This window comes from Paracoccus ravus, assembly GCF_004522175.1.
Classification (GTDB): Bacteria; Pseudomonadota; Alphaproteobacteria; order Rhodobacterales; family Rhodobacteraceae; genus Paracoccus; species Paracoccus ravus.
The window spans coordinates 55,388-100,387 of the sequence record NZ_SDEB01000015.1 but is presented as its reverse complement, the minus strand read 5'-3'; the positions used below and the strand labels follow the sequence as shown (position 1 = coordinate 100,387).

At 64.4% G+C, this 45,000-nt stretch carries 42 protein-coding genes, 1 tRNA gene and 1 pseudogene (1 of these 44 running past the window's edge); 22 read left to right on the top strand and 22 right to left on the bottom strand.

Translation table 11 applies throughout. The features are described from left to right. On the bottom strand, positions 1–329 hold a 329-nt coding region (locus tag ESZ60_RS21075; protein WP_209021299.1), incomplete at its 3' end, for a hypothetical protein. On the opposite strand from ESZ60_RS21075, the gene ESZ60_RS13305 reads away from it, so the two are divergent. The 12 genes from ESZ60_RS13305 to recN all read left to right on the top strand — a co-directional run bounded on the left by ESZ60_RS13305 (position 328) and on the right by recN (position 14,375). Beyond that, positions 328–1,497 carry an FtsW/RodA/SpoVE family cell cycle protein gene (locus ESZ60_RS13305; protein WP_134681221.1) on the top strand — a complete coding sequence of 390 codons (1,170 nt, stop codon included), beginning with the start codon at positions 328–330 and terminating at the stop codon, positions 1,495–1,497. The genes ESZ60_RS21075 and ESZ60_RS13305 overlap by 2 nt on opposite strands. After that, positions 1,494–2,588 (top strand): UDP-N-acetylglucosamine--N-acetylmuramyl-(pentapeptide) pyrophosphoryl-undecaprenol N-acetylglucosamine transferase, encoded by a 1,095-nt coding sequence (locus tag ESZ60_RS13300; RefSeq protein ID WP_134681220.1) that lies wholly within the window; start codon positions 1,494–1,496, stop codon positions 2,586–2,588. Before ESZ60_RS13305 ends, ESZ60_RS13300 begins: the two co-directional genes overlap by 4 nt. Then, positions 2,585–4,012, top strand: a complete 1,428-nt coding sequence (murC, locus tag ESZ60_RS13295; protein WP_134681219.1) for a UDP-N-acetylmuramate--L-alanine ligase — start codon at positions 2,585–2,587, stop codon at positions 4,010–4,012. Before ESZ60_RS13300 ends, murC begins: the two co-directional genes overlap by 4 nt. Continuing rightward, positions 4,009–4,287 carry a DUF2484 family protein gene (locus ESZ60_RS13290; RefSeq protein WP_134681218.1) on the top strand — a complete coding sequence of 93 codons (279 nt, stop codon included), beginning with the start codon at positions 4,009–4,011 and terminating at the stop codon, positions 4,285–4,287. The genes murC and ESZ60_RS13290 overlap by 4 nt, the downstream gene beginning before the upstream one ends. 65 nt (positions 4,288–4,352) lie before the next feature. Further along, positions 4,353–5,291 carry a UDP-N-acetylmuramate dehydrogenase gene (murB, locus tag ESZ60_RS13285; RefSeq protein WP_134681217.1) on the top strand — a complete coding sequence of 313 codons (939 nt, stop codon included), beginning with the start codon at positions 4,353–4,355 and terminating at the stop codon, positions 5,289–5,291. Between the two features lie 118 nt (positions 5,292–5,409). Further along, positions 5,410–6,333, top strand: coding sequence for a D-alanine--D-alanine ligase (locus ESZ60_RS13280; RefSeq protein WP_134681216.1), 924 nt, complete (start codon positions 5,410–5,412; stop codon positions 6,331–6,333). Beyond that, the gene (locus ESZ60_RS13275) at positions 6,321–7,346 is read left to right on the top strand and encodes a cell division protein FtsQ/DivIB (protein ID WP_134681215.1); all 1,026 of its coding nucleotides are present in this window, start codon (positions 6,321–6,323) and stop codon (positions 7,344–7,346) included. Before ESZ60_RS13280 ends, ESZ60_RS13275 begins: the two co-directional genes overlap by 13 nt. Before the next feature lie 23 nt (positions 7,347–7,369). Beyond that, the gene (gene ftsA, locus ESZ60_RS13270) at positions 7,370–8,704 is read left to right on the top strand and encodes a cell division protein FtsA (RefSeq protein WP_134681214.1); all 1,335 of its coding nucleotides are present in this window, start codon (positions 7,370–7,372) and stop codon (positions 8,702–8,704) included. Positions 8,705–8,920: 216 nt separating this feature from the next. Next, entirely contained in the window at positions 8,921–10,552 is a 1,632-nt protein-coding gene (gene ftsZ, locus ESZ60_RS13265; protein ID WP_134681213.1) for a cell division protein FtsZ, read from the top strand. A 231-nt stretch (positions 10,553–10,783) separates the two neighbouring features. Next, positions 10,784–11,725, top strand: coding sequence for a UDP-3-O-acyl-N-acetylglucosamine deacetylase (gene lpxC, locus ESZ60_RS13260; RefSeq protein WP_134681212.1), 942 nt, complete (start codon positions 10,784–10,786; stop codon positions 11,723–11,725). A 150-nt stretch (positions 11,726–11,875) separates the two neighbouring features. Further along, a complete protein-coding gene (locus ESZ60_RS13255; RefSeq protein WP_134681211.1) occupies positions 11,876–12,724 on the top strand; it encodes an outer membrane protein assembly factor BamD in 849 nt (282 codons plus the stop codon). A 7-nt stretch (positions 12,725–12,731) separates the two neighbouring features. Next, positions 12,732–14,375, top strand: coding sequence for a DNA repair protein RecN (gene recN / locus ESZ60_RS13250; protein ID WP_134681210.1), 1,644 nt, complete (start codon positions 12,732–12,734; stop codon positions 14,373–14,375). Here recN and ESZ60_RS13245 read toward each other — a convergent pair whose 3' ends face one another. The 5 genes from ESZ60_RS13245 to ESZ60_RS13225 form a co-directional block, all read right to left on the bottom strand. Then, positions 14,376–14,702, bottom strand: a complete 327-nt coding sequence (locus tag ESZ60_RS13245) for a hypothetical protein (RefSeq protein WP_134681209.1) — start codon at positions 14,700–14,702, stop codon at positions 14,376–14,378. A 139-nt stretch (positions 14,703–14,841) separates the two neighbouring features. Next, positions 14,842–15,717: a 3-hydroxyisobutyrate dehydrogenase gene (gene mmsB / locus ESZ60_RS13240; RefSeq protein WP_134681208.1), complete on the bottom strand. Its 876-nt coding sequence runs from the start codon at positions 15,715–15,717 to the stop codon at positions 14,842–14,844. Continuing rightward, positions 15,714–16,721 (bottom strand): enoyl-CoA hydratase/isomerase family protein, encoded by a 1,008-nt coding sequence (locus ESZ60_RS13235; RefSeq protein ID WP_134681207.1) that lies wholly within the window; start codon positions 16,719–16,721, stop codon positions 15,714–15,716. Before ESZ60_RS13235 ends, mmsB begins: the two co-directional genes overlap by 4 nt. After that, entirely contained in the window at positions 16,721–17,866 is a 1,146-nt protein-coding gene (locus ESZ60_RS13230) for an acyl-CoA dehydrogenase family protein (RefSeq protein ID WP_134681206.1), read from the bottom strand. The genes ESZ60_RS13235 and ESZ60_RS13230 overlap by 1 nt, the downstream gene beginning before the upstream one ends. 116 nt (positions 17,867–17,982) lie before the next feature. Next, positions 17,983–19,482 carry a CoA-acylating methylmalonate-semialdehyde dehydrogenase gene (locus ESZ60_RS13225; RefSeq protein WP_134681205.1) on the bottom strand — a complete coding sequence of 500 codons (1,500 nt, stop codon included), beginning with the start codon at positions 19,480–19,482 and terminating at the stop codon, positions 17,983–17,985. A gap of 109 nt (positions 19,483–19,591) precedes the next feature. On the opposite strand from ESZ60_RS13225, the gene ESZ60_RS13220 reads away from it, so the two are divergent. The 3 genes from ESZ60_RS13220 (at position 19,592) to coaD (ending at position 21,578) form a co-directional block, all read left to right on the top strand. Beyond that, the gene (locus ESZ60_RS13220; protein WP_134681204.1) at positions 19,592–20,509 is read left to right on the top strand and encodes a LysR family transcriptional regulator; all 918 of its coding nucleotides are present in this window, start codon (positions 19,592–19,594) and stop codon (positions 20,507–20,509) included. A 56-nt stretch (positions 20,510–20,565) separates the two neighbouring features. Beyond that, entirely contained in the window at positions 20,566–21,003 is a 438-nt protein-coding gene (locus tag ESZ60_RS13215) for a CBS domain-containing protein (protein WP_134681203.1), read from the top strand. 80 nt (positions 21,004–21,083) lie between these two features. Then, on the top strand, positions 21,084–21,578 hold the full coding sequence (gene coaD / locus ESZ60_RS13210; RefSeq protein WP_134681202.1) for a pantetheine-phosphate adenylyltransferase: 495 nt from the start codon (positions 21,084–21,086) through the stop codon (positions 21,576–21,578). Between the two features lie 199 nt (positions 21,579–21,777). Here the strand turns inward: coaD and ESZ60_RS13205 are convergent, their stop codons facing one another. The 8 genes and pseudogenes from ESZ60_RS13205 to pyrC form a co-directional block, all read right to left on the bottom strand. Continuing rightward, complete coding sequence (locus ESZ60_RS13205) at positions 21,778–22,296, bottom strand: bactofilin family protein (protein ID WP_134681201.1); 519 nt, start codon at positions 22,294–22,296, stop codon at positions 21,778–21,780. Next, complete coding sequence (locus ESZ60_RS13200; RefSeq protein ID WP_134681200.1) at positions 22,286–23,575, bottom strand: M23 family metallopeptidase; 1,290 nt, start codon at positions 23,573–23,575, stop codon at positions 22,286–22,288. Before ESZ60_RS13200 ends, ESZ60_RS13205 begins: the two co-directional genes overlap by 11 nt. Positions 23,576–23,956: 381 nt before the next feature. Then, the gene (locus tag ESZ60_RS13195) at positions 23,957–25,351 is read right to left on the bottom strand and encodes a helix-turn-helix domain-containing protein (protein ID WP_134681199.1); all 1,395 of its coding nucleotides are present in this window, start codon (positions 25,349–25,351) and stop codon (positions 23,957–23,959) included. Positions 25,352–25,413: 62 nt separating this feature from the next. Next, entirely contained in the window at positions 25,414–26,619 is a 1,206-nt protein-coding gene (locus tag ESZ60_RS13190) for a multidrug effflux MFS transporter (RefSeq protein ID WP_134681198.1), read from the bottom strand. 78 nt (positions 26,620–26,697) lie between these two features. Beyond that, positions 26,698–27,045, bottom strand: a pseudogene (locus ESZ60_RS13185) (DMT family protein); the annotation flags it as partial. Beyond that, positions 27,042–28,541, bottom strand: a complete 1,500-nt coding sequence (locus ESZ60_RS13180) for a replicative DNA helicase (protein ID WP_134681196.1) — start codon at positions 28,539–28,541, stop codon at positions 27,042–27,044. The pseudogene ESZ60_RS13185 and the gene ESZ60_RS13180, both read right to left, overlap by 4 nt. Positions 28,542–28,696: 155 nt before the next feature. Beyond that, positions 28,697–29,368, bottom strand: coding sequence for an orotate phosphoribosyltransferase (locus tag ESZ60_RS13175; protein WP_134681195.1), 672 nt, complete (start codon positions 29,366–29,368; stop codon positions 28,697–28,699). Next, on the bottom strand, positions 29,365–30,408 hold the full coding sequence (gene pyrC / locus ESZ60_RS13170; RefSeq protein ID WP_134681194.1) for a dihydroorotase: 1,044 nt from the start codon (positions 30,406–30,408) through the stop codon (positions 29,365–29,367). Before pyrC ends, ESZ60_RS13175 begins: the two co-directional genes overlap by 4 nt. 126 nt (positions 30,409–30,534) lie before the next feature. Between pyrC and ESZ60_RS13165 the strand changes: the two genes are divergently transcribed. Next, a complete protein-coding gene (locus tag ESZ60_RS13165; protein ID WP_134681193.1) occupies positions 30,535–30,843 on the top strand; it encodes an antibiotic ABC transporter in 309 nt (102 codons plus the stop codon). A gap of 71 nt (positions 30,844–30,914) precedes the next feature. Here ESZ60_RS13165 and gap read toward each other — a convergent pair whose 3' ends face one another. The 4 genes from gap to purB all read right to left on the bottom strand — a co-directional run bounded on the left by gap (position 30,915) and on the right by purB (position 34,731). Then, positions 30,915–31,916 carry a type I glyceraldehyde-3-phosphate dehydrogenase gene (gene gap, locus ESZ60_RS13160; RefSeq protein WP_134681192.1) on the bottom strand — a complete coding sequence of 334 codons (1,002 nt, stop codon included), beginning with the start codon at positions 31,914–31,916 and terminating at the stop codon, positions 30,915–30,917. Positions 31,917–32,069: 153 nt separating this feature from the next. Continuing rightward, positions 32,070–32,213 (bottom strand): hypothetical protein, encoded by a 144-nt coding sequence (locus ESZ60_RS20785; RefSeq protein ID WP_167620148.1) that lies wholly within the window; start codon positions 32,211–32,213, stop codon positions 32,070–32,072. Positions 32,214–32,322: 109 nt separating this feature from the next. After that, positions 32,323–33,354, bottom strand: coding sequence for a FliG C-terminal domain-containing protein (locus tag ESZ60_RS13155; RefSeq protein ID WP_134681191.1), 1,032 nt, complete (start codon positions 33,352–33,354; stop codon positions 32,323–32,325). Between the two features lie 60 nt (positions 33,355–33,414). Continuing rightward, the gene (purB, locus tag ESZ60_RS13150) at positions 33,415–34,731 is read right to left on the bottom strand and encodes an adenylosuccinate lyase (protein WP_134681190.1); all 1,317 of its coding nucleotides are present in this window, start codon (positions 34,729–34,731) and stop codon (positions 33,415–33,417) included. A 76-nt stretch (positions 34,732–34,807) separates the two neighbouring features. Here purB and ESZ60_RS13145 point away from each other — a divergent pair, with 76 nt between their 5' ends. Together ESZ60_RS13145 and ESZ60_RS13140 are read left to right on the top strand one after the other, a co-directional pair. Next, positions 34,808–35,593: a heme-dependent oxidative N-demethylase family protein gene (locus tag ESZ60_RS13145; protein WP_134681189.1), complete on the top strand. Its 786-nt coding sequence runs from the start codon at positions 34,808–34,810 to the stop codon at positions 35,591–35,593. A 202-nt stretch (positions 35,594–35,795) separates the two neighbouring features. Next, positions 35,796–36,446, top strand: a complete 651-nt coding sequence (locus tag ESZ60_RS13140; protein WP_134681188.1) for a hypothetical protein — start codon at positions 35,796–35,798, stop codon at positions 36,444–36,446. A gap of 97 nt (positions 36,447–36,543) precedes the next feature. Here ESZ60_RS13140 and glnA read toward each other — a convergent pair whose 3' ends face one another. Continuing rightward, the gene (gene glnA / locus ESZ60_RS13135; RefSeq protein ID WP_134681187.1) at positions 36,544–37,950 is read right to left on the bottom strand and encodes a type I glutamate--ammonia ligase; all 1,407 of its coding nucleotides are present in this window, start codon (positions 37,948–37,950) and stop codon (positions 36,544–36,546) included. 100 nt (positions 37,951–38,050) lie between these two features. Next, entirely contained in the window at positions 38,051–38,389 is a 339-nt protein-coding gene (locus ESZ60_RS13130) for a P-II family nitrogen regulator (protein ID WP_028717789.1), read from the bottom strand. A 153-nt stretch (positions 38,390–38,542) separates the two neighbouring features. On the opposite strand from ESZ60_RS13130, the gene ESZ60_RS13125 reads away from it, so the two are divergent. The 3 genes from ESZ60_RS13125 to ESZ60_RS13115 all read left to right on the top strand — a co-directional run bounded on the left by ESZ60_RS13125 (position 38,543) and on the right by ESZ60_RS13115 (position 42,057). Further along, positions 38,543–40,060, top strand: a complete 1,518-nt coding sequence (locus ESZ60_RS13125) for an NAD(P)H-hydrate dehydratase (protein ID WP_134681186.1) — start codon at positions 38,543–38,545, stop codon at positions 40,058–40,060. Between the two features lie 85 nt (positions 40,061–40,145). Further along, positions 40,146–40,230: transfer RNA gene (locus tag ESZ60_RS13120), tRNA-Leu, on the top strand. A 930-nt stretch (positions 40,231–41,160) separates the two neighbouring features. Then, the gene (locus ESZ60_RS13115; RefSeq protein WP_134681185.1) at positions 41,161–42,057 is read left to right on the top strand and encodes a helix-turn-helix domain-containing protein; all 897 of its coding nucleotides are present in this window, start codon (positions 41,161–41,163) and stop codon (positions 42,055–42,057) included. A 15-nt stretch (positions 42,058–42,072) separates the two neighbouring features. Here ESZ60_RS13115 and ESZ60_RS13110 read toward each other — a convergent pair whose 3' ends face one another. Continuing rightward, entirely contained in the window at positions 42,073–43,533 is a 1,461-nt protein-coding gene (locus tag ESZ60_RS13110) for a pyridoxal phosphate-dependent decarboxylase family protein (RefSeq protein ID WP_134681184.1), read from the bottom strand. A gap of 12 nt (positions 43,534–43,545) precedes the next feature. Then, a complete protein-coding gene (gene cysK, locus ESZ60_RS13105; RefSeq protein WP_134681183.1) occupies positions 43,546–44,625 on the bottom strand; it encodes a cysteine synthase A in 1,080 nt (359 codons plus the stop codon). A 124-nt stretch (positions 44,626–44,749) separates the two neighbouring features. On the opposite strand from cysK, the gene ESZ60_RS13100 reads away from it, so the two are divergent. Further along, positions 44,750–45,000: the beginning of a winged helix-turn-helix domain-containing protein gene (locus ESZ60_RS13100; protein ID WP_134681182.1), read on the top strand. The gene runs 1,288 nt beyond the window's last position; 251 of the gene's 1,539 nt are visible here — the first part of the coding sequence; its start codon is at positions 44,750–44,752; the stop codon falls past the right edge of the window.

Here is a 45,000-nt window from a genome sequence, read left to right as displayed (position 1 = left end):
GAGTTCACACTCGCCGCCATCGCCCAAAACCTCCGGAAAATGACCACGCTCTGCCCGGCGACCGTGCCTTCGACACCGAGCGGTTGAGAAAACCGATCACGCGGTTGCCGAGCCTGAAAGGACTGCACTGAAAAGTGCGTCAGTCCCAGCCTCCGTTCAAAGCTCGTGCTCGAGTTTTTCAACAGCATCAGCCCTTTTTGGCTTTGCTGCAGGCGGTACAATCCGCAGTAGCGCGATGGCCAGTTCCGCGCTATCATCCCGGGCAGACCCGGAAAACCGGGCGGCCCTTTGGGGCCAGTGAACAGAGGCAGTGACGGCGGTTCATCCATGACCGAGATGGTCTTTGGCACCACTCCCGTACGGGCTGGTGACCCGATTCTTCCACGCTGGTGGCGCACCGTTGACCGGTGGTCGCTTGGCTGCGTGATGGGGCTTTTCGCGATCGGCACGCTTCTTGGGCTGGCGGCCTCGGTGCCGCTGGCGGAAAAGAACAACCTGCCGCAATTCTACTATGTGACGCGACAGGCGATCTTTGGTGGCATGGCCCTTGTGGTGATGCTGGTGGTCTCGACCTTCTCGCCGCGCTTTCTGCGACGCATCGGCGTGCTGGGCTTTGCCATCGCGATTACCGCCATCCTGCTCTTGCCCTTTATCGGGACGGATTTCGGCAAGGGCGCGGTGCGCTGGCTGCGACTGCCGGGCGGCATGTCGGTCCAGCCTTCGGAATTTCTCAAGCCCTGTTTCGTCGCCATCAGCGCATGGCTGATGGCCGCGAGCCAAGAGGTCGGCGGCCCCCCCGGCAAGGCCTATTCCTTTACGCTGACCGCCGCCGTAGTCCTGCTACTGGCGATGCAGCCCGATTTCGGGCAGGCGTCGCTGGTGCTGTTCTCGTGGTGCGTGATGTATTTCATCTCGGGGGCGCCGATCATCCTGCTGGGTTGCGTGCTGCTGATCGCTGGCATGGGCGGCGTCTTTGCCTATACCGCATCCGAGCATTTCGCCCGCCGCATCGACGGTTTCCTGAGCGCCGAGATCGATCCGCGCACCCAGATCGGCTATGCCACGAATGCCATCCAGGAAGGGCGGTTCTTCGGCGTCGGCGTCGGCGAGGGGTCGGTGAAATGGTCGCTGCCCGATGCCCATACCGATTTCATCATCGCCGTCGCCGCCGAGGAATACGGCTTCATCATGGTCATGGCGATCATCGCGCTTTACGGCACGGTGGTCATCCGCTCGCTTCTGCGCCTGCGCGAAGAGCGTGACCCCTTCACCCGGATCGCCGGAACCGGCTTGGCCTGCGCCTTTGGCGTGCAGGCGCTGATCAACATGGGCGTGGCGGTGCGGCTTCTGCCGGCCAAGGGCATGACGCTGCCCTTTGTGAGCTATGGCGGCTCCTCGGTGATCGCTTCGGGCATTGCGGTCGGGATGCTGCTGGCGCTGACCCGGACGCGCCCGCAAAACCGCATCGGCGAAATCCTCGGCCGGGGTCACAGATGAATACCGTCAAGGTTCCCTATTGCCTGATCGCCGCCGGAGGCACAGGCGGTCACATGTTCCCGGCGCAGGCTCTTGCCGAAACGCTGCTCAATCGCGGCTGGCGGGTGACGCTCTCGACCGATGAGCGCGGGGCGCGCTATGCCTCGGGCTTTCCGGATAACGTGACGCGCGAGATCGTCAGTTCCGCCACGACGGCGCGGGGCGGGGCGCTTTCCAAGGCGATCGTGCCTTTGCGCATCGGCCAAGGCGTGATGTCGGCATGGCGCGCGATGAAGCGCGACCGCCCCGCCGCCGTGGTGGGCTTTGGCGGCTATCCCACGATCCCGGCCATGTCGGCGGCCTTGGCGCTGGGGATTCCCCGGATGATCCATGAGCAGAATGGCGTCATGGGTCGGGTGAACGCGCTTTTCGCCGGTCGGGTGAATAAGGTCGCCTGCGGCACCTGGCCCACGCAACTGCCCGAGGGCGTCACCGGCATTCATACCGGCAACCCGGTGCGGCAGGCCGTGCTGGACAGGGCAGGGGCGCTCTATGTCGCGCCCGCCGAGGGGCCGTTGAAACTGCTGGTGATCGGCGGGAGCCAAGGCGCAAGGGTGCTCTCGGATATCGTTCCCGAGGCGATCATCGGCCTTCCCGAAGACATTCGTAACCGGCTTCATGTCAGCCATCAGGCCCGCGCCGAGGATGCCGCCCGCGTCATCGCCACCTATGAAGGGGCCGGAGTCACGGCGGAGGTGCAGCACTTCTTTGATGACGTGCCGAAGCGTCTGGCCGAATGCCAATTGGTCATCAGCCGGGCGGGGGCCTCGTCCATCGCGGATATCACCGTGATCGGGCGTCCCGCCATCCTGATCCCCTTTGCCGCAGCGACCGGCGACCACCAGACCGCCAATGCCCGCGCCCTTTCGGAATCGGGCGCGGCGATGGTGCTTCCCGAATCCGTGCTTGACGCCGAGAGCCTCAGACGCGACATGCGGGAGATCCTTACGGATGGCGCGCGCGCCTCCGACATGGCTGCGGCCGCTTTGGCCCTTGGCCGCTCTGATGCGGCGCAGCGACTTGCAGATTTAGTTACGGAATTGACCGCATGAACGCAGCGACCAAACTGCCGGGCGAGCTTGGCCCAATTCACTTCGTCGGTATCGGCGGCATCGGCATGTCCGGCATCGCCGAGGTGCTGATGACGCTGGGCTATGCTGTCCAAGGGTCGGATGCGAAGAAATCCAAGATCACCGACCGTCTGGAAGGGCTGGGTGCCACCGTCTTCGAGGGCCAGCGCGCCGAGAATATCGGCGATGCCGGGGTGGTCGTCATTTCGACTGCGATCAAGAAGGGCAATCCCGAGCTTGAGGAAGCCCGCCGCCGCGGCCTTCCCGTCGTGCGCCGCGCCGAGATGCTGGCGGAACTGATGCGCCTGAAATCCAACGTCGCCATCGCCGGCACGCATGGCAAGACCACGACCACGACCATGGTGGCGACGCTTCTGGATGCGGGCGGGATCGACCCGACCGTGATCAATGGCGGCGTGATCCATGCTTACGGCTCGAATGCGCGGGCCGGGGCGGGGGAATGGATGGTGGTCGAGGCCGATGAATCGGACGGCTCGTTCAACCGCCTGCCCGCGACCATCGCGATCGTGACGAATATCGACCCCGAGCATATGGAGCATTGGGGTTCCTTCGACGCTTTGCGACAAGGCTTTTACAATTTCGTTTCGGGCATCCCCTTCTACGGGCTCGCGGTCTGCTGCACCGATCATCCCGAGGTGCAGGCGCTGGTCGGCAAGGTCTCGGATCGCCGCATCGTGACCTTCGGCTTCAACGCGCAGGCCGATGTGCGGGCGGTGAACCTGACCTATGAAAATGGCGTCGCGCATTTCGACATTGCGCTGCAGGGCGAGACCGCCGCGAATGAGGGCGTCACGCCCATGATCGAGGGCTGCACACTGCCGATGCCGGGGGATCACAACGTCTCGAACGCGCTGGCCGCCGTGGCTGTCGCCCGTCATCTCGGCATGAAACGCGCCCAGATCCGCGACGCTCTGGCCAAATTCGGTGGCGTCGGTCGCCGATTCACCCGCGTGGGCGAAGTGGGTGGCGTCACCATCATCGACGATTACGGCCACCACCCGGTCGAGATCGCGGCCGTGCTGAAAGCCGCGCGTCAGGCCACCAAGGGCCGCGTCATCGCCGTCCATCAGCCGCATCGCTTCACCCGTCTTTCGAGCCTCTTTGACGATTTCTGCACCTGCTTCAATGAGGCCGATGTCGTGGCCATCGCCGAGGTCTATTCGGCGGGCGAAGACCCGATCCCCGGAGCCTCGCGCGACGATCTGGTCGCGGGCCTCATCGCGCATGGCCATCGCCATGCCCGCGCCGTCATCAATGAAGACGATCTGGCCCGCCTCGTGCGCGAGCAGGCCCGGCCCGGCGATATGGTGGTCTGCCTGGGGGCGGGCACGATCTCGACCTGGGCGAACAATCTTCCGCAAAAACTTCAGGAGGCGGCGGCGTGACCGCCCTTGCAAGCCACCCGGCCACGGCCGCGCTCTGCGTGCTGGGCTGGGCCTTGCTGGCATCGCTTTTGCCGTTTTTGCGCGCGACATGGCGACCGGTCCTGTTCTGGGGGCTTGTCGTCGCGGGCGTTCCTTTGCTGGGCTGGCTCACCTTTCTCTGTGGGCCGGTGCTTGGCGTGATCTTTCTGGCTGCGGGACTTACGGTGCTGGTCTGGCCGCCCTTTGCCCTGCTGCGCCGGCGTCGTCCCGGCGTGTCGCCTCGCGAGGCCCAGTAACGCAGGTTTGCGCGGGGCCCGGCTTTGCTTTACCACTCGCGCCGACCTCGCCAAGGAGCCCCGCGATGACAGATAGCGCCCCGATCAGTGATCTTTTGCCGCAGACGCGCGGTCCACTGACCCCGGAGAGAGCCCTGGCCGATCTGACCTGGCTGCGGGTCGGCGGTCCCGCCCAATACTTGTTCCAGCCCGCCGATGAAGCCGATCTCGCGCAGTTCCTCGCAGCGCTTGACCCCGCGATCGCGGTCTTTCCCATGGGGGTCGGTTCGAACCTCATCGTGCGCGACGGCGGTATCCGTGGCGTGGTGATCCGGCTGGGCCGCGGCTTCAACGCGATTTCCTGCGACGGAGATACCGTCACTGCGGGCGCGGCGGCGCTCGATGCCCATGTCGCGCGGCGCGCCGCCGAGGCGGGGCTGGACCTGACCTTTCTGCGCACGATCCCCGGCGGCATCGGCGGGGCCGTGCGGATGAATGCCGGTTGCTATGGCTCTTATGTCGCGGATCATCTGATCTCGGTCCGGGCCGTCGCGCGGGATGGTGCCGTGCACGAGATCCCGGCCGCGGATCTGGGCTTCGGCTATCGCCATTCGGACCTGCCCGAGGGCTGGGTCGTGACCGAGGCGCGGTTCCGCGCCGGCTCGGGCGATCCCGCCGAACTGGCCGCGCGGATGGAAGAGCAGCTTGCCCGCCGCGATGCGAGCCAGCCCACGCGCGAGCGTAGCGCCGGTTCGACCTTTCGCAACCCCGCCGGATTCTCCTCGACCGGGCGGGCGGATGACACGCATGAGTTGAAGGCATGGTCGCTGATCGACGCGGCCGGATTGCGCGGTCACCGGTTGGGTGGCGCGCAAATGTCTGAAAAGCACCCCAATTTCCTTTTGAATGCGGGCGGGGCCACGGCGGCCGAACTGGAAGCGCTTGGCGAATTCGTGCGCAGACGTGTTCAGGAAACCAGCGGACATCTGCTGCAATGGGAGGTCATTCGCGTCGGTGAGCCTTAACCCGCCGACCTGACAGGAAAAATCGCGCTCAGCGCGAAAAAGGGACTTTTGCGAAATAAGATCAGCCGCTATCCTTGCTTCCATAAAGACCCGGATCAACCGGGACGTGAGGCAGGAATTGACGGGCAGGTCGAGCAGGACAGCCCCGAAAGTCGCCGTTCTGATGGGAGGACCCTCCGCCGAGCGCGAGGTGTCCCTTTCCTCAGGGCGTGAATGCGCGCAGGCGCTGCGGCAGGCGGGCTATGACGTCACCGAGATCGATGCGGGCAGGGATCTGCCCGAGCGTCTGGCCGAGGCCGGACCCGATGTCGTGTTCAATGCCCTGCATGGCCGCTGGGGCGAAGACGGCTGCGTGCAAGGCCTGATGGACTGGCTGGGTTATCGCTATACCCATTCGGGCGTGCTGGCCTCGGCCCTCGCCATGGACAAGAGCCGCGCCAAGCAGGCCTTTCGCGAGGCCGGACTGCCGGTCGTCGAAAGCCTGATCGCCGATGCCGATGAGGTCCGGGCGCGCCATGTCATGGTCCCGCCCTATGTGGTGAAGCCCAATGACGAGGGCTCTTCGGTCGGGGTCTATATCGTCCATGAGGCCGCGAATTCCCCGCCGCAGCTTTCCGACAAGATGCCCCCCCGCGTCATGGTCGAGACCTATGCGCCGGGCCGCGAACTGACCGTGGCGGTGCTCGAGGATCGCGCCCTTGGCGTGACCGAGATCGTGACGACCGGCTGGTATGATTACGACGCGAAATACAAGCCCGGCGGCTCGCGCCACGTCATCCCCGCCGAAATCCCCGAGGTGATCGCCCAGTCCTGCCGGGATTTCGCGATCCGCGCGCATCAGGCGCTTGGATGCCGTGGCCTCAGCCGCTCCGATTTTCGCTGGGACGATGCGCGCGGCCTTGAGGGGCTGATCATCCTTGAGACGAATACCCAGCCGGGCATGACACCGACCTCGCTCGCGCCCGAACAGGCCGCCCATGCCGGGATGGATTTTCCCGCGCTCTGCGCTTGGATCGTCGAGGAGGCGCTATGCAGGGATTGAACCCCTTCGGCCCGCCCGAGACCGAGCCGGGGCGTCCCGCGCCGGTCCGCCATGCGCCCATGCGTCCCGCGCCGCAGGCCAAGCCCGTGCGCCGTGATCCGGCACCCTCGCGGCTGGCCTATCGGCTGAATCGGATGATGCTGCGGCCGCTGATGCGCCGGATGGTGCGGCTCGGCATTCCGGCCTTTCTGGCGGCGATGGTCGCCGGGATCTGGCTGTCGGACGAGACCCGCCGCGCCAACCTGACCGCAGGTATCGACGGCATGGTGGACAAGGTCCAGCATCGCGATGCCTTCATGGTGCATCGCATGGAGATCTCGGGCGCATCCGAGGTGGTCGAAAAGGGGCTGCGCGCCATGCTGCCGGTGCCGCTGCCGGCCTCGAGCTTCGACATCGATCTGACGAAGCTGCGCGAAAAGGTGCGGATGTTGGATGCGGTCGAGGCCGTCGATTTGCGCATCACCCCGGCCGGCGTGCTGTCCGCGGTGGTGACCGAGCGTCAGCCCGCGATCCTGTGGCGTCATGCGCGCGGCATCGAACTGCTGGACAAGTCGGGCCATCGCGTCGCCACCGCGACCTCGCGCGAGGCGCGCAAGGATCTGCCGATCATCGCAGGGCAGGGGGCGGACCGCGCCGCGCCCGAGGCTCTGGCGCTGATCGAGGCGGCGGGCGTGATCCTCCCCCGCCTGCGCGGGCTCGAACGCATCGGCGAGCGGCGCTGGGATATCGTGCTGGATGACGGCAAGCGGCTGATGCTACCCGAGGACGGGGCCCTGCGCGCGCTGGAACGGGCGATCTCCATTGATCGCTCGGAAGATCTGCTGTCGCGCGACATCACGGCGATCGACCTGCGCAACGAGGCGCGGCCCGTGCTGCGCCTGGGGCTTGACGCGCAAAATGCCATCCGGCGCGCGCGGGGGATGGTCGAGATCGGTCCCGACGGGCAGCCGATCGCAGGCGAGGGCGCGGATGCGCCGCGCGGAAGTGCAAGCAAGGCGAAAACGACGGGATAAGAACCGAGCAACGGGGGCGGGACATGAAGGATCTGTATCTGGGCCAGAAGGCAATGCGGAACATGCGCCGACAGGCCATGCAACGCGGCGTCATCGCGGTTCTGGATATCGGGACCTCGAAGATCGCCTGTCTGGTGCTGCAATTCGACGGGCCGGGCCAGTTCCGCGAGACGGATGGCGTCGGCCCGATGGCGGGGCAGTCGAATTTCCGCGTCATCGGCTCGGCTCATACGCGGTCGCGCGGGATGCGCTGCGGCGAGATCCAGACCATGGCCGAAGCCGAACGCGCCATCCGCACGGTGATCCAATCCGCCCAGAAGGCGGCCGGGACGCGGGTCGATCATGTCATCGCCAGCATCTCTGGCGCGCGTCCGGCCTCGTATGGGCTGGCGGGCGAGGTCGCGCTGCCCGCGGGCAAGGTCAATGAGGCCGACGTGGCCCGCGTGCTGGCGGCCTGCGACGTTCCGGATTTCGGGCCGGGCCGTGAGGTGCTGCACGCCCAGCCGGTGAATTTCGCGGTGGATGGGCGCTCTGGCCTGAACGACCCGCGCGACCATTCGGGCGACCTTCTGGCGGTGGACATGCATGTGCTGACCATCGACGAGGGCGCGGCGGGCAATCTGGTCCATTGCATCCGGCGTTGCGACATGGAACTGGCCGGGGTCGCCTCGGGCTCCTATGTCGCGGGGCTGGCCGCGCTGGTCGAGGACGAGCAGGAACTGGGCGCTGCCTGCATCGATCTGGGCAGCGGCACGACCGGCGTCTCGGTCTTCATCAAGAAGCACATGATCTTTGCCGATGCGATCCGCTATGGCGGCGATCTGATCACCCAGGACATCGCCAAGGGCCTGCGCATCAGCTACGCCCAGGCCGAGCGCTTGAAAACGCTGCATGGCGGGGTCGAGGTCACCGGCCGCGACGATCGCGAGATGATCGAACTGGGCAGCGAGACCGGCGACTGGGATACCGACCGGCGCAGCGTCAGCCGCGCCGACTTGATCGGCATCATGCGCCCGAGAGTCGAGGAGATCCTTGAGAATGTCGGCGGCCTGCTCGATGCGGCGGGCTTCGACTTCATGCCCTCGCGCCAGATCGTGCTGACCGGAGGCGGCAGCCAGATCCCGGGTCTCGACGTGCTGGCGGCCCGGATGCTGGGCCAGAACGTGCGCATCGGCAGACCTCTGCGCATCCAGGGCCTGCCGCAGAATGCGACCGCGCCGGGCTTTGCCTCGGCCATTGGCCTCGCGCTGCTGACTGCACATCCGCAGGATGAATGGTGGGATTTCGAGATGCCCGCCGACGCCTATCCGGCGGGCAGCCTGAGACGCGCCTACCGTTGGTTTAAAAACAACTGGTAGTTGAACGAAAGCTCGATTAGGTGGTAGCGGCGGTTATGCTCTACCACATGCAGAAGTTTGGGCGAGATACCGCCGAAAATATCTTTCGCAATCCCAGATTTTGTGGAATGCGTGTGATTTTTGAGTGACGCTGCGGCCGAATCTGGCTAGGCTTTTAGTGATACGGGGATTCGACCGGACTCCGCTCTGTCCGGCGCAAACAACAAGGCAGGCGACATGGAACGGCAGATCCACCTGATGCTCAACGATGACCAGGAACTGAAGCCGCGCATCACCGTCTTTGGCGTCGGTGGTGCGGGTGGCAATGCGGTCAATAACATGATCGACAAGCAGCTCGAGGGGGTCGATTTCGTCGTCGCGAATACCGATGCCCAGGCGCTGACGAACTCCAAGGCGGATCAGCGCATCCAGATCGGTCCGAAAGTGACCGAAGGCCTTGGCGCCGGGGCGAAGCCTTCGATCGGCGCCAAGGCCGCCGAAGAAACCATCGAAGACATCGTCGATCACCTGATGGGCGCGCATATGTGCTTTATCACCGCTGGCATGGGCGGCGGCACCGGCACCGGTGCGGCCCCGATCATCGCCCAAGCCGCGCGCGAGATGGGCATCCTGACCGTCGGCGTCGTCACCAAGCCCTTCCAGTTCGAGGGCACCAAACGCATGCGTCAGGCCGAGGAGGGCGTCGAGGCCCTGCAAAAGGTCGTCGATACGCTGATCATCATTCCGAACCAGAACCTGTTCCGTCTGGCGAACGAAAAGACCACCTTCACCGAAGCCTTCGCCATGGCCGATGACGTGCTGTATCAGGGCGTGAAGGGCGTGACCGACCTGATGGTGCGTCCGGGCCTGATCAACCTCGACTTCGCGGACGTTCGCGCCGTGATGGATGAGATGGGCAAGGCGATGATGGGCACGGGCGAAGCCTCGGGCGAGAACCGCGCCGTGCAGGCCGCCGAAAAGGCCATCGCGAACCCGCTTCTCGACGAGATCAGCCTCAACGGCGCCAAGGGTGTGCTTATCAACATCACCGGTGGCTACGACCTCACGCTGTTCGAGATGGACGAGGCGGCTGAAAAGATCCGCGAGAAGGTTGATGCCGAGGCGAATATCATCGTCGGCTCGACGCTCGATCCGACCATGGAGGGCTCGATCCGCGTCTCGGTCGTCGCGACCGGCATCGACGCATCGGCGGTCGAAATCCCCGCGCCGCGCCGCGGCATGAAAGAGCCGCTGACCCAGACCCCGACGGTTTCGCAAAAGCCCGCCGAGGAAGACTTGGCCCTGCCGCCACGCCGCGTCGCCACCATCGAGCAGCCGGCCGCATCGGTTTCGCAACCCGCCCGCCCGCAGCATCCGGCCGCCGCGCATCACGCCGAGGACGACATGCCCCGCCCGGCCTATCAGCCCGAGATGCGCCAGCAGGCGGCGCCGTCCCAGGATGCGTTGCACGCCGATTCGGGCAGCTTTGTCGCGCCGCGCCGCGCAACCCCGCCGGGCACGCCCTCGGAAGCGACCATGTCGCGGCTGGCTCAGGCTGTGCAGCGCGCCCCCGAGCGGCAGGCTGCTCCGCAGCCTCGCGCCGCGGCCCCCGCGCCGCAACCGGCACAGGATGTCGCAAGCCGCGTCCAGAGCCGCATGGGCGGTCTGAGCCGGATGCTCGAACGCATCTCGGGTCATGCCGAGCATGTCGAGAAGCCCCCGGCATCGACCATTGCCGAGCGCGTCAATGAGCGCGTGAACGCACGTCGCAGCAGCGGCTTCGATGCCGGCTTCGACGATCTGGCAAGCCCGGATCGCGCAGATGAAACCGTCGAAATTCCGGCTTTCCTGCGCCGTCAGGCGAATTGAGCCGATCACAAATTTTTCGCCCATGATCTTAAAAGGGACCGCAAACGCGGTCCTTTTTTCTTATTTTTTCAGCAGATTGGCTCGCATTTCCACGCGCGGGCGCGGCTGGGGGCCAGTTTGTTTCAACCCGTTACAATTCGTTAATTGTGACTTTTCTGTGGCATGGCTAACTCAGGTGCAGCGGTACGGGATCGACCCGTGCCAAGAAGATGTCAAAGACAGGCAAAGACCATGCAGACCACCATCGCTCACAAAATCCAGTTCCGCGGAGTCGGGCTGCATTCGGGTGCGGCCGTGCGTCTCGCGATCCTTCCGGCCCCGGCGGATCACGGCATCGTCTTTGTCCGCACCGATCTGAACGGCGCGCGGATTCCGGCACGCTGGGATCTGGTGACCCCTTCGCAGCTTTGCACGCTTCTGGACAATGGCGCGGGCGCGACCGTCTCGACCGTCGAGCATGTCATGGCGGCGCTGGCGGGCACCGGCATCACCAATGCCGTGATCGAGGTCAATGGTCCCGAAATCCCGATTCTCGACGGCTCGTCCGAACCTTTCGTGCGCGGTATCGTCACGGCTGGCCTGCGTGAGCAGCCCGAGGCGGCTTTGCGCGCCATTCGCATCCTGCGGCCGGTCGAGGTTCAGCACGGCCAGGCCCTTGCCCGCCTGTCGCCCGCCGATCATCTGGAAATCCATTTCGACATCGATTTCACCGATGCGGCGATCGGCCATCAGGAAAAACGCCTCGACATGGCCAATGGCAGTTTCGTGCTGGAACTGATGGACAGCCGGACCTTCTGCCGTCAGGCCGATGTGGTGCAGATGCAACAGAACGGGCTGGCGCTTGGCGGCACCTATCTGAACGCCGTCGTGATCGACGGCGACAAGGTGCTTTCGCCGGGTGGCCTGCGCCATTCCGACGAGGCGGTGCGCCACAAGATGCTGGATGCGATGGGCGACCTCGCTTTGGCCGGCGCGCCGATTCTGGGCCGCTATACCGGCCATCGCGCGGGCCATGCCATGACGAACAAACTGCTGCGGGCGCTTTTCGCCGCCCCGGATGCCTGGGAATGGGTCGAGGTTGGCGACGACCTTTACGGCCGCCTGCCCGGCGCGGGCGTGGTCGCGGGTGCGCGGCATCTCGCCGCTTCGGGCATTGAGCGCGCCGTGGCCTGATGCGCCGGGCCGCTAGCGGTTCTGTGTTCCATCTCTTGGCCTTGGACGTGTTTTGTCGTTTTGCGCAGGTCGATTTTCTGTGCTAGGACGGCCAAGCTTGGCGGCGCGACGACTGCCGGGCGTAAAGAGATTTTGACGGGCAGGTAGATAATGACGGGCATCAGGTCGGCGGGTTTCGTAGTCGCGGTGGTCATGTCGGTCAGCCTGCTGTCGGGGTGCGGCGACGCCACGACAAGCGAAAAGCCGGAGAATCTTGAATCCTTCACCGCCGAAGAAATCTACAAGCGCGGCGAATACGAGCTTGAGAACAGCCGCAAACCCGAGGATGCGGTGGAATATTTCGCCGAGGTCGAGCGTCTCTACCCCTATTCTGAATGGGCCAAGCGGGCTTTGATCATGCAGGCCTATTCCTATCACCGCGCCCGCGACTACGAAGAGGCGCGGGGCGCCGCGCAGCGCTTCATCGACACCTATCCGGGAGATGAGGACGCGGCCTATGCGAAATATCTGCTCGCGCTCAGCTATTACGACCAGATCGACGAGGTCGGCCGCGACCAGGGCCTGACCTTCCAGGCGCTGCAATCGCTGCGCGAGGTGATCGAACAATATCCCGACAGCGAATATGCCCGCTCGTCGATCCTGAAATTCGATCTCGCCTTCGATCACTTGGCGGCAAAAGAGATGGAGATCGGGCGCTACTACCTCAAGCGGGGGCATTACTCGGCGGCGATCAACCGGTTCCGCGTCGTGGTCGAGGAATACCAGACCACCACCCATACGCCCGAGGCGCTGATGCGGCTGGTCGAGGCCTATCTTGCGCTCGGCCTGAACAACGAGGCGCAGACCGCAGGTGCGATCCTGGGGCATAATTTCCGCTCTTCGCCCTTCTATCTGGATGCCTATGCGCAACTGCGCGGGGCGGGGCTTGCGCCCGAGGCTGCGGGGAACAGCTGGCTGACCAGCGTCTATCGCCAGGTCATCCAGGGCAAGTGGCTGTAAACCGCTGATGCTGCGGCATCTCGATATCCGTGACATGTTGCTGATCGACCGGCTGGAACTGGATTTCCAGCCGGGGCTGAACGTGTTGACGGGCGAGACCGGGGCCGGGAAATCCATTCTGCTGGATTGCCTGGGCTTCGTCCTGGGCTGGCGCGGACGGGCCGAACTGGTGCGCGCTGGCGCGAGCCAGGGCGAGGTTACGGCAGTCTTTGACCTGCCGTCCGGACATCCCGCCCGCGCGTTGCTGCTCGAGGCCGGAATTCCCGCAGCGGATGAGCTGATTCTGCGCCGCGTCAATGCGCAGGACGGGCGCAAGACCGGCTTCATCAATGACCGGCGCGTGTCGGGCGAGGTGCTGCGGGGCCTGTCGGAAACTCTGGTCGAACTGCATGGCCAGCATGATGATCGCGGCTTGCTCAATCCGCGCGGCCATCGCCTGCTGCTCGACGCTTTCGCGGGGCTCGACCTTGCGAAGATCCGCGAGGCCTGGGCGGTGTGGCGCAAGGCGCGGGGGGCGCTCGATCTCGCCCATGCCGAATTGGCCGCGGCAAAGGGCGAAGAGGAATTCCTGCGCCATGCCGTGGCCGAACTGGACAAGCTCGCGCCCCAGCCCGGCGAAGAGGCCGAGCTCGACATTCGCCGCCGCGCGATGCAGGGGGCCGAGCGGATCCGCGGCGATGTGGCGCGTGCCTTGCAGGCCTTGGGCCCGGACGGGGCAGAGGGGGCGATGCTCGATGCGGGGCGTTGGCTGGATGCCGCGGCGGAACGCGCCGAGGGGCTGCTCGAAGCGCCTGCCGCCGCCTTGCAACGCGCTTTGATCGAACTCGGCGAGGCGGTATCGGGCGTGGAATCCGCACTCGAGACGATGGATTTCGACCCGCGCGATCTGGAGCAGACCGAAGAGCGGCTTTTCGCGCTGCGCGCTTTGGCCCGCAAGCACGATGTTCTGGCCGATGAGCTTGCCGGTCTGGCGGATGGTCTGCGCGCCCGACTAGGCCAGATCGACGCCGGCGAGGGAGATCTGGCGCGGCTCACCGAGGGCATGGCTCGGGCCGAGGCTGCCTATCGCGCCGAGGCCGCCGCGCTGACCGAGGCCCGCGCCACGGCCGCCAAGCGGCTCGATGCCGCGATGGCGGCCGAGCTTGCGCCGCTGAAGATGGAGCGGGCGGTATTCGAGACGCGGCTTTCCGAAGCCGAACCCGGCCCCGAGGGAAGGGACAATGTGGCCTTCACCGTGGCGACCAATCCCGGCGCACCCTCGGGCCCGCTTGACCGAATCGCCTCTGGCGGGGAATTGTCGCGCTTTCTGCTCGCGCTCAAGGTCTGTCTCGCGCGCGGGAATGACGCGCTGGTCCTGATCTTTGACGAGATCGACCGTGGCGTCGGCGGGGCCACGGCGGATGCCGTGGGCAGGCGTCTCGCCCGACTTTCCGAAGGGGCACAGGTTCTGGTGGTCACGCATAGCCCGCAGGTCGCGGCGCTTGGCGGAAATCACTTCCGTGTCGCGAAATCGGTGGAAAACGGCATGACCTCGTCCCGCGTCGCGGCGCTCGATCCCGACCAGCGCCTGACCGAGATCGCACGGATGCTCTCTGGCGAAGAAATCACCCCGGCCGCCATCGAGGCCGCGCGCGTGTTGCTGGCCGGCTGATCAGTCGAGGATCCGGTCGACATCGCGAATGACGGATTGCAATTCCAGCGATTCGGGATCGAAGCGAACGAGCTTGCCGTCGATCACGCCGTAATCGCTGCCCGAAGGCGGCTGGCTGATGCCATAAAGTCCGGGACGGCTGATCCGATGCAGATGCGCAGCCTCGATCCTTTCTCCGACACCCGGCTGAGGGGCGTCGGTCGCCTCTGCAGTCATCTTGCTGCGCGCACCGCTGGTCTCGGCCGTCAGGTTCTGGCCCAGCATCAATGTGCCCAGAGCAAGGGCAAGCAGGGTGGCAAGACAGGTCAGGCGGACATGCGGTGTCATGGTCATTTCAGGCCTAGCAGAGAAAGCTTGCCAAAGGGTTAACGCGACCTCTGGCTATGCTGTGCAGATGAAACGACCAATCTGGGTCTCTGGATCCCTCCGTTCGCGGATTTGCCGCGAGCCTCGGGCCAAACCCCTGTCAGACCTTGCGATCTTTTCCGGCGAGATGGGGCAGGATAGCCGAGAAATCTCGGCCTTTCCCGTCCTGCTCTTCGACGAAATCCGCATAGAGCCTCGTCGCCAGCTCGCCCATCGGGGTCGGGGCATTCGCCGCTTCGGCGGCCTGCTGGCTCAGCCTCAGGTCCTTGAGCATGAGTTCGGCGGCGAAACCCGGCTTGTAATCATGATCGGCGGGCGAGACGGGGCCGATTCCGGGAACCGGGCAATAGGCGTTCATCGACCAGCTATAGCCCGACGAGGTCGAGACCACGTCGAACATCTTCTGCCGGTCGAGGCCGAGCCGGTCGGCCAGCACGAAGGCCTCGCAGGTGGCGATCATCGTCGCGCCGAGGATCATGTTGTTGCAGATCTTCGCGGCCTGTCCGGCGCCCGAATCGCCGCAATGGACCGCCTTCTGGCCCATCACCTCGAAGAGCGGCCCCACCTTCCCGAAGGCCTGCGCCGCGCCGCCCACCATGAAGGTCAGCGTCCCCGCCGCAGCCCCGCCGATCCCGCCCGAGACCGGGGCGTCGAGCGCGCCGAGGCCGGCCTCCCAAGCCGTCTGCGCCACGGCCCGGGCGCTTTCGACATCGACCGTCGAGCAGTCGCACAGCACCGCGCCCTTGGCCATGGCGGGGATGACCTCGGCGGCGACCTGGCGCAGGATCGCGCCATTCGGCAGCATGGTCAGGACGACATCGGCACCGCGCGCCGCCTCGGCGGCGCTCGCGGCCGCGGCGACGCCCTCGGGCAGCGCGCCCGCCGGGTCGAAGCCGGTGACCTCATGCCCGGCGCGGACAAGGTTCGCGGCCATGGGCGCGCCCATGTTCCCGAGCCCGATGAAACCGATCTTCATGCGTGATCCTCCCAGATCTGTTCGGCCTTGGCCAAGGGGCCGAGCAGGGCGCGCACCTGCGCCTCGCTGGCATCGGCCTGCCATTTCGGGCTGCGGTCCTTGTCGATGATCTGGGCGCGCACGCCCTCCAGAAAATCGCTGGCGGCAGTGGCCCGGAAAGTGAAGCGATATTCCCGCGCGAGACTGTCGCGCAGCGAGGCGTCGCCCCGGGCCGCGCGCACCAGGGCCAAGGTCGCCGCCATGGAAAGGGGCGAGTTCCGGCGCAGGGGGGCGAGCATGTCCTCGGCTCCTACGGCCTCCAGCGCGGCGATGATCTCGGCGATATTGCGCCCGCCGAAGGCCGAGAGATCCGCGTCCTCCAGCCTGGCTTCGGGACGGGGCGCGGGCCTGATGCACGCGACATCGCCGGTCGCGGCAAGCGCGTCGATCAGGGCGGGCCAATCCGCGCGGGGAATGAAACCGTCGGCAAAGCCCGCATGGATGGCGTCGCCCGGCCCCATGCGCGCCGAGGTCAGGCCCAGATATTCGCCGATCCGCCCCGGCGCATGGCCAAGCAGCCAACTGCCCCCGACATCGGGGATCAGGCCGATCCCGGCCTCGGGCATGGCGATCTGGGTGGTTTCGCAGACGATGCGGTGACTGGCGTGTCCCCCCACGCCGACACCGCCGCCCATGACGAAGCCCTGCATGAAGGCGACGACAGGCTTCGGATATTCGGCGATCCGCGCATTCATGCGATATTCGTCGCGGAAGAAATCGCGCCCGACCTGATGGTCGCCCGCAAGCCCTGCGCGATAGACGGCGGCGATATCGCCCCCGGCGCAGAAGGCACGCTCGCCCTCGGCATCGATCAGGACCAGCGCGACTTCGGGATCGTCCTGCCACGCAACCAAAGCCGCGTCGATGGCCAGTGCCATGTCATGGCTCAGCGCATTCAGCGCCTGCGGCCGGGTGAAGGTGATGCGCCCGGCGCGGCGGTCCTTGCGGATCAGGATATCGCCCATCAGGCGCGCTCCGCGAGCAGGGCCCGGCTGACGATCAGGCGCATGATTTCATTGGTCCCCTCAAGGATCTGGTGGACGCGCAGGTCGCGCACGAGCTTCTCGATCCCGTAATCGGCGAGATAGCCATAGCCGCCATGCAGCTGCAGGCATTGGTTGGCGACGTCGAAGGCGCGGTCGGTGACGTGAAGCTTGGCCATGGCGCAGAACTTGGAGGCGTCCGCCGCGCCCTGATCCAGCTTCCACGCCGCATGCCGCAGGAAGATGCGCGCGGATTGCAGCGCGGTCTCCATCTCGGCCAAACGGAATTGCAGCGCCTGGAACTGGTCGAGGCTCTGCCCGAAGGCCCGGCGCTCGCCCATGTAGCGCAGCGTCGCGTCGAGCGCCGCCTGCGCGCCGCCAAGGGCGCTCGCCGAGATATTCAGCCGCCCGCCATCGAGCCCCGCCATGGCATAGGCGAAGCCGCGGCCTTCCTCGCCCAGAAGGTTGCCCGAGGGGATGACGCAATCGTCGAATTGCACCTGCGAGGTCGGCTGGGATTTCCAGCCCATCTTGCGCTCGAGCGCGCCGAAGCTCAGGCCCGGCGTGCCGGCCTCGACCACGACCGAAGAGATTCCCTTCGGCCCGTCCTGCCCGGTGCGCACTATGCAGAGATAGGCATCCGAATAGCTGCCGCCCGAGATGAAGGCCTTGGTGCCGTTGAGCCGCCAGCCCTGATCACTGCGCTCGGCGCGGGTCCGTAGGGCGGCGGCGTCCGAGCCGGAACCCGGCTCGGTCAGGCAATAGGAGAAGACCTTTTTCATGCCGCAAAGATCGGGCAGCCAGCGCGCCTTGGCCTCGTCCGAGCCGAATTTGTCGATCATGCCGCCGCACATGTTATGGATCGACAGGAAGGACGCGACCGAGGGGCAGGACATCGACAGCGCCTCGAAAACCAGCGTGCCGTCGAGCCGCGAGAGGCCCGCTCCGCCATGTTCCTCGCTGACATAAAGCCCGCCAAGGCCGAGTTCGGCGACCTTCTCCCATAGCGTGCGGGGAATTGTCCCCTCGGCCTCCCAGGCTTGTGCGTGAGGGGCGATATGCTCGGCCCCGAAATCGCGGGCCATGTCGAAAATGGCCTGCTGTTCTTCGCTCAGCGCGAAATCCATGCTCTCTCCCTCATGGTTTTCGTTATTGGCTGCCCGGTTAAAGCCGGAAAATGTTGCGCCAGTTTTGCAACCGCGCAAAAGGAAAGGCGAGGGCAAATGCCCCCGCCTTGTCCGTATCAGTCCAGCGCCTTGAAGTTCAGGCTCGCGCCTTCCTTGATCCCCGAGAACCAGCGCGCGGTAACCGTCTTGGTCTTGGTGTAGAAGCGGAAAGCGTCCGGGCCGTACTGGTTCAGGTCGCCAAATGCCGATTTCTTCCAGCCGCCGAAGGTGTAGTAGCTCAGCGGTACCGGGATCGGGAAGTTGATGCCGACCATGCCGACATTGACCCGGCTCGCGAAGTCGCGGGCGGTGTCGCCATCGGCGGTGAAGATCGCCGTGCCATTGCCATAGTCATTGTCGATGACGAGGTTCAGGGCCTCCTCATAGGTCTCTGCGCGGACGGTGGTCAGGACCGGGCCGAAGATCTCTTCCTTGTAGATGTCCATGTCGCGGGTGACATTATCGAACAGCGACGGGCCGCAGAAGAAGCCATTCTCATAGCCCTGGATTTTCAGCCCGCGCCCGTCGACGACCAGATCAGCACCTTGTTCCACGCCCGAAGCGATCAGGGCGTTGATGCGGTCCTGCGAGGCCTTGGTGATGACCGGGCCGAAATCGACATCGTCGCCGGCGGTATAGGGGCCGACCTTGAGCTTCTCGATGCGCGGCACCAGACGCTCGATCAGCGCGTCGGCGGTCTTCTGGCCGACCGGAACCGCGACCGAGATCGCCATGCAGCGCTCGCCCGCAGCGCCGTAACCCGCACCGATCAGCGCGTCGGCGGCCTTGTCGAGATCGGCATCGGGCATGATCAGCATGTGGTTCTTGGCACCGCCGAAACATTGCGCGCGCTTGCCGTTGGTCGCGGCGCGGCCATAGATGTATTGCGCGATCGGGGTCGAGCCGACGAAGCCCACGGCCTGGATGGTCGGATGGTCGAGGATGGCGTCGACGGCCTCCTTGTCGCCGTTGACGACCTGCAGCACGCCGTCGGGCAGCCCGGCCTCCTGCGCGAGCTTCGCCAGCGCGATCGCGGTCGAGGGCGTGCGCTCGGAGGGCTTCAGGATCATCGCATTGCCCGAGGCCAGCGCCGGGCCCATCTTCCAGAGCGGGATCATCGCCGGGAAGTTGAAGGGGGTGATGCCGGCGACGACGCCCAGCGGCTGGCGCATGGAATAAAGGTCGATGCCCGGACCGGCGCTGTCGGTGAACTCGCCCTTGAGCTGGGCGGGAACGCCCATGCAGACCTCGATCACCTCGAGGCCGCGCTGCACGTCGCCGCGCGCATCGGGCAGGGTCTTGCCATGTTCGCGCGAGACGATCTCGGCAAGCTTGTCCATGTTGTCATTGATGAGCTGGCCGAACTTCATCATCACCCGGGCGCGGCGCTGCGGGTTGGTGGCGCCCCAGACCAGCTGCGCGCGCGCGGCGCTGGCGATGGCGGCATCCAGCTCGGCCGGCGAGGCCAGCGGCAGGCGGCCCTGAACCTCGCCGGTGGCGGGATTCATCACATCGGCGAAACGGCCCGACGTGCCCTTGACCTCTTTGCCGTCGATCCAGTGGCAGAGTTCTTCCATATCCTATCCTCCCGCAGGAAATTCTGGTTGGGCGCCATCATAGGGTTGCAGCATTGCCGGATAAAGCGGAAGTCTGGCAAAAGGGTTTTGCGTTTTTGCAAAGGCAGCCATGGATTGGGACGATCTGCGCATCTTCCTTGCGGTCGCGCGCGAGGACAGCCTGTCGGGGGCCAGCCGACGCCTCGGGATCGACGCCTCGACGGTGGGGCGGCGGGTGGCGCGGCTGGAAAGCACGCTCGGGGCGAAGCTCTTCGTCAAGACGCCGCAGGGCTATGCGCTGGCCCCCGAGGGCGAGCGTCTGCTGCCCCATGCCGAGAGCGCCGAAGCGGCGCTCAGCGGGGCGCGTGAGGCGCTGAGTGGCCCCGGTGACCTGACCGGGCAGATCCGCATCGGCGCGCCGGATGGTTGCGCGAATTACCTGCTGCCACAGATCTGCGCCCGGCTCTGCGCGGATCATCCGGGCCTCGAGGTGCAGATCGTCGCGCTGCCCCGCGTCTTCAACCTGTCGCGGCGCGAGGCGGACATGGCGATCGCGGTGTCCCAGCCCCAGACCGGGCGGCTCATCACCCAGCGCCTGACCGATTACCAGCTGCATCTCGCCGCGCATGAGGATTATCTGACCCGCCATCCGCCGATCCGGGCGCGCGAGGATCTGCGCGGGCATCGCATGATCGGCTATATCCCGGACATGATCTTCGACCGCGAACTCGACTACCTGACCGAGACCGGGGCGGAATGGGCGCAGCTGACCTCGAATTCCGTCTCGGTGCAGATGCAGGCGATCCGGGCGGGGGCTGGTCTGGGCATCGTCCACGACTTCGCGATTCCCTTTTGCCCCGGCGTGCGGCGCGTGCTGAGCCACGAGATTTCGCTGACCCGCAGCTTCTGGCTGATCCGCCATCCCGATGATCGCCGCTCGCAGCGGATGAACCGGCTGGCCGATGCGCTGGCGCTGGGGATTCGTACCGAGGTGGCACGTTTGCAAGGGCTTCTTCACGAAAAGGGCTCAACCCAAGAGCGCACTTGACGACGCGCAGCCTTGGGACAAGGCTGAAGCTACGCAGTCGCCAAGGAGGAGCCATCATGCTCGTGAAGCAGATCCTGTCGATGAAGCCAACAGGTGCGGTCTATACCATCGCCCCGACCGCCAGCGTGGCCGATGCCGCGAAGATGCTGTCGGAAAAGCGCATCGGTGCGATCATCGTCTCGGAGGATGGCACGCTGCCACTCGGCATCATATCGGAGCGCGATATCGTGCGCGAACTCGGCAAGCGCGGCGCGGAGGTGCTGGCGCATAACGTCGCCGATCTGATGACCCGCAACCTGATGACCTGCGTGACCGGCGACGATGCCCGCGACGTGCTCGAACGCATGACCGAGGGGCGCTTTCGCCACATGCCGGTGATCGACGCCTCGGGCCATATGATCGGCCTCGTCTCGATCGGGGATGCGGTTTCGGCCCGGCTCAAGGAATTGCGGGCCGAACGCGATGCCCTGACCGGCATGATCATGGGGAACTGACCCGGATCCGCCGGAACCCCTTGCAATTTCGCGCCAAAACCTGTTTCGGTTGGCCGTTTCGTTGAAGAGGGGGCTGGTCCATGCGTATCGGGCTATATCCGGGGACTTTCGATCCGATCACGCTGGGGCATCTGGACATCATCCAGCGCGCTCTGGCCCTTGTCGATCGGTTGGTGATCGGCGTCGCGATCAATCGCGACAAGGGGCCGATGTTCACTCTGGACGAACGGGTCGAGATGGTGCAGCGCGAATGTTCCCAGATCACTGCGCGCATCGGCGGCGAGATTGTCGTGCATCCGTTCGAGAACCTCTTGATCGATTGCGCCCGCGATGTGGGGGCCTCGGTCATCGTGCGCGGGCTGCGCGCCGTCGCGGATTTCGAATATGAGTTCCAGATGGTCGGGATGAACCGGGCGCTGGATGCCAGCATCGAGACGGTCTTTCTGATGGCCGATGCAAGACGTCAGGCGATTGCCTCGAAACTCGTCAAAGAGATTTCGCGCCTGGGGGGCGATGTCTCGAAATTCGTGCCGCCCGCCGTGGAAGAGGCGCTGATCGCGCGACGGCCCGGCTGAGCCTTGCAATTGCGCCCCGCGCGGCGCCTGCTATGGGCGCCATCATCGCAGGAGGACAGGATGCCGGAGAAACCCCTTCCGATCCCCGAACGGCCACCCTTGCCGGACCCCTTGCCCGATCCGGGGCCGGGCGAGGACGAAGCGCGGGCGTGAACATGAGGGCGGCGGTGCCGCCCTGCGACGGGCACGGCCCGCGGGATTATTCGGCGGCTTCTTCGCTCTTGCGCTGCGGCGCGGCTAGCTTGGGGGTCACGCCATTGGCCAGCGGATCCTCCTGACGCTGCACCGAGCCTTCGAAATGCGCGCCGGCCTCGATAGCGATGGTCTTGTGAATGATGTCGCCCTCGACTCGCGCGCTGGCGGTCAGACGGACTTTCAGGCCACGGACGCGGCCGATGACACGGCCATTCACGACCACCTCTTCGGCGACGATCTCGCCGCGGATGGTGGCGCTTTCGCCGACGATCAGCTGATGGGCGCGGATATCGCCCTCGACAGTGCCCTCGACCTGGATATCGCCCTGGGTCTTGATATTGCCGGTAACGGTCAGGTCCGAAGACAGGATCGACGGCGCCGTGCGGGTCCGAGGCGTCGCGGCCGCGGGCGAGGGGGGAACGTCCAGACTGGTTTCAACATTGCGCGAAGGGGCGACGGGAGCAGGCTCGGACGGGGTCTGGGTCCTGGGGCCGGGTTCGGTCACACGCGTCTTAGAAAACATTTTGGGCTGCCTTGATGAAGGTCATGGGGTTCATGGCACGGCCGTTCATGCGAACTTCGTAGTGAAGATGCGGACCGGTCGACCTGCCGGTATTGCCCATAGCACCGATCAGGCTTCCACGCGACACTTTTTGCCCGACCTTGACCTTAATCTTGGAGAGGTGCCCGTAGCGGGTTTCGACACCCATTTCATGCTGGATCTTGATGAGATTGCCATAAGCGCCCGCACGTCCGGCATGGATCACGACGCCTTCGCCCGTGGCATAGATCGGCGTGCCGACCGGGGCGGCCATGTCGATCCCCTCATGCGCCCGGCCCCAGCGGCGGCCAAAGGGCGAGGTATAGCGGAAGGCGGACTTCACCGGCATGGCCAGCGGCATCTTTTCCACCGCGATCCGATAGCTGTTCATCTTGTCCAGCGTGATCATGATCTCTTTGGCCTTGGCCTCGCCCTGGCTGATCTCGGCATCACCGCTCGATGAATAGCTGACCGGGTTCAGCGGGCCGCCCTCGCCGGCATAGCCGCGGCGGATCGTCTTGAGGACGTCGTCGGGATTCATGCCCACATTGCGGAACATCTCGTCCAGCGGCTTGACCGAGATGGTCACGGCATCTTCAAGCTGGGTCAGGATCTCGTCATTGCGGCTGACGATCTGGTCGCGCTCGATGGTCATGGCGGCGACCTGGCGCTCGGCCTCGTCGGCCTTGACGCGTGCGGTGTCACGGTCGGCGGTCGTGCTCTTCAGCTCGTCGGACACGATATCAAGCGCGGTCTGCAATTCGGTGGATTGCGCGGCGGTGAGCTTGTTTTTGCCGGTTTCCTTGCCCTGTGCAAGGTCACGCTCTTTGATCGCGGTTTGCAGATTGGCCTGCACCGCGCCGAGGCCGGTTTCCAGCTCGTGCCGGCGCGCCTCGGACTCAAGCAGTTGCGACTGCATCCGCGACACCTGATCAAGCGCGGTATTGAAACGCTCTTGCGCCGCCATCGCCTCGGCGGCGCGGCTGTCCCGTTCGGTGGAGAGATCGGCGAGCCGTTCCTCGAAGGCGTCGCTCGCCTCGCGGGCCTGAAGTCGCTGGCCCTGGGCCCCGACTGCATCCATCGCAAGGATCGAGGTCGCGATCAGACCCCAGCCAAAGACAGCCGCCACGCCCCCAAGAGCGGCAAACTGCGTCAGCGGGCTCAGCCGGGCAAAACGGGTCGAATTGTCCGATTTCAGAAAGAGGCGCTGCTCTGGCAGCCAGCGCCCAAGCACCGAATTCAGACCTTGAGTAATGCGCAATGTCCCTGATCCATTCTGGTTGGCTCGCGATCCGACCGAGCAGAGGTGGTCGCGACTGCCATTCATAAATCCGAGCTGTGCTTAAAGCGCAACAGAACGGGATTAACTGCATCGAATATGGGCGGATTGACGCCGATTCATGCGCCTTGGATCAGTCAAGAATCGCCGGAGTCGTGTGTGCGCAGTTTCCGCGCGATTATAAGATTTCCACTGCAGTCATCCGAATATAAAAGGAAAATGGCACTCGGCCTTCAGGCGATAATGGTCCCCGCAATGCGGCGGATCGTGGGTTCCCGTGTGCCCAGCATGAAGGCAGAATCACCCCTTCGCCACCGATTCGCATGGAACTGACACATGCCTTTCGCGTTGCGGCACCCGCGATCAGGAAAATTCATAGGGCAGAGGGCCGATGCGGTCATTGGGAATGCGGATCTCACGATCGACCGGCGGGACGGATCGCTGGTGGCAATCCGGTCGCGGACAGATCCGGCAGGACACGCCGATCGGTTCGAACAGTCGGAGATTGCCCAGATCCAACCCGTCTGAATAGACCAGATCGCGGGCATGGCTGATCTCGCATCCCAGCCCGATGGCAAAGCGGCGCACCGGCGCGCCGAATGCGCCGGCGGATTTCGTCACATCGCGCGCGAGCAGCAGATAGCGCTTGCCATCCGGGGTTTCGGCGAGCTGGCGCAGGAAACGGCCGGGTGTCTCGAAGGCCTGATGCACGTTCCAAAGCGGGCAGGCTCCGCCGAAACGCGCGAATTGCAGCCGCGTCGCCGAATGCCGCTTGGTAATGGTTCCGGCCTGATCGACCCGGACGAAAAAGAAGGGAAGACCCCGGTTTCCGCTGCGTTGAAGCGTCGAAAGCCGATGCGCAACCTGTTCAAGCGAGGCATGGAACAGATGGGCCAGCCGCTCGAGATCATGCCGCTCGGCGCGTGCGGCCGCGAGAAAACGGCCATAGGGCATCATAGCGGCCCCGGCGAAGTAATTCGCAAGCCCCAGCCGCGCGATGTCATGGGAAGTAGCACTTCTGAACCGCGCCAATTCCAGCGTCGCTTCCAGCAAGTCGCCGCGGCTTTCCAGCGCCAGCATATGCAGCAGTTGGAACGCCTGCGTCGCCGGCTCGGCCCTGGCATTCAGCGTGATCTGCCGGCCCTCGCGCAGATAGACGGCATGGCCGCCCAGTTCCGCCATCCGGATCTCGAAACCCAGTTCCCCCAGCGCCGCAATTGCCCGCTCAAGCGGGGTCGGTTGGGGATGGGTGCGATCGAAATGCTCGGCCGCGCGATCCACGGCGTCGATGTAATTGTCGCAATAATGAAAGAAGTCACGCACCTCTTCCCAGGAAGAAGGGCTGGCATTATGCCCGCCAGCCCCGATCGCCTCGTCCAGCGCGGCAAGCCTTTCCTGCCCCTCGCGATAGGCGCGATAGAGATCCAGGAAGGCGCGGGCCAGACTGGGGGCATTGGTCGCGGCAAGGCGCAGGTCAGCGCGCGGCGGGATGCCGTTGAAAAGCGGATCGGCAAGGGTTTCGGCCATGTCGATCACCAGCCGTTCGGCGTCGCGGCCCGTCATCGCGCCCAGATTGACGGAAAATTCGGAGGCGAGTTTCAGCAGCACCCCGGCCGAAACCGGCCGGTGGTTGTTCTCCATCTGCGACAGATAGGGCAGCGAGACGCCGAGCCGGTCGGCAAAGGCGCGTTGGCTCAAACCGGCGCGGTCGCGTGTCTCGCGCAGCGAGACGCCCGCATAGATCTTTTGGCTGGCCATGCTTCCTCCGGGATTTGCAAATCACAGCCTAGAATTTGCAAATCCCGCCGCCAAGGGGCGGATCAGCGGCCCGCCACCTGTCTAGCACGGGCGATGACCCAGAGCGTGGACAGGATCGAGCCAGCCGAGACCGCCACCATGATGATCAGCAGGGGCAAGGCCCCTGCATCGTCATGCAGAAATGCCGCGGCCAGCGCGGCCAGCCCCGCGCCGCCTGCCACGGCCATCGCGCCGCCAAGACCGCTTGCCGTGCCCGCCAGTTCCGGACGCACGCTCATCATCCCGGCATTGGCATTGGGCAGCAGCATGCCGTTGCCCAGTCCCATGAAGGCGACCGAGCCGAAAAAGACCAGAGGGCTCTGGCCCCCCAGCAGGTCGATCAGCAGCGCCACCGCCAGAGGCAGGGTGCAGATGATCGAACCGACGAGAATCATGCGGTTCATGCCGATCCGGGCCGAAAACCGCGCCGAGATGAAGTTGCCCAGCATATAGCCGATCGAGGGGGCGGCGAACCAATAGCCGACCTCGGCCGGGCTTAGATGCAGCACGCTTTGCCCCACGAAGGGCGCGCCCCCCAGATAGGCGTAAAATGCCCCGGCGCTGAGTGTCGCGGCCAGGGAATAGCCCCAGAAGCGATGCGAGCGGGCAAGTGCGGGATATGTCGCGATCTGCTGGCGCAGCGGCACGCCGCCGCCTTGCGCCGTCTCGGAGAGGTTCACCCAGCACAGCGCCAAGACGCCAGCGGCCAGCACGCCCATGGTGATGAAGCTGGCCCTCCAGCCAAAGCTTTCATCCAGCACGCCCCCGATCGTCGGCGCGATCATCGGCACCAGCGACATGCCCATGGTGACATAGCCGATCATGCTGGCGGCGCTTTCCGCCGGGACCATGTCGCGCACGACCGCGCGGCTCAGGACGAAGCCGGTGGTGATCACGGCCTGCAACATGCGGAAGAACAGGAACCAGCCCGCGGTGGGGGCAAGAAGCGTGCCGGCCGTCGCGATCAGAAAGATCGTGAATGCCCCGAGAATCACCGGCCTGCGGCCGAAGCGGTCGCTGATTGGCCCGCAGAGCAGTTGCAGCAGTGCCGAGACGGCCAGAAAGCCCGAGACGGAAAGCTGCATCACGGCGTAATCGACGCCGAAATCCCGCGCCATTCCCGGCAGCGAGGGCAGGAAGATATTCATCGCAAGCGCGCCGGTACCGGTGATCGACACCAGCGTTAGCAGGCTGGGCCGCCGGGCGGCCGTTTCAGGTTTCGGCATCATGCCGTTTCATTCGCCTGTCTTCACGGGAATGACAACTGGCTCTGACGCCAGAGGTATTTCTTCGGAATGCGAAGAACCGGCGAAATTCGTGAAAATCAGGAAGGCCCCAAGGCAGATCAGGGCAAAGCCCGCGATCACGTTCCAGGTGATCTTCTCGCCCAGATAGGCCCATGAGAAGACCACGAAAATCGAAAGGCTGATGACCTCCTGAATGGTCTTCAGTTGGGCCGCATTGAAATGGCCGTGGCCGATCCGGTTCGCAGGAACCTGCAGCAGATATTCAAAGAAGGCGATGCCCCAACTCACCAGCACCACGATGAAAAGCGGTGCGGCCTTGAACTTCAGATGCCCATACCAGGCAAAGGTCATGAAGATATTCGACGCCAGCAGCAGGCCGATGGTCACGACCGGGACGGGCAGGTTCATTCCACCCGGTCCCAGCTGCGATGCTTTTCAAGATTGCCGAAGCGGGTGAAGCGGCCCTCGAAGCTGAGTTCCACCGTGCCGATGGGTCCGTGACGCTGCTTGCCGATGATGACCTCGGCCTTGCCGTGGCAGGCCTCCATGACCTGTTGCCAAGCCGCCATCTTGTCCAACTCGTGGTCCGCAGGCTTTTCGCGCTCGCGGTAATATTCCTCGCGGAAGACGAACATCACGATATCGGCGTCCTGCTCGATCGAGCCGGATTCGCGCAGGTCCGAAAGCTGCGGGCGCTTGTCCTCGCGGTTTTCGACCTGACGCGAGAGCTGCGACAGGGCGATCACTGGGATGTCCAATTCCTTGGCGATGGCCTTGAGACCTTGGGTGATCTCGGAGACCTCGTTGACGCGGCTGTCCTTCGCGGTCGCGGCGCGCAGAAGCTGAAGATAGTCCACGATCAGCAGGTCGAGCCCCATCGTGCGCTTGAGCTTGCGGGCCCGGGCGGCCAGCTGGTTGATCGGCAGCGCGGGCGTGTCGTCGATGTAAAGCGGGCAGTTCTGCAGGTCATGCGCCGCCTTGACGAAGCGGCGGAACTCGTCCTCGGTCATGTCGCCGCGGCGGATCGATTCCGAGGGCACCTCGGCGGCTTCCGACAGGATCCGCGCGGCAAGCTGTTCAGCGGACATCTCGAGGCTGAAGAAGCCCACGACGCCGCCCGCGACGGTGCCATGAGAGCCGTCCGACTGTTCGCCCATGCGATGCACCTTGGCGACGTTGAAGGCGATGTTGGTGGCAAGTGAGGTCTTCCCCATCGAGGGGCGACCGGCCAGGATGATCAGGTCCGAGCGGTTCAGCCCGCCCATCTTGGCGTCGAGATCGACCAGCCCGCAGGAGACGCCCGACAGCCCGCCACCACGGCTGAAGGCGGCATTGGCGGCATTCAGCGCGCCGCTGACGGCGGAAAGGAAGCTTTGGAAGCCGCGCTCGGCGGTGCCTTGCTCGCCAAGTTTATAAAGCGTCTGCTCGGCTTCCTTGATCTGCTCTTCGGCGGAATCCGAGACCGAGACCGTGGACGCCCGCGACGCGATGTCCTGCCCTAGCGCGATCAGGTCGCGGCGCATGGCGAATTCGCGGATCATCTGGGCGTAGTCGCGCGCGGCATGGGAAGAGATCGCCGCCGCCGCAAGTCGCGCCAGATAGGCGGGGCCGCCCAATTCCTTGAGGCCCGCATCATTTTCCATGAAGGCCTTGATCGTCACCGGGCTTGCCAGCGCATTTTTGGCGATGCGCTCGATGCTGATTTCATAGATCCGGCGATGCACCGGGTCGTAGAAATGCCGCGGCTGGATAATGCGCGAGACGTGGTCAAAGACCTCGTTATTGGTCAGGAGCGCGCCCAGAAGCTGCTGTTCCGCCTCGATCGAGAAGGGCACCGCCTGCGCGGCGGCGGCCTCGGCGATTTCGCTGGGGTTTCTGATTTCGACGGCGCGTAGCTCGCTCATCCCTTGTGGGCTCCGGATGTTCGACTCGGGTTGTGGTGGTTATCCACCTTAGATGGACCGGGGTCCATCTGGATATCCTGTGGATAAGCTGGGGACAAGAATGCCGCCCATGCGGATCGCATGGACGGCCGATGATTTCCGCAGCGTCACTAAGCTTATGGGTGGGCAGCCTGCCAAGCGCGGGGATCGGTCAGGAAGCTCTCGACCTCGTTCAACGTGGCCTCGTCATAGAAGCCCTGCGCCTTGGCCTCGGCCAGAACGTCCCACCAGGTGCAAAGGTAATGCAACTGCACGCCGTGATCGGCAAGGCGCTGGGTCGTTTCCGGGAAGATCCCGTAATAGAAGATCACCGCGGTATGGGCGCAGGTCGCGCCGGTTTCCCGGATCGCGTCGACGAAGCTCAGCTTCGAGCCGCCATCGGTGGTCAGGTCCTCGACCAGCAGGACGCGCTCGCCCTCGCTCATCGCGCCCTCGATGCGGGCATTGCGGCCGTAACCCTTGGGCTTCTTGCGCACATAGGTCATCGGCAGTTCGAGCCGTTCCGCGACCAATGCCGCGAAGGGGATGCCCGCCGTCTCGCCGCCGGCGATATTGTCGAAGGCGTCGAAGCCCGCGTCGCGCAGCACGGTCGCCGACAGGAAATCCATCAGCGTCGAGCGGATGCGCGGGAAGCTGATCAGCTTGCGGCAGTCGATATAGGTCGGGCCCTTCAGGCCGGACGCATAGGTATAGGGCTCGGCCGCGTTGAAATGCACGGCCTTGATCTCAAGCAGCATCCGGGCGGTCAGGCGCGCGATTTCCTCACGCGGGGGGAAGGGCAGGGTCATGCGTGGTCCTCGACATGCCAGTAGAGCGGGAAGCCGGGGTCGAAGACGGTGACGGTCTCGTCCCCGGCGGGGATATGGGTCGGATAGGTGGCCGGGGTCTCGCGCTTGACGAGGCGGATCATGTCCTCGTTCGCGGGCAGGCCGTAGAAGGCCGGGCCGTTGAGCGAGGTGAAGCCTTCCAGCTTGTCGAGCGCGCCGTCCTCTTCGAAGACATGGGCGAGGATCGACATGGTGTTCGGGGCGGTGAAGCAGCCGGCACAGCCGCAGGCCGATTCCTTGGCACGGTCCGGATGCGGCGCCGAGTCGGTGCCAAGGAAGAAGCGCGGATCGCCCGAGGTCGCAGCTTTGCGCAGCGCAAGGCGGTGGCTTTCGCGCTTGGCGACCGGCAAGCAATAATAATGCGGGCGGATGCCGCCGACGAGGATATGGTTGCGGTTGATCACCAGATGATGGGTGGTGATTGTCGCGCCCATATCGCTTTGGCCGCTGACATAATCGACGCCGTCCGAAGTGGTGATATGCTCCATCACCACGCGCAGACCGGGGGTCGCGCGGCGGATCGGGTCAAGCACCTTGTCGATGAAGACGGCCTCGCGGTCGAAGATATCGACGGCCGGATCGGTGACCTCGCCATGAGTGCAAAGCGGGATGCCGGCCTCGGCCATCGCCTCGAGAACCGGGCGAACCTTGTCGAAATTCGTGACACCCGAGGCCGAGTTTGTCGTGGCCCCGGCTGGATAGAGCTTCACCGCCGTGATGATTCCATCGCGATGCGCGGCGACCAGATCGGCGGGGTCGGTGGCCTCGGTCAGGTAAAGCGTCATCAAGGGACGCAGCGTCACTTCCGGCGGCAAAGCGGCCAGGATGCGGTCGCGATAGCTTGCTGCCTGCGCTCCGGTCACCACCGGCGGCACGAGGTTCGGCATGATGATCGCACGGCCGAAATGGCCGGAAAATGCTGCAACTGCAGCCAGCATCTCGCCATCGCGCAGATGCAGGTGCCAGTCGTCGGGGCGGCGAAGCGTCAGGGAATTTGTCATGGCACCCCTCTATACCGGGCGGATTGGCATGAAAATAGGTCTCGGGCGTCACACCAAGGATTGACTTGGAATTCCTCGGGACGAGGTCCAGATTTTCTCGTGGGGGGCAGATCAACGGAGTAGGGAATGGCAAGAAACAGGCTGAACCCGTTCGCACCCGGCATTCCGATCATGCTGTGGCAGCAAATGGCGCGGATGGCGTGGGAATCGCAGATAGTGATCGCGATGCGCACCGCGGGAATGATGGGGCTGTTGCCGCAAGACAAAGCCGAGCCGTCACGCATGGTCACAGAAAAGGCCGATGCCGCAAATGAGGCGATGTTCGCGGCCCTCGCAGCCGCCGGTCGCGGCGAGCGCGCGGATAAGGTCATGGCCGCCGCGCTCCGGCCCTATCGGCGGCGGACCAAGGCGAATGTGAAGCGGCTGTCGCGTTAGTAGCGCCGGGCCATCTGAATGCGAAACGCGCCCCGATGGGGCGCGTTCGTGTTCTTTTCCGCAGGTCAGGCTTAGATCAGCTTGCCCATTGCAACCGCAGTGTCCGACATGCGGTTCGAGAAGCCCCATTCATTGTCGTACCAGGTTAGGATGCGGCAAAGCTTGCCTTCCATGACCTTGGTCTGGTCCATGTGGAAGACCGAGCTATGCGGGTCATGGTTGAAGTCGCTCGAAACCAACGGCTCGTCGGTATAGCCGAGGACGCCTTTCAGCGGGCCATCGGCGGCGGCGCGGATGGCGGCATTGATTTCTTCGACCGAGGTATCGCGGGCGGCCTCAAAAGTCAGGTCGACGACCGAAACGTTAGGCGTTGGCACGCGGATCGCGACGCCGTCCAGACGGCCCTTCAGTTCCGGAAGCACGAGGCCCACGGCCTTGGCAGCGCCAGTCGAGGTCGGGATCATCGACAGCGCGGCGGCGCGGGCGCGGTACAGGTCCTTGTGCATCGTGTCCAGCGTCGGCTGGTCGCCGGTATAGCTGTGGATCGTGGTCATGAAGCCACGGGTGATGCCGATCGTGTCGTTCAGAACCTTGGCGACGGGCGACAGGCAGTTGGTGGTGCAGCTGGCGTTCGAGACGACGATATCGTCCTTGGTCAGCGTCTCGTGGTTGACGCCGAAGACGATGGTCTTGTCGGCATTGTCGCCCGGGGCCGAGATCAGCACGCGCTTGGCGCCGGTCGACAGATGCGCCTGCACCTTTTCCTTCGAGGTGAAGATGCCGGTGCATTCCATGATCACGTCGACGTCGCCCCAGGGCAGGTCGGCGGGATTGCGGATCGCGGTGACCTTGATGGGGCCGCGGCCGACGTCGATGGTGTCTTCGGTCGTGGTCACCTTGGCCGGGAAGCGGCCATGGACCGAGTCGTAGCGCAGCAGATGGGCGTTGGTCTCGACCGGGCCGAGATCGTTGATCGCAACGACCTCGATATCGGTACGGCCCGATTCAATGATCGCGCGCAGCACGTTACGGCCAATGCGGCCAAAGCCGTTGATTGCCACCTTTACAGCCATGGGGTCCCTCCGGGCGCTGATGATGTTCGGTCGGCAGATAGCCCGCAATCCTTGGGGAATGCAAATGCCAGAAGGCCCGGATTAGGCAAAAGTTTTGCCTGAATTCCATGTTAGCGCCAAGACTGCGCGCGATCGGCACTGGCGCTGCCGCTGTTAGCGCCAGAAGCTGAGATACTCGACGAGTGCCGCGAATTCCTTGCCCAGAAAGACCGGGAGCGAACCGCCTGCGAAGAGCGCATCCGCGGCAAACACGCCGAGGATCACAAGGCCAAGGCCCAGGGCGATACCATTTGTCATCCTTGCCTTCCCGATGCCGCTTTCATCCCAGAGCTATGCCGACCGGGGGAAAGGGGCAAGCTGCTTCGGTTCGGGTCGGCTCCGTCCGGACGCTCAGTCCGGGTTCGCTTCAGTTCGGGGTGGAATCTTCGATCTGCGCTGCGACCAGAAACAATTCGCCATCGCTTTCCATGCGGCGGATCGTGGCGATGAGTTGGTCGCGCGCTTCTTCGGAATCCGTGGCCAGGACCTTGCCAAGCCCCTCGATCTCGTCGCGGATCGTATCTGCGAGACGCGTCGGCAAAGCGCTGAACAGGAATTCGACGGTCGGTGCATCCTTGCCCTCGGCACCGGCCATGGCCTTGGCCAGAACCGTGGCGTCGATCTCGCGCACGATGCGGGGCACGTCCCGCAGGTCGATCCGCTCGGGAATGTTCGGCCAGGCAAAGATCGTCCGCCGGACCTTGCCGGCGAAATCGGAATCCTGCGCGTCCAGCCCGTCCAGGACATTGTCGCGCGTCGCCGCCGTGCTGGAATTCAGGATCGCGCCGACCTTCTCGGCGGGCTTGCCCTCAAGCGCGGGACGCGGAATGGCGTCGGCCGCGTGAATGAGCGCCTGGCCAATCTTGCGAAGCGAGGGCGCTTCGACCATGCCCGTCAGCGAGATGGCATAGGCGATCTGGCGCGACCGCTCGGGATCCAGCATGGCAAAGACCTCGGCCGCGCGCGGCACCGGCAGCTTGCTGAACATCACCGCTGCGATCTCGAGCGCCTCGGTCCGGGCAAGCTCTGCCAAGATCCGGGGCGCGAGCATGGCGATCCGGTCCCAGGGATCACCGGCGCCGTTGAGCGCCGCGAGCCTGCGCAGATTGTCGCTGGTATCGGCGGAAAGATGGCTTTCCAGCAGATCGAGCGTGCCGTCGATATCGCCCGGAAAGCTGAGGCCGATCGCGTCGAGCCGGTCGCAGAATTCGGTGATCACCGCATTGCGCGTGTCACGGTCGATCAGCCCCATCAAGGACATTTCCTGGGCCAGACCGGCTTGGGCCGAGGCCGGCAGGCGCGAAAGGTCGATCTCGTCGCCCTCGCCAAGGACCACGCCGACAATGATCGCCGCCTTCTGCCTTTCGGTAAGCTTTTGGCTGGCCGACTGAATGTCCATGCGACTGCCCCCGATTCATTCGCTTCGGGGGCAGTATGGCGTCAAAACAAGAACGGGCGGTTAACCCGCGGCATTCTCGCCAAAGACACGCGCAAAGATCGTGTCGACATGCTTGGTGTGATAGCCGAGGTCGAATTTTTCCTCGATCTCGGCGGGGGAAAGCGCGGCGGTGACTTCGCCGTCGCCCAGAAGCTCGGTCTTGAAATCCGCGCCCTGTTCCCAGACCTTCATCGCATTGCGCTGCACGAGGCGATAGGCATCCTCGCGCGAGACGCCGGCTTGCGTCAGCGCCAGAAGCACCCGCTGCGACATGACCAGACCTTTGAACTTGTTCATGTTCCTGAGCATGTTCTCGGGATAGACGACCAGCTTCTCGATGACGCCTGCCAGACGGTTCAGCGCAAAATCCAGCGTGATGGTGGCGTCCGGGCCGATAGCGCGTTCGACCGAGCTATGCGAGATGTCGCGCTCGTGCCAGAGCGCCACGTTCTCCATCGCCGGGATCACGGCCATGCGGACGAGGCGCGCAAGACCGGTCAGGTTCTCGGTCAGGACCGGGTTGCGCTTGTGCGGCATCGCCGAGGAACCCTTTTGGCCGGGCGAGAAGAACTCTTCAGCTTCAAGGACTTCGGTGCGCTGCATGTGACGGATCTCGATCGCGACATTCTCGATCGACGAGGCGATGACGCCCAAAGTCGCGAAGAACATGGCGTGACGGTCGCGCGGAATGACCTGCGTCGAGATTGGCTCGGGCTTGAGGCCGAGTTTCGCGCAGACATGCTCTTCGACTGCCGGGTCGATATTGGCGAAGGTGCCGACGGCGCCCGAGATCGCACCGGTCGCGATTTCTTCACGCGCGGCCAGCAGGCGGGTGCGGCCCCGGTCCATCTCGGCATAGAAGCGGGCGAAGGTCAGGCCCATCGTGGTCGGCTCGGCATGGATGCCGTGGCTGCGACCGATGCGGACTGTGTCCTTGTGCTCATAGGCGCGGGTCTTCAGCGCGGCCAACACGCGGTCCATGTCGGCCAGCAGGATGTCGGCGGCGCGCACCAGCTGCACGTTCAGCGTGGTGTCGAGCACGTCCGATGAGGTCATGCCCTGATGGACGAAGCGGGCCTCATCCGAGCCGATATGCTCGGCGAGATGGGTCAGGAAGGCGATGACGTCATGCTTGGTGACGGCCTCGATCTCGTCGATGCGGGCGACGTCGAACTGGACATCCTTGGCTTTCCAGACCGCGTCCGCGTTCTCGCGCGGGATCACGCCCAGATCGGCTTGGGCATCGCAGGCATGGGCCTCGATTTCGTACCAGATCTTGAATTTGGTTTCCGGCGACCAGATGGCGACCATTTCGGGGCGGGAATAACGCGGGATCATCGGTTTCTCCTGTATTTGCGCGGGTTCTAGCGGCAAGACCCCTTGCCCGCAACAGCAGGGCGCGCAAGATGCGGCCATGAGCGAAATCCTACAGAAGCATCTGAGCTTTGCACCCTGGACCGATTCCAGAACACGACGCCTGCCGGGCACCATTCCCGTGACCGAGGCCGATTGGCTGGTTCAGGACGATGCCTTTGCCAGGCAATTGGAATTGCGCGAAAAGCTGATCGCCGAACGGCCTCATGCGGTGCATCGTCTTTCGGATGAATGCCTGCCTGCGGCGCATGAACTGTATGACTGGTTCATGCGTCTGCTGCCGGGACTGGGCTATGAGATGGGCGAGATGATCCGCCGTCCGGATGGTGGGCTGGTCGCTGCGGATCGCGATGCGCCCTTGCTGACGCTGGGGCGGCTGGTCGCAGAGGATCTCTGCCTGATGGTGCCGGGCGCGGAGGGCGAACATGTTCTGGGCGGCGCGATTCTGTGTTTCCCGGCGGGCTGGACGCTCGAGCAGAAATTCATGCGCCCGATGATGCGGATCCATAAGCCGGTCGCGAAATATACCGAAGAGATCGGCAGGCGGGTGCAGCGCCTTTTGGACGGGATCCGTCCGGAGATCGGCATGATGCGCGGGACGGCGCATCATTCGAACGCGCCGCTGCACAATCCCCGGAGCGAGGAGCAGGGCCGCGCCCCGCAAGGCCCGCTGCCCTTCATCCGGGTCGAGCGACAATGTCTGTTCCGACTGCCGCAGAGTGGCGCGGTGGTGTTTTCGATCCATACCGCGGTGATCCGAGAGGGTGATCTGACCGCAGAGCAGCTTGCCGCGCTCAGGGAATTCCCGATCCGGGAAGCGGCGTAATCAAGCAATTCCATCGTTCGGGCTTGCCTCTCGCCGCTTGACGGTGAACTGCTCTGTGATCGGCGCCAAGGCGCGTCAGGCGACCGCAAGAAACGACAGTCAGGCCATGAAAGACATAAATTTCGTTCCCACCATCACCGTTTTCGGTGATTCCCACAGCGCATTCTTTCGGCCGATCCGGTTATTCGCGGAACGTCTCGGCTTGACGGAGCCGCTTTCCTATGCCGTCGAGGGGCACGTCTTTCGCGCCGCATCCGTCGCGGGGTTCCGGCCCCGGAAATCGACCCTGAACGTCAAGGAACAGATCGCCGCGGCCCTGCCGGATATATCGAGGATGGTGCTCGCATTCGGACAGGTCGATCTTGAACTGGGATATTACTATCGCATTGCCGTGAAGGGCGAGGCGGTGACGCCCGAGACTTATCCGGACTGGCTGATCTCGATCTACCGGGACTTTCTGCGGGGACTGACCTCGAAGGACTGCCAGCTTGCGCTGAAGGGGGTCAATCTGACGACGCTTGCGCCGGTCGAGTTCTCGGCCCGCTACGTCGCCAAGATCGTCAATGAGGGAGGAAAGCTGCCGCGCCTCACCGCCGTGGAAAAGGTGCGCTCGTATATTCTGCCCGAGGCAGAGCAGAACAGGATGCATCTGGCCTTCAATGACCGGCTGCGCGATCTCGCCTCCGAGATCGGCGCGCGCTATTTCGACCTGAACGACGCGCTTGCCGAACCCGCGGGGGAAAGGAAGCTCGCGGATCGCTTCAAGCCGGGGACGTTCGATCATCATCTGGCCGATACGGTCGAGGTCCGGCAGTTGCATTATCGCGCGATCGGCAAGGCCTTCGACATCTAGGCCCGGCTGTCCCAAGCGGCGGAAATGCCACGACCTTGACCGCGATGAAAAAAGCCGCCCCTTGGGGCGGCTTTCATTTTTCAGTCCCTGTCAGGACTTAGCACGAATAGTACATTGCATATTCGATCGGGTGGGGGGTGTGCTCATAGGCATACACTTCTTCCCATTTCAGCTTGATATAGCCTTCCAGCTGGTCGCGGGTGAACACGTCACCGGCGAGCAGGAAGTCCATGTCCTTCTCGAGCTCTTCCAGCGCCTCGCGCAGCGAACCGCAGACGGTCGGGATCTCGGCCAGTTCTTCCGGCGGCAGATCGTAGAGGTCCTTGTCCGAAGCCGGGCCCGGATCGATCTTGTTCTTGATGCCGTCGAGGCCGGCCATCAGCAGGGCGGCGAAGGCCAGGTAAGGGTTCGCGGCCGGATCGGGGAAGCGGGCCTCGACGCGCTTGGCTTTCGGCGATTCGGTCCACGGAATACGGACGCAGCCCGAGCGGTTGCGGGCCGAATAGGCGCGCAGAACCGGAGCCTCGAAGCCCGGGATCAGGCGCTTGTACGAGTTGGTCGCCGGGTTGGTCAGCGCGTTCAGGGCTTTCGCGTGCTTCAGGATGCCGCCGATGAAATACAGCGCCTCCTGCGACAGGTCGGCATATTTGTCGCCTGCGAAGAGCGGCTTGCCATCCTTCCAGATCGACATGTTGACGTGCATGCCCGAACCGTTGTCGCCCTTCATCGGCTTCGGCATGAAGGTCGCCGATTTGCCATAGGCGGCAGCCACGTTGTGGATGACGTATTTGTATTTCTGGATATTGTCGGCCTGCTGGACCAGCCCGCCAAAGATCATGCCCAGTTCGTGCTGCGCGGTGGCGACCTCGTGGTGGTGCTTGTCGACCTTGATGCCCATGCGCTTCATGGTCGAGAGCATCTCGCCGCGGATGTCCTGCGCGGCGTCAACCGGGTTCACCGGGAAATAGCCGCCCTTATGGGCTGCGCGGTGGCCGAGGTTGCCGTCCTCATAGACGGTGTCGGTGTTCCATGCGGCGTCCACCGAGTCGATCTCGAACGAGACTTTCTGCGGGGTGACGGCATATTTCACGTCGTCGAACAGGAAGAACTCGGCTTCCGGGCCGAAATAGGCCACGTCACCGATGCCGGAGGATTTCAGATAGGCCTCGGCCTTGACAGCGGTGCCGCGCGGGTCGCGCGAATAGGCTTCGCCGGTGTCCGGCTCGACCACGTTGCAATGCACGCAAAGGGTCTTTTCCGCGTAGAACGGGTCAATATAGGCCGAGGACGCGTCCGGGATCAGCTTCATGTCGGACTGATCGATGGATTTCCAGCCCGCGATCGACGAGCCGTCGAACATGAAGCCTTCTTCGAAGAAGTCCTCGTCGACCAGATCCGCGACCAGCGTCACGTGCTGCAGTTTGCCCTTGGGATCGGTGAAGCGCACGTCGACATATTCGACATCCTCCGCCTTCATCAGATCCAGTACTTCCTTGACTTGCATTGGATTCCTTCCTCCATTCAGTCTGTCCGGCCGCCGCGGCCGGACGGGGGAAAATGTTGGGACCGGCTTGCGCCGGCCCGATCATGCCGATGTGAAAAGGTCAGACCGCGTCGTCGCCCGTCTCGCCGGTGCGGATGCGGATCGCCTGTTCGACAGGCAGGATGAAGATCTTGCCATCGCCGATCTTTTCGGTCCGGGCGGCAGAGATAATGGCATCGACGGCAACCTCGACCAGATCGTCGGGCAGGACCATTTCGATTTTCACCTTGGGCAGGAAGTCGACGACATATTCGGCGCCACGGTAAAGCTCGGTATGGCCCTTCTGACGGCCGAAGCCCTTGACTTCGGTGACCGAGAGGCCTTGGACGCCCACTTCCTGAAGCGCTTCTTTCACATCATCCAGTTTGAAGGGCTTGATGATGGCTTCGACTTTCTTCATCGCCTGATCCTTCCTCGCGACTTGCCTGCGACCTGATTGGCGGGTTTGATGGGGATCGTCCATGCGGTATGGCGGGGAAAGCGGCATGGAAATCGTGAAACCGGCGTTGTTGCGCGTTTATTGTGCATAAAGCCCAAAGGATATGCAATCACCATGGCCGAAGATTCCCGGGTCCTCACGACTCGCCAGATGCGCGCGGTCGAAGAGGCGGCAATTTCCAGCGCGATCGAGACCGGCGCGAGCCTGATGGAGCGGGCCGGCCGGGCTGCCGCCGAGGCGATCGCCGCGCATTGGCCGGATTTCGCCGCACAAGGCCGCGACGCGCTGATCCTCTGCGGTAGCGGTAATAATGGCGGCGACGGCTATGTCATCGCGCGCCATCTGGCCAATCGCGGCTGGCCAGTCCGGGTCCTGGCCGCCGGCCGGCCTCGGACGGTCGAGGCCGAGGGGGCGGCGGAATTGTGGCGTGGCAAGACCGTCCCGTTGAGTGAGATCACCCGCGATTCCGGGCGCGGCATCGGTCTGTGCATCGACGCCTTTCTGGGAACCGGCATCACGCGGCCCTTGGCCCAGGAAATTGCCGGTCTGTTGAGGGGGATAGCCTCGTCGGGCTGCCCGCTGGTCGCGGTCGATATCCTCAGCGGGATTTGCGCCAGCAGCGGGCGCGTCCTTGGCGATGTCACCCTGCCCGAAGCAGAGTTGACCGTCACCTTTCACCGCCCGAAGCTCGGACATTTTCTGGGCGATGGCGGTTTGCTGGGTGGGCGGTTGCAGGTCTGCGATATCGGGCTTGAACCCTGGGCCGAGGCCGCCGGGGATTGTGTCACGCAGGTGCGGCCCTCGTCTGCGCTTCTCAAGCGGCAAGGGCATAAATACAGCCACGGCCATGCGCTGATCCTTGCGGGCGGTCGTGGCAAGGGCGGGGCGGCCCGTCTTGCCGCACATGCCGCCCTTCGTATTGGGGCGGGCCTCGTCACCCTGGCCGCACCGGTCGAGGCCGTGCCTGAAAATGCTGCAAGGCTGGATGCGGTGATGATCGACACCGTCGATGACAGCGCAAGCCTCGCCGGAAAGCTGCGCGATACGCGGATCGGTGCGCTCTGTCTGGGGCCGGGTCTGGGGCTCGACCGTGCGCATGCGCTGGTTCCGACGGCCCTTGCTTCGGGACGGTCTGTTGTTCTGGATGCGGATGCGCTCGGGGCCTTTGCCGATGGGCCGGACGTCCTCTTTGCCGAGCTTCACGACAAAGTGGTCCTGACCCCGCATGAAGGCGAATTCGCCCGGCTCTTTCCGGATCTCTCGCGTGCGTTGCGCGACGATGCGGCCAAGGGCCCGGCCTTTTCGCGGCTCGACGCGGTTCGGCTGGCCGCCGCCCGGGCCGGGGCCACGGTGTTGCTCAAGGGGCCGGATACGGTCATTTCCTCTCCGGCGGGCCGGGCCTGGCTCTCGCCCGCAACCGGAGAAAACGCGGCGCCCTGGCTCGCGACGGCGGGATCCGGAGATGTCCTGTCGGGGATGATCGCGGGGCTTCTGGCGCGTGGTTTCGATACCACGGAGGCAGCGGGGCAGGCTGCCTGGCTTCATGCGGAAACCGCCCGCCGCTTTGGTCCGGGCCTGATCGCCGAGGATTTGCCGAGGGGATTTCCGGGAGTTCTGCGCGATCTGGCGTGACTTGCGATTTTCCCCCTCGCATCGGCTGTGACGCTTTGCTATGAGACCCGGGCTCCGGTGTCGCTGCGCGAGACGAGGGGCGGATGCGGGTGTGGCGAAATTGGCAGACGCACCAGATTTAGGTTCTGGCGCCGCAAGGCGTGGGGGTTCAAGTCCCTCCACCCGCACCATATATCCCTATTAAATCAAGATATTACAAAATAGTAGCTATTGACCTCCGCGTTCGGTCCACCCTTTGGTCCATCATCTTTCTCTTGAACGATATTCTCATTCTGCAGACAGATTCGGCCAGAGATCTAACCGCCCGGCAGATAGGTGATTTCAAGCGGAAACCGAATGGCCGGAGCTTTGACCGGACAATTCGCGTTCAGCATTATATCTTGTGCAGCACCCATCGCTTGCTGGCTCGCGCTCACCTTGAGAAAGGCGGCGATGGCATTCCTAGGGCAATGTGGAGCAGAAGAAACGGGTTACGTGCAGCCTCACGCTTCTTTCGCTGGCGGTCCTTGATGGATCAGCCCCGCACTGGCCTTGGCACGGGCCGTCTCTGCGCGCCTTAGAGCTTCGTCGAGGGGTACAGTCGGATCGGCACCGAGTCCCGTCTCCCTGCGCCGAACATGCAAAATCCTGTCGCAAGGTGGATGAGCAAGAGTTGTAGCGCGGAACTGTCTTCGGAACCGAGATCGTTGGCCGGGTGATGATGCCGAAATGTTTCCTCATAAGCGCCACCAAAACCGAATGACGAGGGTTTGACCGCCGTCACGGACCGGTCTCGCGTCGTTTTCTGCGGGAACTTGGAAGCCATGACTGTTACGCGCGGGTGCGTCACCCCATGCTGTGTTTTTCCCTCAGGTCACGCGCGAATTGCGAGGATCGTCCGGCCTGAAATCATCTGCTTCGGCCGCTTCTCTGACTGCGTGTCCGCCTGCCGCAAAAAATGGCAATCGCAGCCCCATTGGGAAAATCCGACCCGTTGAATCGCCGCTGCAAAGAAGCATCGCGAAATTATCGCAAATCCATGCATGATATATGCCAAAGGTTGGCCGCGCGGAATGGCGCGACTCAGGCAAGATCCGCCGCTGGAGCCGGAGGCCCTTGAAATGAATGTTGCGGCTGTATCTCTTTCGGGTCACAAGGATTCGCTGGGTTGCGCGACGGCGCGACTCGCGCGCGATGATGTGCTCTGTGTGCCGCAAATGGTCTTTCGCCGCAAATCCGCGTTCGGCCCGCACAGCAGCCATATCGAAACCGAGGCGCAGGACCGCGGCCTGCTGGTGGGCGTTTCGCTGTCGGACGGCCACCGTCGCATCGGCGGTGCGCCCGGCCATGTCCGTGAGCGGGTCTTTAACTGCGGGGACATCTATATCCGCGATTTCGACAGCGCCTATAGCGCGGATATGGAGGGTAGTTTCGATTTCTTCCTGATCGAGCTTGCGCCGGATTTCCTGCGCGATGCCGAGCGACTGGCGGAGCGGCCGGCGCGGGATCTGGCGCGGGTTCAGGCCAAGGAGGACCAGGTCCTGCGCCATCTTGCCTATGCGCTCTTGCCGGCGCTGGCGCGGCCCGATGCGGTGGATGCGCTTTTCGTCGAGCAACTCTCGACGGCGATCGGGGCGCATCTGCTCCATAACCATCCCGGTGAGGCGGGCCCATCCGCCGAACGCTCCTATCGCCTCACGCCGCTTGCGATCCGCAGGGCGCAGGAATTGCTGCTGACCACCGAGGATGACAAGGCCTCGATCGCCCATATCGCCGATGCGCTTTCAATGTCGCGAAACGGATTTTTCCGGGCCTTTCGCGAAAGCCTTGGCGTGACCCCCTATCAATGGCTGCTGACTCAGCGCATCGACCATGCACGCCGATTGCTCTCGGGCACCGACCTGCCGCTGGCCGAGATCGCCTTGACCTGCGGTTTTTCGGATCAGAGCCATTTCACCCGTGTCTTCGGCAGGCTCGAAGGCATGTCGCCGGGCCGCTGGCGGCAGCGCGCGCGGTGAAGCGCGGGCCGGGGATCAGGCCCGGCTTTCTTGATGAATCTGATCGCCGCTGCGCAGCAGGGCGGCGAGCGCCTGCTCAAGATCTTCGTCGGTGGTGCGATGGTTGCAGATTGCAGCGCGCAGCCCGTGTTCGCCCCGCACCGTCGTGTCCGAAAACCCCGCGATCCCGGCCTCTTGCAGCCGCATCATCACCTCGCGATTCAGCGCGGTCAGGACATCGGGGGCAAGGCCACCCGGATCGTATCGGAAGCAGACGATATCAAGACAGACCGGCGCCAGCCGTTGCAGTCGCGGATGCGCGTCGATCCGGCGGGCAAGGCGATGAGCCTGCTCGATATTCCTGCCGATGATGCGCCCGAACCTGTCGGCGCCATGCTCCTTGAGCGCCATCCAGACTTTAAGTGCGCGGAATCCGCGAGAGGTCTGCAGCCCATAATCGAAAAGCCAGCCGCCGGCCGCGATGCCCCGCGTCATCGGGTCGAGATATTCCGCCTGCAGGGCAAAGCTCTGGTGATGCGCCGCCGCATCGCGGACCAGAACGCAGCCGACATCGAAAGGCGCGTGCAGGGATTTATGTGGATCCATGGCCAAGCTGTCGGCCAGTTCCATGCCGCGAAGCAGCGGGGCATGGGTCGGCGAGAGCCGGGCGAGGGCGCCGATGCAGCCATCGACGTGAAACCACAGCCCCTCGCTGCGGCAGAAAGCAGCGACCGCGCCAAGATCATCTATTGCCCCGGTATTCACGGTCCCGGCGCTGGCAATGACGCAAGCGGGTTGAAACCCTGCGCTGCGGTCCTGTGCCACGGCCTCGGCCAGCGCCGCAGGATCCATCCGGCAGTCCCGGTCCGAGGCGATCCGCCGCAGCGCTTGGTTCCCCAAGCCCAGCAGTTCGACCGCCTTCTGGTGGCAGCCATGAACCTGATCCGAGGCATAGAATCGCAGGGGGCGCGGGACGGCTGCCAGACCGGCCTCGCGGATCTCGGCCCCGGCCATGCGATTTCGGGCCACCGCAAGGCCGATCAGATTGGCGACCGAGCCGCCGCTGGTCAGGGTGCCGCTGGCCGATGTAGGAAAGTCCACCGCTTCTTTCAGCCAGTCGATGACCTGCCTTTCGACCTCGACGGCGGCGTGATTGCCGCCGCCAAGGTTGGAGCCATCCGCACCCGCGAGGAAATCCGCCAGGGCTCCGGTCAGGTTCGAGGCCCCCATATACCACATCCAGAAGCGCGGATGGGTATTGCCCATCGGATAGGTGAAGATATCCGCAAAGGCCTGATCGACGACCGCGTCGAGCGGCATGGGCGCGCGGGGCAGGGGCGCGCGGAACGCGGCACGCGTCTCTGCGGGTAGGGGTTGCCAGACCGGGCGATCCCTGATGGTCCGGGTCGCGGCCAGCGCGCGGTCCAGAGCGGCATGGGCTGTCCGGGCAAATTCTTCCCAATCGCCCGGATCGAGCGTCTCGAATTCCTCGGACATGGTCTGCCCCTTTCAGCCCATCTGAAAACCTGGGGTCGATTGCGACAGCGCCATTTCATCGGCGTCCATCTCTTCGGGAATGTCCTGGAACAGCGGGGTCGAGAGATAGCGCTCGCCGGTATCGGGCAACATGGCCAGGATGACGGAACCCGCTTCGGCTTCTTGCGCCAGCCGCATCGCGACGGCGAATGTCGCCCCGCCGGAAATTCCGGTCAGGATCCCCTCGGCCGAGGCCAGCTTTTTCGCCCAGCTCACAGCCTCGGGGCCGGGCACGGGGATCAGATCGTCATAGCCGTGATTGTCCAGCGCCTCCTGCAGGACGTAAGGAATGAAATCGGGGGTCCAGCCCTGGATCGGATGCGGCTCGAAGGCGGGATGGCTTTCGGTGGGGCCATTGTCGGGGCCACGCGATTGTGCGAGGCCGCTGCTGACCAGAGCGGCATTGGCAGGCTCGCTCAGCACGATCCGCGTTTCGGGCCGCTCGCGGCGCAGCACGCGCGAAAGACCGGTCACCGTGCCGCCCGTGCCATAGCCGGTGACCACGACATCAAGCCGTTTGCCCTGAAAATCACCCATGATCTCGCGCGCGGTGGTGCTTTCATGGATGTCGGCATTGGCCGATGTCTCGAATTGGCGGGCCAGGAACCAGCCATGCTTTTCGGCCAGTTCCACCGCCTTTTTATACATGCCGGTGCCCTTCTGGGCGCGGGGCGTCAGGATCACCTTGGCCCCGAACATGCGCATCAGGCGGCGGCGCTCGACCGAAAAGCTGTCTGCCATGGTGACGACCAGCGGATAGCCCTTTTGGGCGCAGACCATGGCAAGGCCGATGCCGGTATTGCCGCTGGTCGCCTCGACCACGGTCTGGCCGGGCTTCAGCGCGCCCGAGCGTTCGGCTGCCTCGATGATATTCAGCGCCAGCCGGTCCTTGACCGAGGCGGCGGGATTGAAGAACTCGGCCTTCACATAGAGTTCGACCCCCTCGGGGGCGAGATTGTTGATCCGGATGACCGGAGTATCGCCCACGGTTTCGAGAATGCTCTCAAACAACCGGCCGCGTCCCTGGGTCGTGCGTATCGTTTGCATGTCCATGACTCATGTCCTTTGCAGATCAGTCGGGTGACCTTTCCGCAGTCTGGCATGTTTTGCACCCCGATCCTTGACCGAAATCTGAAGATTTCATGCAGGCGGTGTGGATTTGAGGTAATTTCCGCCCATGATATATGCCTGTGGCGACGTTGTGCTGGACGACGGGCGGTTTCAACTCATCCGGGGCGGTCAGCCGGTGCAGGTCGAACCGCAGGTCTTTCTTGTGCTTCGCGAACTCTTTCAGGCGCAGGGCCGGCTGGTCGGCAAGGAGGAACTGGTCGCCGCGGTCTGGCACGGGCGCGCTGTCTCGGATGCGAGCATTGCCAGCCGGATCCGCGCCGCGCGCGCGGCGATCGGGGATGACGGGGCGCGCCAATC

Excerpts from the sequence above, each read along its gene's own strand:
- ESZ60_RS13155 (WP_134681191.1), bottom strand. The coding sequence starts at position 33,354 with ATGGACATTCAGTCGGCCAGCCAAAAGCTTACCGAAAGGCAGAAGGCG.
- ESZ60_RS13180 (WP_134681196.1), bottom strand. The coding sequence starts at position 28,541 with ATGAGCGAGCTACGCGCCGTCGAAATCAGAAACCCCAGCGAAATCGCC.
- ESZ60_RS13115 (WP_134681185.1), top strand. The coding sequence starts at position 41,161 with ATGAATGTTGCGGCTGTATCTCTTTCGGGTCACAAGGATTCGCTGGGT.
- ESZ60_RS13300 (WP_134681220.1), top strand. The coding sequence starts at position 1,494 with ATGAATACCGTCAAGGTTCCCTATTGCCTGATCGCCGCCGGAGGCACA.
- glnA (WP_134681187.1), bottom strand. The coding sequence starts at position 37,950 with ATGCAAGTCAAGGAAGTACTGGATCTGATGAAGGCGGAGGATGTCGAA.
- ESZ60_RS13305 (WP_134681221.1), top strand. The coding sequence starts at position 328 with ATGACCGAGATGGTCTTTGGCACCACTCCCGTACGGGCTGGTGACCCG.
- ESZ60_RS13205 (WP_134681201.1), bottom strand. The coding sequence starts at position 22,296 with ATGTTTTCTAAGACGCGTGTGACCGAACCCGGCCCCAGGACCCAGACC.
- recN (WP_134681210.1), top strand. The coding sequence starts at position 12,732 with ATGCTGCGGCATCTCGATATCCGTGACATGTTGCTGATCGACCGGCTG.
- ESZ60_RS13145 (WP_134681189.1), top strand. The coding sequence starts at position 34,808 with ATGAGCGAAATCCTACAGAAGCATCTGAGCTTTGCACCCTGGACCGAT.
- ESZ60_RS20785 (WP_167620148.1), bottom strand. The coding sequence starts at position 32,213 with ATGACAAATGGTATCGCCCTGGGCCTTGGCCTTGTGATCCTCGGCGTG.
- lpxC (WP_134681212.1), top strand. The coding sequence starts at position 10,784 with ATGCAGACCACCATCGCTCACAAAATCCAGTTCCGCGGAGTCGGGCTG.
- ESZ60_RS13225 (WP_134681205.1), bottom strand. The coding sequence starts at position 19,482 with ATGGAAGAACTCTGCCACTGGATCGACGGCAAAGAGGTCAAGGGCACG.
- ESZ60_RS13215 (WP_134681203.1), top strand. The coding sequence starts at position 20,566 with ATGCTCGTGAAGCAGATCCTGTCGATGAAGCCAACAGGTGCGGTCTAT.
- ESZ60_RS13130 (WP_028717789.1), bottom strand. The coding sequence starts at position 38,389 with ATGAAGAAAGTCGAAGCCATCATCAAGCCCTTCAAACTGGATGATGTG.
- ESZ60_RS13175 (WP_134681195.1), bottom strand. The coding sequence starts at position 29,368 with ATGACCCTGCCCTTCCCCCCGCGTGAGGAAATCGCGCGCCTGACCGCC.
- mmsB (WP_134681208.1), bottom strand. The coding sequence starts at position 15,717 with ATGAAGATCGGTTTCATCGGGCTCGGGAACATGGGCGCGCCCATGGCC.
- murB (WP_134681217.1), top strand. The coding sequence starts at position 4,353 with ATGACAGATAGCGCCCCGATCAGTGATCTTTTGCCGCAGACGCGCGGT.
- ESZ60_RS13165 (WP_134681193.1), top strand. The coding sequence starts at position 30,535 with ATGGCAAGAAACAGGCTGAACCCGTTCGCACCCGGCATTCCGATCATG.
- ftsZ (WP_134681213.1), top strand. The coding sequence starts at position 8,921 with ATGGAACGGCAGATCCACCTGATGCTCAACGATGACCAGGAACTGAAG.
- ESZ60_RS13275 (WP_134681215.1), top strand. The coding sequence starts at position 6,321 with ATGCAGGGATTGAACCCCTTCGGCCCGCCCGAGACCGAGCCGGGGCGT.
- ftsA (WP_134681214.1), top strand. The coding sequence starts at position 7,370 with ATGAAGGATCTGTATCTGGGCCAGAAGGCAATGCGGAACATGCGCCGA.
- ESZ60_RS13245 (WP_134681209.1), bottom strand. The coding sequence starts at position 14,702 with ATGACACCGCATGTCCGCCTGACCTGTCTTGCCACCCTGCTTGCCCTT.
- murC (WP_134681219.1), top strand. The coding sequence starts at position 2,585 with ATGAACGCAGCGACCAAACTGCCGGGCGAGCTTGGCCCAATTCACTTC.
- gap (WP_134681192.1), bottom strand. The coding sequence starts at position 31,916 with ATGGCTGTAAAGGTGGCAATCAACGGCTTTGGCCGCATTGGCCGTAAC.
- ESZ60_RS13230 (WP_134681206.1), bottom strand. The coding sequence starts at position 17,866 with ATGGATTTCGCGCTGAGCGAAGAACAGCAGGCCATTTTCGACATGGCC.
- coaD (WP_134681202.1), top strand. The coding sequence starts at position 21,084 with ATGCGTATCGGGCTATATCCGGGGACTTTCGATCCGATCACGCTGGGG.
- ESZ60_RS13255 (WP_134681211.1), top strand. The coding sequence starts at position 11,876 with ATGACGGGCATCAGGTCGGCGGGTTTCGTAGTCGCGGTGGTCATGTCG.
- ESZ60_RS13220 (WP_134681204.1), top strand. The coding sequence starts at position 19,592 with ATGGATTGGGACGATCTGCGCATCTTCCTTGCGGTCGCGCGCGAGGAC.
- purB (WP_134681190.1), bottom strand. The coding sequence starts at position 34,731 with ATGATCCCGCGTTATTCCCGCCCCGAAATGGTCGCCATCTGGTCGCCG.
- ESZ60_RS13190 (WP_134681198.1), bottom strand. The coding sequence starts at position 26,619 with ATGATGCCGAAACCTGAAACGGCCGCCCGGCGGCCCAGCCTGCTAACG.
- ESZ60_RS13195 (WP_134681199.1), bottom strand. The coding sequence starts at position 25,351 with ATGGCCAGCCAAAAGATCTATGCGGGCGTCTCGCTGCGCGAGACACGC.
- ESZ60_RS13125 (WP_134681186.1), top strand. The coding sequence starts at position 38,543 with ATGGCCGAAGATTCCCGGGTCCTCACGACTCGCCAGATGCGCGCGGTC.
- ESZ60_RS13110 (WP_134681184.1), bottom strand. The coding sequence starts at position 43,533 with ATGTCCGAGGAATTCGAGACGCTCGATCCGGGCGATTGGGAAGAATTT.
- pyrC (WP_134681194.1), bottom strand. The coding sequence starts at position 30,408 with ATGACAAATTCCCTGACGCTTCGCCGCCCCGACGACTGGCACCTGCAT.
- ESZ60_RS13235 (WP_134681207.1), bottom strand. The coding sequence starts at position 16,721 with ATGGGCGATATCCTGATCCGCAAGGACCGCCGCGCCGGGCGCATCACC.
- cysK (WP_134681183.1), bottom strand. The coding sequence starts at position 44,625 with ATGGACATGCAAACGATACGCACGACCCAGGGACGCGGCCGGTTGTTT.